General features: G+C 58.1%; 55 protein-coding genes, 15 pseudogenes and 1 other annotated feature (1 of these 71 only partly in view). Of the genes and pseudogenes, 38 read left to right on the forward strand and 32 right to left on the reverse strand.

Annotation, left to right across the window (positions count from 1 at the left end):
* Positions 1-694: 694 nt before the first annotated feature.
* Positions 695-790: pseudogene (locus K6N12_RS34400) on the reverse strand (cupin domain-containing protein); the annotation flags it as partial.
* A gap of 786 nt (positions 791-1,576) precedes the next feature.
* Here K6N12_RS34400 and K6N12_RS35050 point away from each other — a divergent pair.
* The gene (locus K6N12_RS35050) at positions 1,577-1,858 is read left to right on the forward strand and encodes an ATP-binding cassette domain-containing protein (RefSeq protein ID WP_275593041.1); all 282 of its coding nucleotides are present in this window, start codon (positions 1,577-1,579) and stop codon (positions 1,856-1,858) included.
* 221 nt (positions 1,859-2,079) lie between these two features.
* Entirely contained in the window at positions 2,080-4,266 is a 2,187-nt protein-coding gene (locus tag K6N12_RS29805) for an ATP-binding protein (RefSeq protein ID WP_131711476.1), read from the forward strand.
* 359 nt (positions 4,267-4,625) lie between these two features.
* On the opposite strand, the gene K6N12_RS29810 is transcribed toward K6N12_RS29805, so the two are convergent.
* Positions 4,626-4,877 carry a SemiSWEET family sugar transporter gene (locus K6N12_RS29810; protein ID WP_131711477.1) on the reverse strand — a complete coding sequence of 84 codons (252 nt, stop codon included), beginning with the start codon at positions 4,875-4,877 and terminating at the stop codon, positions 4,626-4,628.
* Between the two features lie 111 nt (positions 4,878-4,988).
* Between K6N12_RS29810 and K6N12_RS34870 the strand changes: the two genes are divergently transcribed.
* Complete coding sequence (locus tag K6N12_RS34870; protein WP_343228890.1) at positions 4,989-5,120, forward strand: FAD-dependent oxidoreductase; 132 nt, start codon at positions 4,989-4,991, stop codon at positions 5,118-5,120.
* 314 nt (positions 5,121-5,434) lie between these two features.
* Positions 5,435-5,920 carry an FAD-dependent oxidoreductase gene (locus tag K6N12_RS34875; RefSeq protein WP_343228889.1) on the forward strand — a complete coding sequence of 162 codons (486 nt, stop codon included), beginning with the start codon at positions 5,435-5,437 and terminating at the stop codon, positions 5,918-5,920.
* Between the two features lie 531 nt (positions 5,921-6,451).
* Here the strand turns inward: K6N12_RS34875 and ku (K6N12_RS29820) are convergent.
* Positions 6,452-7,261 (reverse strand): non-homologous end joining protein Ku, encoded by an 810-nt coding sequence (gene ku / locus K6N12_RS29820; RefSeq protein ID WP_222149069.1) that lies wholly within the window; start codon positions 7,259-7,261, stop codon positions 6,452-6,454.
* A gap of 10 nt (positions 7,262-7,271) precedes the next feature.
* The gene (gene ku, locus K6N12_RS29825) at positions 7,272-8,180 is read right to left on the reverse strand and encodes a non-homologous end joining protein Ku (protein WP_131711630.1); all 909 of its coding nucleotides are present in this window, start codon (positions 8,178-8,180) and stop codon (positions 7,272-7,274) included.
* A 225-nt stretch (positions 8,181-8,405) separates the two neighbouring features.
* Between ku (K6N12_RS29825) and K6N12_RS29830 the strand changes: the two genes are divergently transcribed.
* The 4 genes and pseudogenes from K6N12_RS29830 (at position 8,406) to K6N12_RS35055 (ending at position 10,567) form a co-directional block, all read left to right on the forward strand.
* A complete protein-coding gene (locus K6N12_RS29830; protein WP_131711631.1) occupies positions 8,406-8,579 on the forward strand; it encodes a DUF3606 domain-containing protein in 174 nt (57 codons plus the stop codon).
* A gap of 433 nt (positions 8,580-9,012) precedes the next feature.
* Positions 9,013-9,486: an alpha/beta hydrolase gene (locus K6N12_RS34880; protein WP_239620716.1), complete on the forward strand. Its 474-nt coding sequence runs from the start codon at positions 9,013-9,015 to the stop codon at positions 9,484-9,486.
* Positions 9,381-9,704, forward strand: coding sequence for a prolyl oligopeptidase family serine peptidase (locus tag K6N12_RS34410; protein WP_239620718.1), 324 nt, complete (start codon positions 9,381-9,383; stop codon positions 9,702-9,704). The genes K6N12_RS34880 and K6N12_RS34410 overlap by 106 nt, the downstream gene beginning before the upstream one ends.
* Positions 9,701-10,567, forward strand: a pseudogene (locus K6N12_RS35055) (hypothetical protein). Before K6N12_RS34410 ends, K6N12_RS35055 begins: the two are co-directional and overlap by 4 nt.
* Positions 10,568-10,591: 24 nt before the next feature.
* On the opposite strand, the gene K6N12_RS29840 reads toward K6N12_RS35055, so the two are convergent.
* Positions 10,592-10,864, reverse strand: coding sequence for a helix-turn-helix domain-containing protein (locus K6N12_RS29840; RefSeq protein ID WP_131711632.1), 273 nt, complete (start codon positions 10,862-10,864; stop codon positions 10,592-10,594).
* An 80-nt stretch (positions 10,865-10,944) separates the two neighbouring features.
* On the opposite strand from K6N12_RS29840, the gene K6N12_RS29845 reads away from it, so the two are divergent.
* Positions 10,945-11,835: a LysR family transcriptional regulator gene (locus K6N12_RS29845; protein WP_222149070.1), complete on the forward strand. Its 891-nt coding sequence runs from the start codon at positions 10,945-10,947 to the stop codon at positions 11,833-11,835.
* Between the two features lie 97 nt (positions 11,836-11,932).
* On the opposite strand, the pseudogene K6N12_RS29850 reads toward K6N12_RS29845, so the two are convergent.
* The 4 genes and pseudogenes from K6N12_RS29850 to K6N12_RS29865 form a co-directional block, all read right to left on the reverse strand.
* Positions 11,933-12,142 (reverse strand): annotated as a pseudogene (locus K6N12_RS29850) (hypothetical protein); the annotation flags it as partial.
* Entirely contained in the window at positions 12,117-12,416 is a 300-nt protein-coding gene (locus K6N12_RS29855; protein WP_131711633.1) for a hypothetical protein, read from the reverse strand. The pseudogene K6N12_RS29850 and the gene K6N12_RS29855, both read right to left, overlap by 26 nt.
* 56 nt (positions 12,417-12,472) lie before the next feature.
* The gene (gene groL, locus K6N12_RS29860; protein ID WP_131711634.1) at positions 12,473-14,101 is read right to left on the reverse strand and encodes a chaperonin GroEL; all 1,629 of its coding nucleotides are present in this window, start codon (positions 14,099-14,101) and stop codon (positions 12,473-12,475) included.
* 48 nt (positions 14,102-14,149) lie between these two features.
* Positions 14,150-14,464 (reverse strand): co-chaperone GroES, encoded by a 315-nt coding sequence (locus K6N12_RS29865; RefSeq protein WP_131711635.1) that lies wholly within the window; start codon positions 14,462-14,464, stop codon positions 14,150-14,152.
* 274 nt (positions 14,465-14,738) lie between these two features.
* Between K6N12_RS29865 and K6N12_RS29870 the strand changes: the two genes are divergently transcribed.
* The 4 genes and pseudogenes from K6N12_RS29870 to K6N12_RS29885 all read left to right on the forward strand — a co-directional run.
* Positions 14,739-15,011, forward strand: coding sequence for an usg protein (locus K6N12_RS29870; protein ID WP_131711636.1), 273 nt, complete (start codon positions 14,739-14,741; stop codon positions 15,009-15,011).
* Between the two features lie 90 nt (positions 15,012-15,101).
* Positions 15,102-15,392, forward strand: a complete 291-nt coding sequence (locus tag K6N12_RS29875) for a hypothetical protein (RefSeq protein ID WP_131711637.1) — start codon at positions 15,102-15,104, stop codon at positions 15,390-15,392.
* 434 nt (positions 15,393-15,826) lie between these two features.
* On the forward strand, positions 15,827-17,719 hold the full coding sequence (gene htpG / locus K6N12_RS29880) for a molecular chaperone HtpG (RefSeq protein WP_131711638.1): 1,893 nt from the start codon (positions 15,827-15,829) through the stop codon (positions 17,717-17,719).
* 391 nt (positions 17,720-18,110) lie between these two features.
* Positions 18,111-19,161: pseudogene (locus K6N12_RS29885) on the forward strand (hypothetical protein); the annotation flags it as partial.
* Positions 18,218-18,334: a sequence feature (AL1L pseudoknot), on the forward strand. Its footprint overlaps the pseudogene before it by 117 nt.
* Positions 19,162-19,309: 148 nt before the next feature.
* On the opposite strand, the gene K6N12_RS34415 reads toward K6N12_RS29885, so the two are convergent.
* From K6N12_RS34415 to K6N12_RS35060, 3 genes are all read right to left on the reverse strand, one after another.
* The gene (locus tag K6N12_RS34415; RefSeq protein WP_239620681.1) at positions 19,310-19,507 is read right to left on the reverse strand and encodes a hypothetical protein; all 198 of its coding nucleotides are present in this window, start codon (positions 19,505-19,507) and stop codon (positions 19,310-19,312) included.
* Positions 19,508-19,635: 128 nt separating this feature from the next.
* Positions 19,636-21,480, reverse strand: coding sequence for a methyl-accepting chemotaxis protein (locus K6N12_RS29895; protein WP_131711688.1), 1,845 nt, complete (start codon positions 21,478-21,480; stop codon positions 19,636-19,638).
* Between the two features lie 767 nt (positions 21,481-22,247).
* Complete coding sequence (locus tag K6N12_RS35060; protein WP_131711639.1) at positions 22,248-22,640, reverse strand: DUF982 domain-containing protein; 393 nt, start codon at positions 22,638-22,640, stop codon at positions 22,248-22,250.
* Between the two features lie 286 nt (positions 22,641-22,926).
* On the opposite strand from K6N12_RS35060, the gene K6N12_RS29905 reads away from it, so the two are divergent.
* From K6N12_RS29905 to K6N12_RS35065, 4 genes and pseudogenes are all read left to right on the forward strand, one after another.
* Entirely contained in the window at positions 22,927-23,103 is a 177-nt protein-coding gene (locus K6N12_RS29905; protein ID WP_165503961.1) for a hypothetical protein, read from the forward strand.
* A gap of 255 nt (positions 23,104-23,358) precedes the next feature.
* Positions 23,359-23,487: pseudogene (locus tag K6N12_RS34420) on the forward strand (divalent metal cation transporter); the annotation flags it as partial.
* A 294-nt stretch (positions 23,488-23,781) separates the two neighbouring features.
* Positions 23,782-24,735, forward strand: a complete 954-nt coding sequence (locus tag K6N12_RS29910; RefSeq protein ID WP_131711640.1) for a sterol desaturase family protein — start codon at positions 23,782-23,784, stop codon at positions 24,733-24,735.
* Between the two features lie 282 nt (positions 24,736-25,017).
* Positions 25,018-25,122 (forward strand): annotated as a pseudogene (locus tag K6N12_RS35065) (non-homologous end-joining DNA ligase); the annotation flags it as partial.
* A gap of 180 nt (positions 25,123-25,302) precedes the next feature.
* Here the strand turns inward: K6N12_RS35065 and K6N12_RS29915 are convergent.
* Complete coding sequence (locus K6N12_RS29915; RefSeq protein WP_131711641.1) at positions 25,303-25,575, reverse strand: transport-associated protein; 273 nt, start codon at positions 25,573-25,575, stop codon at positions 25,303-25,305.
* A 272-nt stretch (positions 25,576-25,847) separates the two neighbouring features.
* Here K6N12_RS29915 and K6N12_RS29920 point away from each other — a divergent pair.
* Positions 25,848-26,104, forward strand: a pseudogene (locus tag K6N12_RS29920) (DUF982 domain-containing protein).
* A 74-nt stretch (positions 26,105-26,178) separates the two neighbouring features.
* On the opposite strand, the gene K6N12_RS29925 reads toward K6N12_RS29920, so the two are convergent.
* Positions 26,179-26,562, reverse strand: coding sequence for a response regulator (locus K6N12_RS29925; protein WP_131711642.1), 384 nt, complete (start codon positions 26,560-26,562; stop codon positions 26,179-26,181).
* 559 nt (positions 26,563-27,121) lie between these two features.
* Here K6N12_RS29925 and K6N12_RS29930 point away from each other — a divergent pair.
* The 3 genes from K6N12_RS29930 (at position 27,122) to K6N12_RS29940 (ending at position 28,361) form a co-directional block, all read left to right on the forward strand.
* On the forward strand, positions 27,122-27,274 hold the full coding sequence (locus K6N12_RS29930; protein ID WP_165503962.1) for a hypothetical protein: 153 nt from the start codon (positions 27,122-27,124) through the stop codon (positions 27,272-27,274).
* A 33-nt stretch (positions 27,275-27,307) separates the two neighbouring features.
* Positions 27,308-27,490, forward strand: a complete 183-nt coding sequence (locus K6N12_RS29935) for a DUF2934 domain-containing protein (RefSeq protein ID WP_131711643.1) — start codon at positions 27,308-27,310, stop codon at positions 27,488-27,490.
* Between the two features lie 622 nt (positions 27,491-28,112).
* Positions 28,113-28,361: a hypothetical protein gene (locus tag K6N12_RS29940; protein WP_131711644.1), complete on the forward strand. Its 249-nt coding sequence runs from the start codon at positions 28,113-28,115 to the stop codon at positions 28,359-28,361.
* Between the two features lie 462 nt (positions 28,362-28,823).
* Here K6N12_RS29940 and K6N12_RS29945 read toward each other — a convergent pair whose 3' ends face one another.
* Together K6N12_RS29945 and K6N12_RS29950 are read right to left on the reverse strand one after the other, a co-directional pair.
* Complete coding sequence (locus K6N12_RS29945) at positions 28,824-29,444, reverse strand: DUF1003 domain-containing protein (protein WP_239620683.1); 621 nt, start codon at positions 29,442-29,444, stop codon at positions 28,824-28,826.
* Between the two features lie 74 nt (positions 29,445-29,518).
* Positions 29,519-29,692 carry a hypothetical protein gene (locus tag K6N12_RS29950; protein WP_222135185.1) on the reverse strand — a complete coding sequence of 58 codons (174 nt, stop codon included), beginning with the start codon at positions 29,690-29,692 and terminating at the stop codon, positions 29,519-29,521.
* A gap of 593 nt (positions 29,693-30,285) precedes the next feature.
* Here K6N12_RS29950 and K6N12_RS29955 point away from each other — a divergent pair.
* Positions 30,286-30,501 (forward strand): hypothetical protein, encoded by a 216-nt coding sequence (locus K6N12_RS29955; RefSeq protein WP_222135184.1) that lies wholly within the window; start codon positions 30,286-30,288, stop codon positions 30,499-30,501.
* Between the two features lie 34 nt (positions 30,502-30,535).
* Here the strand turns inward: K6N12_RS29955 and K6N12_RS29960 are convergent, their stop codons facing one another.
* From K6N12_RS29960 to K6N12_RS29970, 3 genes and pseudogenes are all read right to left on the reverse strand, one after another.
* Complete coding sequence (locus tag K6N12_RS29960; protein WP_131711645.1) at positions 30,536-30,892, reverse strand: hypothetical protein; 357 nt, start codon at positions 30,890-30,892, stop codon at positions 30,536-30,538.
* 946 nt (positions 30,893-31,838) lie between these two features.
* Entirely contained in the window at positions 31,839-32,114 is a 276-nt protein-coding gene (locus tag K6N12_RS29965; RefSeq protein ID WP_425517735.1) for a HupE/UreJ family protein, read from the reverse strand.
* An 18-nt stretch (positions 32,115-32,132) separates the two neighbouring features.
* Positions 32,133-32,419, reverse strand: a pseudogene (locus K6N12_RS29970) (glycosyltransferase family 2 protein); the annotation flags it as partial.
* A 307-nt stretch (positions 32,420-32,726) separates the two neighbouring features.
* On the opposite strand from K6N12_RS29970, the gene K6N12_RS29975 reads away from it, so the two are divergent.
* Positions 32,727-34,907 (forward strand): putative bifunctional diguanylate cyclase/phosphodiesterase, encoded by a 2,181-nt coding sequence (locus K6N12_RS29975; RefSeq protein WP_245500097.1) that lies wholly within the window; start codon positions 32,727-32,729, stop codon positions 34,905-34,907.
* 18 nt (positions 34,908-34,925) lie between these two features.
* On the opposite strand, the pseudogene K6N12_RS29980 reads toward K6N12_RS29975, so the two are convergent.
* Positions 34,926-35,207 (reverse strand): annotated as a pseudogene (locus K6N12_RS29980) (DUF982 domain-containing protein).
* 253 nt (positions 35,208-35,460) lie between these two features.
* Between K6N12_RS29980 and K6N12_RS29985 the strand changes: the two are divergent.
* The 4 genes and pseudogenes from K6N12_RS29985 (at position 35,461) to K6N12_RS30000 (ending at position 37,361) form a co-directional block, all read left to right on the forward strand.
* Entirely contained in the window at positions 35,461-35,733 is a 273-nt protein-coding gene (locus tag K6N12_RS29985) for a BON domain-containing protein (RefSeq protein ID WP_131711646.1), read from the forward strand.
* 131 nt (positions 35,734-35,864) lie between these two features.
* On the forward strand, positions 35,865-36,260 hold the full coding sequence (locus K6N12_RS29990; RefSeq protein WP_131711647.1) for a DUF1236 domain-containing protein: 396 nt from the start codon (positions 35,865-35,867) through the stop codon (positions 36,258-36,260).
* Positions 36,261-36,351: 91 nt separating this feature from the next.
* A pseudogene (locus K6N12_RS29995) lies at positions 36,352-37,157 on the forward strand (DUF1236 domain-containing protein).
* Positions 37,158-37,208: 51 nt separating this feature from the next.
* Complete coding sequence (locus K6N12_RS30000) at positions 37,209-37,361, forward strand: hypothetical protein (RefSeq protein ID WP_165503963.1); 153 nt, start codon at positions 37,209-37,211, stop codon at positions 37,359-37,361.
* 195 nt (positions 37,362-37,556) lie between these two features.
* On the opposite strand, the gene K6N12_RS30005 is transcribed toward K6N12_RS30000, so the two are convergent.
* Entirely contained in the window at positions 37,557-37,889 is a 333-nt protein-coding gene (locus tag K6N12_RS30005; protein WP_222149071.1) for a DUF2934 domain-containing protein, read from the reverse strand.
* Between the two features lie 605 nt (positions 37,890-38,494).
* Positions 38,495-38,590: pseudogene (locus K6N12_RS35070) on the reverse strand (spike base protein, RCAP_Rcc01079 family); the annotation flags it as partial.
* A 432-nt stretch (positions 38,591-39,022) separates the two neighbouring features.
* Here K6N12_RS35070 and K6N12_RS34435 point away from each other — a divergent pair.
* Positions 39,023-39,355, forward strand: a complete 333-nt coding sequence (locus tag K6N12_RS34435; protein ID WP_245500101.1) for a hypothetical protein — start codon at positions 39,023-39,025, stop codon at positions 39,353-39,355.
* Between the two features lie 1,274 nt (positions 39,356-40,629).
* Complete coding sequence (locus tag K6N12_RS30015; protein ID WP_425517731.1) at positions 40,630-41,016, forward strand: hypothetical protein; 387 nt, start codon at positions 40,630-40,632, stop codon at positions 41,014-41,016.
* Between the two features lie 34 nt (positions 41,017-41,050).
* On the opposite strand, the pseudogene K6N12_RS34440 reads toward K6N12_RS30015, so the two are convergent.
* Positions 41,051-41,164, reverse strand: a pseudogene (locus tag K6N12_RS34440) (non-homologous end-joining DNA ligase); the annotation flags it as partial.
* 191 nt (positions 41,165-41,355) lie between these two features.
* Between K6N12_RS34440 and K6N12_RS30020 the strand changes: the two are divergent.
* A pseudogene (locus K6N12_RS30020) lies at positions 41,356-41,930 on the forward strand (cysteine hydrolase family protein).
* Between the two features lie 38 nt (positions 41,931-41,968).
* The gene (locus tag K6N12_RS30025; RefSeq protein ID WP_131711650.1) at positions 41,969-42,367 is read left to right on the forward strand and encodes a low affinity iron permease family protein; all 399 of its coding nucleotides are present in this window, start codon (positions 41,969-41,971) and stop codon (positions 42,365-42,367) included.
* Positions 42,368-43,260: 893 nt separating this feature from the next.
* Here the strand turns inward: K6N12_RS30025 and K6N12_RS30030 are convergent.
* Entirely contained in the window at positions 43,261-43,704 is a 444-nt protein-coding gene (locus K6N12_RS30030; protein ID WP_131711651.1) for a Clp protease/crotonase-like domain-containing protein, read from the reverse strand.
* Between the two features lie 604 nt (positions 43,705-44,308).
* On the opposite strand from K6N12_RS30030, the gene K6N12_RS30035 reads away from it, so the two are divergent.
* Complete coding sequence (locus K6N12_RS30035) at positions 44,309-44,512, forward strand: hypothetical protein (RefSeq protein WP_222135181.1); 204 nt, start codon at positions 44,309-44,311, stop codon at positions 44,510-44,512.
* Between the two features lie 187 nt (positions 44,513-44,699).
* Here the strand turns inward: K6N12_RS30035 and K6N12_RS30040 are convergent, their stop codons facing one another.
* Both K6N12_RS30040 and K6N12_RS30045 read right to left on the reverse strand, forming a co-directional pair.
* Complete coding sequence (locus K6N12_RS30040) at positions 44,700-44,918, reverse strand: DUF2188 domain-containing protein (protein WP_245500102.1); 219 nt, start codon at positions 44,916-44,918, stop codon at positions 44,700-44,702.
* Between the two features lie 469 nt (positions 44,919-45,387).
* Complete coding sequence (locus K6N12_RS30045) at positions 45,388-45,672, reverse strand: NUDIX hydrolase (RefSeq protein ID WP_239620691.1); 285 nt, start codon at positions 45,670-45,672, stop codon at positions 45,388-45,390.
* A 115-nt stretch (positions 45,673-45,787) separates the two neighbouring features.
* On the opposite strand from K6N12_RS30045, the gene K6N12_RS30050 reads away from it, so the two are divergent.
* Complete coding sequence (locus tag K6N12_RS30050; RefSeq protein ID WP_222135180.1) at positions 45,788-46,321, forward strand: sigma-70 family RNA polymerase sigma factor; 534 nt, start codon at positions 45,788-45,790, stop codon at positions 46,319-46,321.
* A gap of 364 nt (positions 46,322-46,685) precedes the next feature.
* On the opposite strand, the gene K6N12_RS30055 is transcribed toward K6N12_RS30050, so the two are convergent.
* The 3 genes and pseudogenes from K6N12_RS30055 to K6N12_RS30065 all read right to left on the reverse strand — a co-directional run bounded on the left by K6N12_RS30055 (position 46,686) and on the right by K6N12_RS30065 (position 48,304).
* Complete coding sequence (locus K6N12_RS30055; RefSeq protein ID WP_239620692.1) at positions 46,686-47,459, reverse strand: Crp/Fnr family transcriptional regulator; 774 nt, start codon at positions 47,457-47,459, stop codon at positions 46,686-46,688.
* Between the two features lie 216 nt (positions 47,460-47,675).
* Positions 47,676-47,887, reverse strand: a pseudogene (locus K6N12_RS34445) (NADH-quinone oxidoreductase subunit D-related protein); the annotation flags it as partial.
* 45 nt (positions 47,888-47,932) lie between these two features.
* The gene (locus tag K6N12_RS30065) at positions 47,933-48,304 is read right to left on the reverse strand and encodes a hypothetical protein (protein ID WP_131711654.1); all 372 of its coding nucleotides are present in this window, start codon (positions 48,302-48,304) and stop codon (positions 47,933-47,935) included.
* A 1,214-nt stretch (positions 48,305-49,518) separates the two neighbouring features.
* Between K6N12_RS30065 and K6N12_RS30070 the strand changes: the two genes are divergently transcribed.
* Complete coding sequence (locus K6N12_RS30070; RefSeq protein WP_222149072.1) at positions 49,519-50,016, forward strand: sigma-70 family RNA polymerase sigma factor; 498 nt, start codon at positions 49,519-49,521, stop codon at positions 50,014-50,016.
* Position 50,017: 1 nt separating this feature from the next.
* Here the strand turns inward: K6N12_RS30070 and K6N12_RS30075 are convergent, their stop codons facing one another.
* Together K6N12_RS30075 and K6N12_RS30080 are read right to left on the reverse strand one after the other, a co-directional pair.
* Positions 50,018-50,431: a response regulator gene (locus K6N12_RS30075; protein WP_131711657.1), complete on the reverse strand. Its 414-nt coding sequence runs from the start codon at positions 50,429-50,431 to the stop codon at positions 50,018-50,020.
* Between the two features lie 370 nt (positions 50,432-50,801).
* Complete coding sequence (locus K6N12_RS30080; protein WP_131711658.1) at positions 50,802-51,311, reverse strand: DUF4142 domain-containing protein; 510 nt, start codon at positions 51,309-51,311, stop codon at positions 50,802-50,804.
* 159 nt (positions 51,312-51,470) lie between these two features.
* Here K6N12_RS30080 and K6N12_RS30085 point away from each other — a divergent pair.
* Together K6N12_RS30085 and K6N12_RS30090 are read left to right on the forward strand one after the other, a co-directional pair.
* A pseudogene (locus tag K6N12_RS30085) lies at positions 51,471-51,653 on the forward strand (hypothetical protein); the annotation flags it as partial.
* A gap of 114 nt (positions 51,654-51,767) precedes the next feature.
* Positions 51,768-51,974, forward strand: coding sequence for a DUF982 domain-containing protein (locus K6N12_RS30090; protein ID WP_239620693.1), 207 nt, complete (start codon positions 51,768-51,770; stop codon positions 51,972-51,974).
* Positions 51,975-52,418: 444 nt separating this feature from the next.
* Here K6N12_RS30090 and K6N12_RS30100 read toward each other — a convergent pair whose 3' ends face one another.
* Positions 52,419-53,396 carry a PAS domain-containing protein gene (locus K6N12_RS30100; protein WP_222135179.1) on the reverse strand — a complete coding sequence of 326 codons (978 nt, stop codon included), beginning with the start codon at positions 53,394-53,396 and terminating at the stop codon, positions 52,419-52,421.
* 200 nt (positions 53,397-53,596) lie between these two features.
* Between K6N12_RS30100 and K6N12_RS30105 the strand changes: the two genes are divergently transcribed.
* Together K6N12_RS30105 and K6N12_RS30110 are read left to right on the forward strand one after the other, a co-directional pair.
* A complete protein-coding gene (locus K6N12_RS30105; protein WP_222135189.1) occupies positions 53,597-54,115 on the forward strand; it encodes a ferritin-like domain-containing protein in 519 nt (172 codons plus the stop codon).
* Between the two features lie 205 nt (positions 54,116-54,320).
* Positions 54,321-54,423, forward strand: partial view of a YciE/YciF ferroxidase family protein gene (locus K6N12_RS30110; protein ID WP_131711661.1) — the start only. 407 nt of this gene lie beyond the right edge of the window; only the first 103 of its 510 coding nucleotides appear in the window; its start codon is at positions 54,321-54,323; its stop codon lies off the right edge, out of view.

Genomic DNA, 54,423 nt, shown 5'->3' on the forward strand with positions numbered 1-54,423 from the left:
CAATAAGCATCCAAACAAAAAGCCTCCGATGAAACCGGAGGCTGTTGTAACCCCATCGCAGATGGGGGTCCCGTTTGGACGCCGATCACCCCAAATGCGGGGTCCTTATTCCATGCCTAATCACACCGCCGACCTCCTGCTGGGACCCGAGAGCGGGGCGGGGGTTCAGGTCATCCATGCTGAGGGACCTCGCAGGTATAGCGCGAACGACGTTGCGGCGGTCGTGAGTCAACTCTCGAGCCGAGTGGTTCGCGCTCGGGGGGTGCCCCGGTCGCAGTGGCAGGCGACCTTCGAACGCACTATGCCGTCAAGCCTTGCCAGCCTGCTAATCAAAGCCAACGACGCCAAGAATAAGGGGGGTCTGGTCGAGATCGCGCCGAACGCTGGCGTGGTTCGCTATGGCCATACCTCATTGATCGATGCACTCCGGCCATTTTTCCTGCCCGAATGATGTCAAGACGAGACCGCGAGCCGAGTCAAAAAGAGCACTTTACGCGCGTGCCGGCGAGGGGCGCAAGTTGCTCCCTCCACTCGGTGCATCCGTTGCGGCGAAATTGTAGCTCTTCAGGCAAGAGCCTCCCGCCACTCGCACAACAATTCGCGATGACGATTTCGGCGTCGAGATTTTCATCGTCGACCTGACGCATGAATTCCAGGCATACGCCGCAGAGTCGCAGGACATGAAGTTGTTCGCTCTGCGCACAGTCTCGATCGTACGCCAAACACCGACGAAACCTGGCTTCATGACGAAGCTGCAACTGGCGCGCTTCGTCGTGCCGCCCTCCTCCTCAGTTTTCGCGGCCGGCTTTACGTCGGGATCCACATACAGGCGCATGGATACACGATGGAAGTTGCGAAAAAGCATCGTACAACGGCTTGCGAGCGCCACGATACCGCGGTGCACACGATTAACTGAAGATCGTTTCGAATTTCGGGGACAAAGCCCCGACGAGAAATCGCCGGGCTTGTTCGCTTGAATCGAAGCTTGTTGTCGGGGCAGGGATTCGAACCCCGCGTCACAGCTCGAAGGCTGGAAGCAACCTCGGATACCCGAGGGATAAGGAGAGCGCCACGCTCCGATTACGCTTACGCCCGACTGAACCGTTAACTCGTGGCCCCTTGCGATTGTTCCTGATGTGATGGCCTTGGGGTCACAAAGCGCAAGATTTTCGAATGCCTCCCTATATCTATGAACGCCGTCTTGCGGGCGATGTGGTCTAGCATCTCGCTAGGCTGGAGCGGATACTGGAGGAGCCAACCCCACCCCCCACGCTTCTCTTCGCGCATCACCACTTCGTGCCAAGCGGAATTGCCCGCTGGGTGCGGTGATCGCAGAGGGTAGTTGCCCTCATCGCACTACAAGAGCATTGCTTTGGCCAATGCTCGAGCTTTCGAAGCCAGGGCCGAGTTGCGCAAATGCGTGAGCCCTATTGACACGCGTGTTCGGCGATCTCGATACCAAGCCAACTCTGGTCGAGCCCACAAATCCCGTTAGCCTCGACGTGAACGCAATCCGTGGCGAGAGCGCTTTCGAAGATGTCTCTTTCTCCTAATCGAGTGGCAAACGCTCGACCACATCACCTTCTGCATCCAAGCGGGCGAACACACTGCCATCGTCGGCAGCACGGGATTGGGGAAGAGTACGCTGGGCTACCTCTTGGCGCGGCTCGATGATCCTGATAGGGGCCGGGTGACGCTGGACGGCATCGATCTTAAGAGTTTCGGCTTCGACACCGGACCATTCTGCGCAATCCGCGCATTCTTTTGCTCGACGAAGCGACCAGCGCGCTCGACCCGCAAACCGAAAATGCTCCGCACAAGATCCTGCGTAAGCCTTATGCCCTTCGACGAACAATAGCCGGTGGAGCCCGAAATTGGGTCTGCAACCAGCCTGCTAGGCGGGGAATTGTGTATCCAATATCAACCGTGTGCCCTTTCGTCAGTAATCTGTGCGGGAGCGCGTCGATCGCGCGCCATCGTCGCTTGTTGATTGCATGATTTCTCGCCATATCCCTGCAATGCAAACCAACCATGTTGAATCGCGCCGCGCCATCTGCACCTCAACGAGCAGGCTATAGAATGAACACTGCCTCCCGCTTCCCCGCCGAACGTCTCCAGCAAGTCCTCGACAGTGCAGTTGATACCGGGATCATCATGCTCGACGTCGATGGCACGATCACCGGCTGGAGCAAGGGTGCGGAAACCCTACTCGGTTGGTCGCAGGATGAAATGCTCAGTAAGACCCTGGTGGCGATCTTCCCGCCGGAAGGAGGAGCCGCCGCGCTGCTCGAGGCGGAACTGACCGACGCCAGGTCCAAGGGAAAGGGAAGCGGCGAAGGATGGCGGCTGCAGAAGGGCGGGGGCCGCATCTGGGCCGTCGGTGAGACGACGCCGATAATGGATGATGAGAGAAAGCTTGTTGGTTTCGTGAAGGTCCTGCGTGATCGCACCGAGCAGCGCGAGACGGAGATGGCGCTGCGAGAGCGCACCCGCGCGCTCGAGATTCTCAATCGAGCCGGAGCTGACCTCGCGCGCGAGAATGACCTGGAGAAGGTTGTCCAACTGGTAACGGACGCAGGCGTGGAGCTTACCGGAGCTCAGTTCGGCGCATTCTTCTACAACGTCATCAATCCATCGGGCGAGAGCTATATGCTCTACACGCTGTCCGGCGTTCCTCGCGAGGCATTCTCGAAGTTTCCCATGCCACGCAATACGGCTGTCTTTGCACCGACCTTTCTCGGAGAGGGAATTGTGCGTTCCGCCGATATCACCCAAGACAGCCGGTATGGCAAGAATGAGCCGCGACGGGGAATGCCGGAAGGTCATCTTCCCGTACGTAGCTATCTGGCCGTGCCGGTCATTTCACGAACCGGCGAGGTGATCGGTGGACTTTTCTTCGGTCACGCTGACATCGGCGTGTTCGACGCGGCGTCAGAAAGCGGTCTCGCCGGCCTCGCCGGCGAAGCTGCGGTCGCCATCGACAACGCCCGGCTGTTCGATGCCGTGCAACGTGAGCTGCAGGAAAGACGCCGCGCTGAAGAAGCACTCAAGGAACTGAACGCCAACCTCGAGCATCTCGTCAAGCAGAAGACGGAGGAACTGACCCAGAACGCAGAGGCGCTGCGGCAGGCCCAGAAATTGGAGGCGATTGGGCAGTTAACGGGGGGAGTCGCCCACGACTTCAACAATCTGCTGCAGATCATTGTCGGCAATCTCGACACGCTCACGCGGAACCTGCCGCCGGAAGCGGGTCGGTTGCGAAGGGCAGCCTCGCAGGCGATGAACGGCGCGAGGCGGGCAGCGGCTCTGACGCAACGACTGTTGGCTTTTGCCCGCCGCCAGCCACTCGACCCCAAGCCGATTGACACGAACAGCCTGATCCGCGGCATGTCGGAGCTCCTGCACCGGACGCTTGGAGAGATATACAACATTGAAGTTGTGCTCGCCGCCGGTCTCTGGAAAGCGGAAGCCGATCCCAACGAACTGGAAAGCGCGCTGCTCAATCTCGCGATCAACGCCCGGGACGCGATGCCTGATGGCGGAAAACTGACGATCGAGACATTCAATGCCCATCTGGACGAGGCCTATGCGTCATCGCATGCCGAAGTGATCCCCGGCCAGTATACCGCCATTAGTGTTTCCGACACTGGGACGGGGATGGACACGGAAACGCTATCGCATGTGTTCGAGCCGTTCTTCACGACTAAGGATCAGGGGAAGGGCACCGGGCTTGGCCTCAGCCAGGTGTATGGGTTCGTCAAGCAATCCAAGGGCCATGTGAAGATCTACTCGGAAGTTGGGGAGGGAACGACAGTCAAGATCTACCTGCCACGGCTCTTTTCAGACGGGGCCGGTGAAGAGGTGGCAGAGGCACCTGCCATCCCCGAGGCTGCGGCCGGCGAAGTTATTCTTGTCGTCGAGGACGATCCGGACGTTCGCGCCTATTCGGTCGAATCGCTGCGCGAGCTCGGCTACCATGTACTCGAAGCCAAGGACGGTCCGGCGGCTCTGCAAGCGCTGTCGAGCTACGGCAATGTCGATCTGATCTTTTCGGATGTGGTGTTGCCGAGCGGCATGAGCGGCGCCGACGTTGTTGCCAAGGCGCGTGAGACAAATCCGACGCAGAAAGCGTTGTTCACGACAGGGTATTCGCGCAACGCCATCGTTCATCACGGCCGGCTCGACAAGGGCGTGCACTTGCTGCCCAAGCCATTCTCTTTTGAAGATCTGGCCGTACGCGTCCGGGATGTGCTCGACCGTAACTGACCGCTCGATCTGACGACCGTTTCGACCAACTCGTCTTGTGATTGCCGGAGTTGGTTTGTTAGCTGCTCCAGCACCCGCGCTGTCACGTTATCGGAGGACTGTATGTCCTCTTGTCGCGGGTAGTGCCGCGTTTTCACCAGGCTATGCAGCCGAAAGCGCATCTGGCTCGTGACGCCGGGTATTCGCATGACGATCTCTCCGCCAGACGCAGGCCCCCTCTTCATAGTTATCGTCCGGGTGATTTTGACGTATTCATTGCTCTCCCTAGCTCAAAGCAACCGGTTTTGCGTTGCTCGCCGGAGAACACGCATCAGGCGCCGTAATTCCAGTTTGGGTTACCAAAGAATTTGTCGCTCGCGCTAATTTCTGAGCTTCTTTAGAAGGATAAACGCCGACAGTAGAAAGCAGGCAGCGTTCGTGAGGATGATTGGCCACTCGGCCCGCATGACGCCGAAGGCGGTCCAGAGAACAAAGCCTGTTACGGTAAGACAATACATCCTCGCCGAAATCGCTTCGGTGCGTCCGGTGCGAACGACCTTCCAGACCTGCGGAACGAAGCTGCAGACGGAACACACGGAGGCAAGATATCCGACGATCAGCGCTGTATCCAAAATGACGGTCTCCTAACTGCGTGATCCATAGCGATAGGGAACTATCCCTCTTGCCCGTTGTTCCAGTGATCCCGCGAGGCCTCAGGGCGATCGCCGATGACGGACGATGGAATGGATCTAACAATAAAAGATTGCGTCATCGTTGGAGGTGGACCGGCAGGATTGACAGCCGCGATTTATCTCGCGCGCTATCACCTGTCCGTCACGAACCAGCCGGGCGGCCAGCATCCCCATTTCTCATAACCACGCGGGCTTTCCCGGCGGCATCAGCGGCGCCGAGTTGCTCGGCCGGATGCGTGCTCAAGCCATCATGTACGGCGCCGAGATCCTCGATAAACGCGCGACGGCCTTGCGCAGGGCAGAAAAGAACTTCGTCGTCTCCTCTTCCGATGGTGCCGTGCGGGCGCGAACTGTGCTCATGGCCACGGGCGTTCTTAACCGCATGCCTTCGATGCCAATGGACGAGCACGATGAGGCACTGAAACGAGGGCTTATCCGCTACTGCCCCGTTTGCGACGGTTTCGAAGTGACCGACAAGCGCGTGGCGATTATCGGACATGGCTCGAAAGCATATATGGAAGCACTGTTTCTCAGAAGTTATAGCCGAAACATTTACCCTGCTGTCGCCCTCCGCCGAGCATCACCTCGAGAGAGGCGAGGAAGCGCGCCTGCGGGAACTTGGTATCCTGGTGAAGTGTGGCCCGTTTGAAATCGATGTCGAACAAGACGCGATCGTAATCCGCACAGGCTGGGGTACGCTGCAGTTCGACTCCATCTACCCCGCGCTGGGATCGGACGTCAGATCGGAATTCGCCTCAGGGGTGGGAGCTAGGGTGTCGGAGGAAGGTTGCATTTGCGTCGACAGTCACCAACGCACGAGCGTGCCGGGCCTTTATGCCGCAGGAGACGTGGTGATTGGCCTGGATCAGATCAGCCATGTGATGGGGCAGGCCGGGGTCGCGGCAACGACGATCCGGAATGATCTGTGCGATTTGTCAGCTTTGATCCGCAGAGTTCACCGCAAACCCCGCCCCTGTCGCTGAGACTCCGTCGTCTCCCCCGATCCCTGCCCTGACTGTCATGCCGGTGGACGACGATAGCCTTGTACATGAATACGGTTTTGATACTGGAGGATCTCGGGCACACGGTTATCGAGGCAAGCTCGGCTGATGAAGCGCTTCAGCTCCTTGAATACGGGCCGCTACCCGACGTCCTGATCACCGATCACGCAATGCCTCATTGACCGGCGCCGAACTTGCCCGCCGGGTTGTCGAACGGCACCCAAAGCTGCGCGTGATCCTTGCTACCGGCTACGCCGAATTGCCGGGCGGAGAGGGGGCGGGGCTGGCGCGGCTTTCGAAACCGTTTAGTCAGGAGGAGCTCAACAGCGCGCTGGCATTGGTCAGCGCGTCAGACCGATAGCTTCTCGTGTCCGGCAGGGCCCTCCGGGAAATGACGCCGGCAGGTTAGCCATCGTGTATCCTCAAACGCAAAAAAGGCGCCTCACGGCGCCTTTTCCGATTTCGCTGCGAAGGGTGTCGGCTGGCAGAGTTCGAGCTCCATGACCTTGTCCATCATCCGGTCTTCTTGCTCTTGAGTTCGTTGGCGACACTCTTGCGCAGCGCGTCCATGATGTTGATGACGTTCGAAGCGGGAGCGGCGGCTTGTTTGGTCTTGGAGCTCTTCTTCTGCGGCTTCAGAGCTTTTTTCTTCTCCTCAATGAGAGCGAGCAGACTCTCCTGAATGGGGTCGCTCACCATCTCCGGCGACCATCGCTTCGTTTTCTGCTTGATCAGCTTCTGCACCAGCGGCACGAGATCAGGATCGGCCTCGTCTTCGATGTCCTGGAAATAGGCCTCCTCTGGACGCACCTCGTCGCCGAAACGCAGGGACCAGAGGACGATGCCTTCGTCTCGCGGCTCGAGGACGACCGCCTTTTCGCGCCGGCCAACGACGAGCTTCGATATGCCAACGACCTTGTCGGCCTTCATCGCATCCCGGATGACCGCGAAAGCCTCGTTGCCGACGGCGTCGTCCGGCATTAGATAGTGCGGCTTCTCCAGGTAGACCCATTCGATCGATTCCGCCGGAGCGAACTTCTCGATGTCGATCGTTTTGACGGTGTCGAGCGCGACCCGATCCAGGTCGTCGTCGGTCAGGATGACATAGTCGTTCTCGCCGCGGGCGTAGCCCTTCGCCTCGTTCTCGTCCTTGACGGGCTTGCCCGTGACGGAGTCGATATATTGGGAGACGACCCGGTTGCCCGTCTCCTTGTTGAGCGTGTGAAACCGCACCTTCGCCGACTCCGATGTCGCCGGGGTCATGTTGACCGGGCATGTCACAAGCGAAAGCTTCAGGTAGCCTTTCCAGTAGGGACGCGCCATGACCGATCTCCTAGCTCGCCTTACGCTGCGGAGCAGCCTTGGAGGAGGCGGCCTTCGCAGCCGCTCCACGCGCGGCACGCGGCCGACCGACGCCAGAGTTGGCATTGGCGGGGGTGGGTTTCGGTTTGTCCCCGGTGGCCTTCAGCATGCCAGCGCTTTCGCGCAGGGCGGCAAGCAGATCGTTCGGCTTCGAAACCTCGACCTTTTTCGGCTTAGGCAAGGATCTGCCTTCCATCTTCGCCTTCACCAGCTCGGCCAAGGCTGCTTCATATCGATCGTCGAACGTGGCCGGATCGAAGTCGCCCTTCTTGGTGCCGATGATATGCTTGGCAAGATCTAGCATCTCGCCTTCAATCTTCAGCTTGGGCATTTCCTCGAAGGCCTTTTTCGACGAGCGCACCTCGTAGTCATAGTTCAAGGTCGTGGCGATGAGACCTTTGCCATGCGGCCGGATGAGTACGGTCCTCATCCGGCGGAACAGGACGGTGCGCGCGATGGCCGCCACCTTCGACTTCCGCATTCCGTCCCGCAGCGCGACAAAGGCGTCGCCGCCCATCTTGTCGGGCGTCAGGTAGTAGGGTTTGTCGAAGTAGACGTCGTCGACATCAGAACAGGGGATGAAGGCTTCGATCTCCAATGTCTTGTTTGACTCGGGAATGGTGGCTGCGACCTCGTCAGGGTCGATGACGATATACTGACCGTTCTCAATCTCGAAGCCTTTGGTCTGCTGTTCCTTCGGCACAGGCTCTTCGGTCTCACCGTCGACGAAGACGCGGTTGACTCGATTGCCGGTTGCCTTGTTTATCGTGTTGAAGGTGATCCGGTCGGAGGTGCTCGCTGCTGTGTAGAGAGCCGCCCCGCATGAGACTTCACCGAATTTGATAAAGCCCTTCCACTGGGCTCTGTGTCCACTCGCCATACCCGTTACTCCGAATCTCTACTGGCGAATCAAGATCTGGCGAGGTGATTCGTTCCGATTCGAAACGAATCATTTTTCAATGGCTTAGCGCCGTTTGTTGCCGATTTGATTCCGGGTACGCCGGCGGCACCTATGGAGGATGGGATCGCCGACGCCTAAGCCGCGGAACAACGTGAATCATCAAACGTTTACGAGCAGGTCCCGTAGCCAACAGGAGATACCGATATGACGACCACAAGACGCGGCCGTGCGCAGGACAGAGCGAAGGTCGCAGGCGGACAGGATCATGAGGTCCGATACGAAGCGAAGAAGGAAGGCGTCTCGAAAGGTGAAGTGCAATACGCCGTCAAAAAGGTCGGCAACAGCCGAAAGAAGATCGAAGCTGATCTAAAAGGTTGATGGATCAGAGGCTCGATAAAAGCGCCGTGAGCTCAGCGATTGACCGACACACGGCGAACGTCGACGGGCGGAAGTTGAGATCAGCTGCACGAAGAACGGGTTTGCGCGCAAGCGTCGATGGCTCGAGCGGCGGCCTGCTTTCGATCGCCGCTCTCGTCTTCAGCATACTTCTATCGGCGGCTGTTCTCGTCCATGTCGCCACGCGCGACGCCCGGTTAAAAAGCCTCTGGCGGTGACGAGGGCTCACTTGGACCCGATCTTGAAGATCGTCTTTTCAATCATCATCTGGGGCTCCCACCCGAAACCAACGACAGTCCGCGCCGCGAAATGACTTCGCGTGGTCGCGGCCGTCCGGGTGAACGAGGGCGCTCCCCATTGGGTGCGCCCTCGGCTGTCATAAGTCCGAAAGCGAAAGCCCTTGTCCGATAAAACCTTGATAATCTTCCTGCATGGGATCGGTGCCTCCGGCGCGCAGCTCACACCGCTGGCATCTTCCTGGCGTGCCCGCCTTCCTGGGACGCGCTTCGTCGCTCCAGACGCGCCGATGCATCACAGGTACGGACGTCGGTGGTTCAGCACGGAGGGCAATCCCCTCGATCCGGAGCGTATTAAAGCTCCAGAGAAGCATTCGACGAACTTATCAATGGCGTCGTTCGGCGCGAAGGGTGCGCGGACGCCCATGATCGGGTCGCCTTCGTCGGCGTCTCGCAGGGAGCCATCGTCGCGCTCGACGCCGTTGCTTCCGGGAGGTGAAAGGTCGGCGCACTGGTCGCGTTCTCCGGCCTGCTTGCCCCGAAGCCGATTTCGCCCGCGAGCAACAGCACGCCGGTGCTTCTGGTGCATGGAGAGAACGACACCACCATCCCTCCCATGGCTTCCCGGCTCGCGGCCGCGCAGCTCAGAATAGCGGCCTTCAAGGTCGAGCTGGACGTCGAACGAGGCACGGGACACACCGTTTCAAGCGCCGGCTCTCAGAAAGCGCTGTCTTTTCTGAAGAAGACCCTGCCCGCTGTCGAAACTCGACTGCGGGCGGGTCGTTCTTCTTCCACACCGATGACCACCAGGAACAGGACGAGGCAGACCGCCCACCGCAGGAGACGGTTTCCTTTACATTTGACCGGATGACCGTGGCGCGTTCCAGGGAGACCTTCCCAAATGCCAGGTGGAGCGAACGCCTCCAGGCCTGGACGGTGCCGGCAAGACGGCTCGCAAGCGCATCGATGGCTTGCGTTGGAGGCCGACCGCCGGGCACGTTATGATGAGGAGCGCGGCCGCGACACTTTTGAGTTCGAGCCGATCCTCAGCCCGTACCTGCAAGTGCTCGACAGCGGTTTTCGCATAAGGACACCGTACTCCAGGACGGTCGGGGATGAGCTTAGGCAGGTACCATTTGCGCCATGGAACGGTGACGACAAAGTCTGGGAAATCCCGTTTGCGTCATATGACTCCAGCACCAATGGGAGACGATCGAGGAAGCCGCGAAGCGGTCAGAGCCGAAAGAACGCCGGAAGCGTGCCGAGGCCCGCAGGCAGAGAGGAGGAAGCCAAGGCCAAACGTCGCACGACCGAACGAAAGAAGCGCGGATTGCCGGTGTCAAGCGACGATCTCCCGGCACTTGGCCGGCCGGTGGCCACAGCAGCGTATGGGATTGTGTCGTCATCACCGATGTGTCGGGCGAGATCGTGGATCCGGAGCAGATCGCGGAACATCACCCGGCCGCGACTGAAGAGCATGTGTGGGCCAGGTGGAGACGCTCTACCCTTGATGAACTCGTCCATACCTGGCCCGCGAGGTCAGAGCCGGGAGAATACGAGCGGCTCCGATGCTGGTGGAACCCGACGCTAGACGAGCTCAGAGCTCAGGGAAGCAAGACGGGCCGCCAAATCCGCATCTTCACAACCCGAAGGCGCCGACGTTCCTCGCCAGCCGCATCACGTTTCGCGGTGGGCGTTCACTCGAACATGTCGTCGGCAGGGCGCGATATTTGAGGATGATGGCGAAAACGCTCCCGTTCACCTGCCGGTTTCCTTATGTTTTCTGCCTGAGCGAAGAGGTCTGGGCTTGGGAGCGAGTGGATCAATTTCTGCGAATAGAGCTGAAACGTTCACCGAAAGAACCCTCGCAAACGCCTCGAGCGTAGCGACGGTGACATTTTCCATGCCCCTTTCGACCCGTCCGACATACGAGCGATCGATTTCGGCCTCGAGAGCCAGTCTTTCCTGAGAGAGACCTTTGGCCACACGAAGTCGTCTCAGATTCCAGCCGATGGTTTGTCGAACGTCCATCCTACAACAAACGCATATTCACGGCTTGACAATCGACGGACTGATAGTCCCTAATTAAAGCTGCTAAGAGGGACGCTTCAATGGAACTACGCCAGCTCTCCTACTTCGTCGCGGTGGCCGAGGAACTGCATTTCGGCCGGGCGGCCGCCAAGGTGCGCATCGCCCAGCCGGCGCTCAGCAATCATGTGCAGGCGCTGGAGCGCGAACTTGGCTGCGCGCTGTTCATCCGCTCGACCAGGCGGGTGGAACTCACAAGGGCAGGGGAGATCTTCCACGAGCGCTGCGTCGGGATCCTGAGCGAGGTCGATCTGTCCGCCGAGATCACCAGGGCGGTGGCCGGCAAGACGATAAGGCAGATCAGGATCGGCACCGTCTATCCGGCGACCACCGGCGTGCTGCCGGCGTTTCTTTCAAAGATCGCCCGCAAGTACCCGGATATCCGCATCCATATATCAAGCGGCAATACCGGCGACATCATCCGCGGGCTGGAAAGCGGCCAGATCAATCTCGGCTTCATCCGGCCGGTGGAAAACATCGGCTCGTTGCGCTTTTCCTCGATCGCCCATGAACGGTATCTGTTGGCGGTGGCCAGGACCAACCCACTGGCGGAGCAGGGAGAGATCGCCATCGACGATCTGCGCTCGGAAAGGATCATCGCCTTCAATCGCAAGAACCTCTCCTACACCGAGCGGTACTTCAATGAGAAGTTCCAGGAATATGATCTGACCGGCAACATCGCCTATAGCTGCGACGACACCTATTCGCTGGTGTCGCTGGTCTCGGCCGGCCTTGGCATCGGCTTTGCGCCGGAATGGACCGAGGGTCTGCCGAACCGGGCCTTCGAGCTGAAGGCGGTGAGGGGCATCGACTTCAGGATCGGGCTTGGCGTTGCCTGGAACAAGGAGGATCCAACCGCCTCGCGCGACGACATCGTCGATATCGCGAGGTCACTGGCACGGCCGGGCAGGTGAGGCGAGGGACATAAGAGTGGCGCGCCTCAAAGCGGGAAAAGAGCGGAGAGAGTTCCGGTTACCTCGTCGTCGAATTCCTCATTATAGTGGCCTTCTCGGGATAAAGGCGAAGGGCCGGAATTGACTCGATGGCAAAGATGTCGGATGCCCAGGAAGCAAGACTAGCCCGCTTCTCGTCCTTGCCGATATCGGCAGCAAGCACGTCACGCGGGTGATCGAAATGTTTGGCTGGGTGAAGCAGATGGACGGCGTTGATCGCTGCTACAACGTCGTGCTGGGTTTTAGGGTTGTTGATTTCTCTTCTCATCTTCCGGCTCCGTGGATAGATGGATGGCACCTGGATACATTTTCCGCGGTTCGGTAAGATCCGTACTGCGATCGCCCTGAATCGACGGTATCTCTATTCTCATCGCCTCTGCTAGGAGCGTGTCGCGATCGCGAACACCCTTGTTGAACAATCTGGCGACCGTTGTCGTCAGCGCTCCGACAGAGAGCGGGTCGGCCGCTATCCCTCTAGCCTGGGCAATCTCGTTGACGACGCTCGCGCACAGGCGCGCCTCTTCTCTCGACGGTAGGCTCATGTCTTACTCCGAAAGTGGCCCGCCCTGGTGGACAGGGCGGGGGCCTCCTCGATAGCTTAGAAGTCCATGCCGGCACCAGTGGGGATCGCCGGAGCGGCGTCCCTCTTCGGCTTTTCGGCGATCATCGCTTCCGTTGTCACCAGGAGGCCGGCAACCGAGGCGGCATCCTGCAGAGCGGTGCGCACCACCTTGGCCGGGTCGATGACGCCCTGGGCGTAAAGATCACCGTATTGGCCGGTCTGAGCGTTCCAGCCGTAAGAGAAGTCAGCCTTCTCCCGCAGCTTTCCGACGATCACAGACCCTTCCGCGCCGGCGTTTTCGGCGATCTGACGGACAGGGGACTCGATCGCGCGGCGGACGATCTCGATACCAACCTTCTGGTCCTGATTGGCGGCGTCGAGATTGTCGAGTGCCTTGACGGACCGCAGTAGCGCCACCCCACCGCCCGGCAGGATGCCTTCCTCGACAGCCGCGCGCGTCGCATGCAGGGCGTCGTCGACGCGGTCCTTCTTTTCCTTGACTTCGACTTCCGTCGAGCCGCCAACGCGGATGACGGCAACACCGCCGGCAAGCTTGGCAAGACGTTCCTGCAGTTTCTCGCGGTCGTAGTCGGAGGTGGTTTCCTCGATCTGGGCGCGGATCTGTGCAACACGACCGTCGATCTCGGGCTTGGAACCGACGCCATCGATGATAGTGGTATTCTCCTTCTCGATCGCTACCTTCTTGGCACGGCCGAGCATGTTCAGCGTGACGTTCTCCAGCTTGATGCCGAGGTCTTCGGAAATGACTGTACCGCCCGTCAGAATGGCGATGTCTTCGAGCATGGCCTTGCGGCGGTCGCCGAAGCCAGGAGCCTTGACGGCAGCGATCTTGAGGCCGCCGCGCAGCTTGTTGACGACGAGCGTTGCAAGAGCTTCTCCTTCGACGTCTTCCGCAATGATCAGCAGCGGCTTACCCGACTGGACGACGGCTTCGAGCACCGGGAGCATGGACTGCAGGTTTGAGAGCTTCTTTTCGTGGATAAGGATATAAGGATCCTCGAACTCGACCCGCATCCTGTCTTGGTTGGTGACGAAATAGGGCGAGAGATAGCCGCGGTCGAACTGCATGCCTTCGACGACTTCGAGTTCGGTTTCGGCGGTCTTGGCCTCCTCGACGGTGATCACACCTTCGTTGCCGACCTTCTCCATCGCTTCTGCGAGATAACGGCCGATCTCCTCATCGCCATTGGCCGAGATGGTGCCGACCTGGGCGATCTCGGAATTGTTGGAGATCTTGCGGGCGTTGGTCTTCAGCTCCTTGACGACAGCGTCGACGGCAAGATCGATACCACGCTTCAGGTCCATCGGGTTCATGCCGGAGGCCACCGCCTTGGCGCCTTCGCGAACGATCGCCTGAGCGAGAACAGTTGCGGTGGTGGTGCCGTCGCCGGCGAGATCGTTGGTTTTCGATGCCACTTCACGTAGCATCTGGGCGCCCATGTTTTCGAACTTGTCTTCCAGTTCGATTTCCTTCGCGACCGAAACGCCGTCCTTGGTGATGCGCGGCGCGCCGAAGGACTTGTCGATCACCACGTTGCGGCCTTTCGGGCCGAGCGTCACCTTCACGGCATCGGCGAGTACGTCGACCCCACGTAGCATGCGTTCACGGGCATCGGTGTTAAATTTAACTTCTTTCGCAGCCATTTTTTCACTCCTTCATTAGGCAGCTAGTTGACTGATAAATAGGGCGCCTCAGGCGGCCTTCTTCTGCTCGGCCTGGGCTTCGATGATGCCCATGACATCGCTTTCCTTCATGATCAGCAGGTCTTCGCCGTTGATCTTGATCTCGGTGCCGGACCACTTGCCGAACAAGATGCGGTCGCCGGGCTTGACATCGAGCGCCTGGATCTGACCGGCGTCGTTGCGTGCGCCAGGGCCGACGGCGATGATTTCGCCTTCCTGCGGCTTTTCCTTGGCGGTGTCAGGGATGATTATTCCGCCCTTGGTCTTTTCTTCGGATTCGATCCGGCGGACGAGAATCCGATCATGAAGCGGTCGGAACGACATGTTTTCCTCCGTTGAGCAAAAAAGATGACGTTGATCCCCTGGCCGGACCATATGACCAGTCCGGGCGGGAGCGAACCTCGATCGAGCGTTCGCAGGCAAAATTTATTTTTACGATTTTTGGATTTCAAGAGGTTGAAAGGAAAAATTAGCACTCACCCTCGATCGCTGCTAACGTGCTGGGAAGGAACAAGAAACCCTCTCGCGACGTTCAAAAATCCGTTGATGGCCGAGAAATTTTGCGGCACCTTCGCAGTATCATGAAACGGAGTGAAGCATGCGATTTTCATCAGATATCGAACGTCAGCTCAACGGTTATGGTCTCACTACCGCGCACATTCTCTACCGTATTCCCGATTTCGAATCCGTCCTGCAAACCTATGTCTGGCAGGACTACGATCTGGCGCCCGATTTTCCCGAGATGCACAAGTTTCTGGACTTTTGGCAGGAGAGGCTCGATGGCCCGTTGCATTCCGTCCGCTACAGCCATCAGTGCCTAATCGGGCCGAACGAATGGCGTCGTGTCGAAGGCGAGTTCAAGCTGAACTGAATCTTGAATCCGCATTTTCCACTTCCTAGCTCACGTGACGATCGGGGCTTGGCCCGGTCGCTTTCCCACGTCTGCATGGAGTGAGACCACATGGAAGAGACCATCAATATCATCAGAAGCGCCAGCATCCCGGAGAGGGAAGAGATCATCGTCGATTTTGCCCGGTGGCTTCAGACCGCTTCGCAGGAGGCTCTGGTATATGGCGAAGGGCGTTTCGCTTTGATGTCTGCCAATATGGCGGAAGCGATCCGCATTAATGCCGATGAACTCGCACGCGACAATCCCGAAACGACTGAGCGGATATTGCAGCAGGCCTGCGCAATGATCTCTCAGTTCAAGGCGGCATACCCGCATCGCGTTCTCAGTCGGTCATTCCATTGACCTTACGTCCCAACTCGTCACCACTGCGCACGATATTGGACGGCGCACCGAGAGGTTCTTTCTTGACTATACATGGGAAGCGCACCCAGACCTCGCGGCGTGCATGAATATCGGAGGGACAAAGACAAAGGCGCTCCTGTGCTCGGCTCGAGGGCGGTACATTTTTGTCTCAGCAGATCTTTAATCCGAAATCGGCAAAAAATCGAATTCCACCGGCCGCTGAAATCAAGGCTGGCTTCGCCGGAACGCCGCTTTTGCCATTCCCGTACCCATGTTGCTTCTAGGAGGATATGGCTATGGCAACATCTTCGACTACGCACCTCTCTAGCGCTCGAGCGTTGGCTTCGACCGGGTCAACCGCTAAGGTGGAGCGCTTGAAATCCGTCAGCGGAAAAACCATCTGACGCGCGACTTCTGCAAAATGGGGATTATCGATGACGACAATAGAAGAGCGGCAGCCTGAGCAACATGCGTTCGAAGCGGATGTCAGTCGGCTGCTCCACATGATGGTGCACTCGGTTTACTCCGACAAAGATGTCTTCCTCCGGGAATTAATCTCGAATGCAGCGGATGCCTGCGAAAAGCTACGTTACGACTCAATTTCCCAGCCGGGACTCTCGACCGACGGTATACAGCCGGGAATTCTGGTGACCCTCAACGAAGAGGCGCAGACGCTTGTTGTCGAGGACAACGGCATTGGCATGACCCGGAACGAGATGATCGACGCGCTGGGCACGATCGCGCGCTCGGGGACGAAGGCATTCATGGAGCGGCTTGATGCTGCTAAGGCCGGCGAGAAGGCTGAACTGATCGGCCAATTCGGCGTCGGATTCTATTCCTCGTTCATGGTGGCAGACAAGGTCGATGTGATCTCGCGACGTGCGGGTCAGGAGGAAGCCTGGAAGTGGTCGTCGGACGGCAAGGGAAGCTACGACATCGTCGCGATCGATTCCGTCGAGGCGCCGACGAGGGGTACCCGCGTCGTTCTGCATCTCATGAAAGATGCGAAAAGATACACCGACAAATGGACCGTCGAAAAGATCATTCGCGATCAGTCCGGGCACGTACCTGTTCCCATTCGTCTCGTCGACAAGGAAGCGGCCGAGCCGGCGCAGATCTCCGATGGAGCCGCGCTCTGGACCAAACAGAAGAGCGAAATTTCCAAACAGGATTACGACGACTTCTATCGTGGTATTTCGGGTCAATATGATGAGCCGCTGACCAACGTGCATTTTCGCGCCGAAGGCCGGCACGAATATACCACGGTGGCCTTCATACCTGGTTCCCAGCCCTTCGACCTGTTTGATCCGGATCGCAAGGGTCGGATGAAGCTCTACGTGAAGCGCGTCTTCATTACCGATGACGCTGAGTTGCTGCCGCGTTACCTGCGGTTCGTGCGCGGTATCGTCGATACGTCCGATCTGCCGCTTAACATTTCCCGTGAGATGATCCAGGAGAGCCCGGTCCTCACCGCGATCCGCAAGGGCATAACCAGTCGGATCCTAACCGCACTGGAGAAAATGGCCGACAGTGAACCCGAGACGTTCGGGAAATTCTGGGACCTCTTCGGGGCAATCGTCAAGGAAGGGATCTACGAAGACTTCGAGCGCCGCCCACAATTGCTCAAGCTGGCGCGTTTCCACACAACTGCTGTCGAAGGCGCGACACGGAGCCTTGCGGATTACGTGGCCGCCATGAAGGAGGGGCAGTCGTCGATCTATTACATCAGTGGCTCGAACCTGGAGCAGTTGAATGCTTCACCACAGCTCGAGGGCTTCCGGGCCAAGGGTATCGAAGTGATGCTTTTGACCGATTCCGTAGACAGCTTCTGGCCTACCAATGTCCCTGATTTCGAGGGCAAGTCATTCAAATCGGTCACCCAGGGCCTTGCCGATTTGAATGAACTCGCCGGCGAGGCGGGCAGCGACGAGGAAAAACAGGAAGCCTCTTCCGAGGTTGTCGCTTTCATCGATTTCGCACGCGGTGCTCTCGGTCAGGAGGTCGCCGATGTGCGTGTCTCCGGTCGATTGACGGAAAGTGCGGTCTGCCTGGTTGCTTCCGAGCACGGCCCTGATCGACAACTTGAGAAAATCCTCCAGGGGGCAGGGCGGCTGCAGACGGCTTCGAAGCCCATATTAGAAATCAACGCGCAGAGTCAGCTCGTTATGAACATCGCATCGATCGACGATCACACCTTTCGCGAGGATGCCGCGTGGCTCCTCCTCGATGAGGCCCGCATTCTTGATGGCGACAAGCCGGTAAACCCACGGGCATTTGCGGAGCGGCAGGCAAGACTGTTTGTCTTGGCGATGGGACAAGGCAAATAAATGTTCACTATGATCTTGTCCCATTTGGGCCGAGATCCCTTATCCGTCAAAAGACCGCCTGCCCCGTTTCCTGGCCGCTTTGACTAAGCGGTCGAAAATTGAGGGAAGCGCTTTTCAACAAATTAAGGGCAGGCGCACGTTTGGCCGGCCAGGTACATTCGAATTCCTGATGACTTATCCAACGCGAGCGGCGCAACCGCCATTCATCCGCTAATATGCGGCTCAGGGCAGGCGCGCCTGCACCAGCCTGGAGGTCTTTACCGAATGGATTCCGGCCACTTGCTGTTTGGCACCGGCGCGGTGCCGATCGCCGAAATGGAAACGACGAGCGCCGTCATGCCCGAGAAAAGCACAAGTGCATGGGTCATAGCTTTCGATCCTTTTTGGCTGCAGCGGCAAGCGTGCAGGTTTGCCGAGTGACGTGGCTGAGAAGATGAAGGCTCTGGAACGGGAGAACCGGGAACTTCGTCAGGCGAATGAGATTCTACGCAAAGCCTCGGCGTATTTTACCCAGGCGGAGCTCGACCGCCCACTGAAGCGATGATTTCGTTCATCGACGAACACCGCTCGGTGCTCGGGGTCGAGCCGATCTGCAGGCTGCTGCCGATTGCCCCGTCCACCTATTATGAAGTCGTCGCCAAGCGCACGGACGTGGGTCGCCTATCGGCCGCGAACGGAATGATATTGCCATGAAAGTCGAGATACGCCGGGTGTTCAACGAGAACTTTCAGGTCTATGGCGTGCGGAAAGTGTGGCGACAGTTGCAGCCAGAAGGCTTCGACGTCGCACGCTGCACCGTCGCAAGGCTCGTGAGAATGATGGGTCTTCAAGGCATCATTCGTGGCAAGCCGATCAAAACCACTGTATCGGACAAGTCTGCCCCGTGTCCGCTCGACCGCGTCAATCGCCACTTCAAGGCTCCCGCGCCGAACATGCTGTGGTTATCCGATTTCACCTATGTCGCGACCTGGCAGGGCTTCGTTTACGTTGCCTTCGTGATCGACGCCTTCGCCCGTCGCATTGTTGGCTGGCGGGCAAGCCGGACTGCCCATGCAGGCTTTGTGCTCGATGCCCTCGACCAAGCGCTTCATGATCGGCGGCCCGTCAAACGCGGCGGGCTGGTTCATCATTCCGATCGCGGCTCCCAATACGTATCCATTCGCTATTCCGAGCGACTGGCCGAGGCAGGCATCGAGCCATCGGTCGGCAGCGTTGGCGATTCCTTTGACAACGCCCTCGCCGAAACGATCAACGGCCTCTACAAGGCTGAGGTCATCCATCGGCGAGGACCATGGCGCAACTTCGAAGCCGTGGAGTTCGCCACGCTCGAATGGGTCGACTGGTTCAACCACCGCCGCCTTCTGGAGCCCATCGGAAACATGCCGCCCGCCGAGGCTGAAGACCGATACTACGCCATGCTGGACGCACCAGCCATGGCCGCATAACTTAAACCAAACGGTCTCCGGCTAAGCCGGTGCGGCTCAGAGTGATGCGATTTCCGTCAGGGTCCGTGAACTGGGCAATTCTTCCGTAGCCCCCTCTAAGTCATCCGTGAGTTCCACGCCAATGTCTTCGAGGGATTTCTGGGCTTCATCCATTCAGTCTGCCGGAACCCGCATTCTCCTTGTCGTGGAAGATTTGAATGTTCGCACCAGCGACGTTGCGCCACTGGATCAGCCCATCCATTGGACGATCATCGGGCTCCCGAGCGAAAATTTGGGTGTAGAACGTCTCGGCTCTATCCATGCTTGCCGCCGCGAGTGCGGCGTAAATTCCTTGGATTTCCATTCATATTTCCTCCCTTCCAAATTGCCTCCACCTTTAAATGAAAAACGGTCGGTCCCGTTCCAAATCGCGCGCGATGGCGACGGCCGGAACGTAGCCTTGTTGAAGCGTCGAGTACCATCAGGCGTTTGTTACCTGCGAGCCATCGCTCTCGCGACGCTACGGGGTGCTGCGGTTGGGTTGGGGGCAACTTCGTTGAGTCTGAACCGAGCTACCAGCTCGCGAAGCTTCTGGGCCTCCTTGGCCAATGAACAGGATGCTGCGGTCGACTGTTCCACCATGGCTGCATTCTGCTGCGTCGTCTGGTCCATCTGGTTGACGGCGATATTGACCTCGCTCAAGCCGACTGACTGCTCTCTGGCTGACGTCGCGATCGAATCCATATGCTGGTTGATTTGGGTGATGAAGCCGCCGATCGTCTTCAGCGATGCACCGGTTTCGCGCACGAGTTTGACGCCGCTTTCCACTTCTTTCGAGGAATTATGGATGAGACCTTTGATCTCCTTGGCCGCCGTGGCTGAGCGTTGTGCGAGCTCGCGAACCTCCTGAGCGACGACTGCAAATCCCTTGCCGGCGTCGCCCGCTCGGGCTGCTTCGACGCCTGCGTTCAATGCGAGCAGATTGGTCTGAAACGCAATTTCATCGATCACACCGATGATATTGGAGATCTGCTGCGACGAGGCTTCGATGCGCTCCATCGCCTCTTCGGCATGAGAAACGACGTCTGCCGATTTCACGGCACTGCGATTGGCCTCCGTGGCCACTATTCGGGCTTCTTCGGTCCTGGTGCTGGAGTTCGACACATTTGCTGTGATCTCTTCCAAGGCTGCGGCCGTCTCTTCGAGCGACGCTGCCTGCTGCTCTGTGCGCTTCGAGAGATCGCTGGCGCCGGAGGAGATTTCCCGCGTGCCATTGTCCATTGTGGTGATGCTTTCGGAAATCGCCCCGAGTGCTGCGCCAAGTTGAGTGACCGATTGGTTGAAGTCGTGCCGCAATACCTCAAAGTCGGGCGCGAAGGCGTCATTGAGCTGAAAGGCCAGATCGCCTGCGGCCAGCCGTTTCAAACCGGCGGCTAGGCCCGACGTGGCAACGCGTAAGCGCTCGGTCGCATCGGCTTCTGCCTTCCGCTGGGCAGCGACGCGATCGGCCTCTGCCTGTCGCCGGTTTTCCTCGGCTTCGATTTCCATTCGTTTGTTTGCCATCGCGGCTTGGCGGAAAACCTCTACGGCCCCCGCCATCGAACCGATCTCGTCGGCTCGGCCGGCAAATGGAATCTCAGAACCAGTGTCTCCTTCGGCCAGCCGCCGCATCGAACCGGTGATTAGGGTGATGGGTCTTGCAATGCCCGTCAGCGCGAATGCCACAGCGCCGAAGACAAGCAATCCGGCGAGAACGGCAGCCGTTAAAAGGTAGAACATTACCGAATTATAGGTCGCCTTGCTGAGCTCCGCCGCCTTCTTGCTGCCCTCCACGTTCAATTCAACGAGGGCTGTTGTGAGCTCTTTCAGCTCGTCCGAGAAAGAGCGCATCTTTCCACCGAGGTGTTTCCCAGCCTCCTGCGTTTTGTTCGCCCGGGAAAGAGCAAGCAGTTCGGAGCTGCTGCCGATGTAGCCCTCGACGGTTGCCTTGATCCCGTGGACCAGCTCACGTTCGCGTTCCGATGATGCCAGCGAGGAATAGACATCTATCGCATTGCGAAGCGTGTCCTCCGCCTTCGCAATAGCCTCTTCGCGCATTTTCTTTTCAGCGTCGGACTGCGCGATAATGTGATCGCGGTAGGCGACACGCAAATTCGCCATGCTGAGGTTGATAAACCGCGAAGCCTGAACGCTCGGCAGCCAGCGGGTGGCAATTTCCTCGGTCGAGCCGTTTGTTTTGCTGAGGCCATCGATGGCGAGATATGCCACAAGACCGAAGAAAAGTGCTATTCCGCTGAAGATCAACAGCAGGCTCGATTTTATGCTCCGACGGCGCATTGAAGGACCCCTTGAACCCGACACTCTGATGGATCGGCTATCTAGGTCTAGCAAAGACAACTTAATGCTTTGCTGATATATAATAGCTGTTTTCCGAGCCCGGGGCACAGCATCCCACCCACTGCCGAGACCTATTGGACCCGCTGACCGAGGACTTGGCAGATCCGCAGTGTCTTGGCACGCGTAAGGCGGGATCTGGACCTGTGCCTGCCTGATTCATGTCGCGGGATGATTCCGGCACAGTGCTTGGACGGCTTGCCGAGGCGACTCGGACCGTTGGCCGACTGCACGTCGCGGTTGGAGAAGGCGACGGCGAGGATGTGTCAACAAACGGCAGTGCTGCAGCGCCGCGGCACGAGTACGAGGCATTCTGGCGGCACTGATGTCGTTTGATCGAGCTTACAGAAATCAGGTGCTGGCCCTGCACCAGAAGTTCCGGCTTCCAAGATCGCTGCAAACGATGTCGAGGCGCTTAATGTTGTCGCTGCGGCAGGTGGGAGGCATAAATGGAGCGATCACTCGATGGTCGCCGTGACAAATAATGGCCACCAGGATCAATCAGAATCACCAAGGCGCCATTGCTGCGGTATAAACTCGGAAAGAGGGTCAATCGCTCGGGTCCGTCTGTACACGCTCGCGAAAAACACATGGAGCATTCGCCAGAAAGCGGTGTGGCTTTCGGTGCCACTGCGCCTGGGATTTTTCGCCGCCCCGGTCCCAATATCCATTCCGTAGTCGGCACGTCCGACGATCCAGTGATTGTCCTCCTACCGTTCTATATCGGTCGAGTAGATGACGCCGGCTTCCTTCAAAGCCAACAAGAACAACACCCGGGCGCTTTCGTCTGAAACACGTCCGTCATCGACGGCTTCACAGGCTTCAAGAGCCGCGATGTAAGCCTTTCCGTCAGAGACGGGCCAACGAGCCGATAGGAGATCGAACGCCTGTTTTGCCGATCTCACGGTGATCGACTTTCGCGGACGTAGAATAACGACACTCTGCCACAAGACACACGCTCCTTCGCCAGCGGCCAACGCCACGCAGAGCGTCCGCTTCGCCCCCAACTTGCGTCTACGACGAAGGTTCCTCACGCTTGCTTCCAGCCATCCTGAGGTCCAGTGCCTGTCGCAACCGGCCCGCAGACAGGTCTGTGTCTGCACTTAAAAGATCAACGGCGGCAGCGTATGCGGCTTGCGCGCAATCCCCGCCTGCGTCGATGGAGTTCGCGCCACACCAATCGGCTATTACCTTCGCGAGCATCTCTATGTGCCTTTCGGAGAGTTCCGGAAGATTTAAGAGGTTTAGAGACATTGTTGTCGACCCCGCCTAAGGCAAGAGGACGTCTGATCTTCCAATCGGCTTCGCCCTATAAAGATTGCCGACTGAAATATTTACGCTTGATATGACGCGATGGTATGACGGTCGCAAGAAGCCGAGTTCTACGGAGTGGCAGACATTGTCAAGGCAAAGGTGTGCCCTTGTTCGCAGGTCGGCTATAACCGCGAGCAATTGCCAGAGCCATTCGGCATCGTGGTCACCGGATATCGCCATCTTGATATTGAGGACGCAATCTGCGACCTGCCGGTAAAGGTGGTGTACAACGCCGATTTTCGTCCGGCATAGCCCGGTCGCTCGCCCATGGTGTTGTGGCGGCTGAGGCCGATCAGCCTTACGGCATCATGATCATGCTCGCCGACATGCCGGCGATGCCTTCGGCAATAGCGACGATCCACATCGCGCTGAAATACGGTCACCGAATTCGCGCTCATCGCCCGCCCCTCGAAACGTCCTCGACTGCCCCCGAGCAACGCACGATTATTTTACGAGAAAGGTTGAGTGTGGTCGAGTCACCTATTGTGGTTGCGACTTGCGGCCGCAATGTTGCTGACGTATCAGCTCATGACGGCGATCCAGGAAATCAGCGCGCGCGTCGGACGGACCTCAGGTCACGGCATAGCGGGCAATCTGTGCCGTCACTATCCGAACTGGCTTCTGCAATCCATCGTAGGTAGTACCCTCGACTCTTCGGAACATTGCCTCCGTGAGGCATGCCGCGCCGGATGGGAGCCAAATGCCGCGCATTGCCACGGACCACTGGACGTGATCGCCGATCCATACTGCCCCTGCCGGGTGCACTCAGCAGTGTGCACCTTGTTCATAGGGCGATTGATCGGCGGTCGATGGCTCTGCACTTCCACCGCCGGTAATACGTCAAAAGGAGGACTCGATCGTCCTTTGAGCAATCTGGCAAAAGCCTATCGTCAGAAATAAGCTGTACGGGTTCGGGTTTGGAGCAGTCTCATGGAGCTGGTCGAATACTGCCTGCACAAGCTTGGAAGCTTTTTTTACGGCACGTACTATCTGAATGGACGGGCAATGGCCCTCAGTTTCGCCATTTCCATTGGCCTAGTTCTGACGGTTTTCGCGGTGGAACTCACCTATGTGGGGTTCGGCAATTCCGGGTTCCGTCGGGTTTTCTTCGAACGCAGCAAATCCACAATCACCGACATTGTCTATTTCGTCCTTCAGACGACGGGAATGATTACGCTATTCGCGGCGCTCGCATCATTTGGTCTGTCTTACGCCATCACCCGCGCGGCTCAGGATGCCCCCCACCTGGACCTTGGCCGGAGGCTGCCAGGCTGGGCACATGTTCTCTTGTTCCTAGTGCTGTCAGACTTCTTAAGCTACTGGCAGCATCGGCTGATGCACCGGCTGCCCGTACTATGGCGGCTGCACGAATTTCACCACGCAGCCGAAGAGTTCAACGCGCTGACTTCGTCGCGGGAGCATCCGCTGGAGAAGGCCATAAACATGGCCACCATGGTCGTTCCGGCGCTGCTTATCGGCATGCCAACGGCTGAATTCGCCTTCGTAACCATCACCTTTGGCGCCATTGGTCTGGTTAAGCACAGTGCCATTCCCTGGCATGGCTGGTTTGGCAAATACGTGATCCAGTCACCACGCGACCACTTCATCCATCACTCCCGAGTGCGGGAACACCACGACAAGAATTTCGCCAATTATTTCCCGATCTGGGATCATTTGTTCGGCACCTATTACGAGGGCGATGCAGACGGTGCAAAGCTCGGTCTGGACCGCGACTACTTCAACCAAACCGACCCCTTCCGCGAAAGTATCGCCACAGAAATCCGTTTCTTCCAACGCGCGGTGCAAGCTGCCAAGTCGATAAGTCCCATAAGTGGAAAACCTGCATCGCCGCGGGGGCTGTCGGGCTCGGAAGAGCGCCGGTAGCGCGAAGCTGGCATCGGTCTGTTGTGAAAAGCGGCAGCTTTCGGGAATCCACGAACTAGCTCCGAATGACAAAATGGTCGGTTCCAGCCGCGCGGAACTCCGACCGCTGCGCGATCCATCAATCCCCGGTGGGCATGACGCGTGAAATCCCTATGTAGCTAATCTGCTCCGTTGCTACTCAGACCCCTTATCGTCTTAGCCGGAGTCAATAACACGTATTAGGCAATTGCTTTTTAAGACGTTACTGATGCGATGGTGGCATGACAAAGCCGCCGAAACACACCGAAACCAAAACCGCTCCAGCAGGATACAGACAAGCCGGTACGTTCCCGGCCTCGCAAAGCGCGAGATCCTGCGCAGTCGAGTCTGCCCCTCGAGCGCCCCCCGCGATGGGACGGGACGAGGACAGCACATGCATCTTCAGAAACCAATCCAGGACACGATCATGAGAAATCGCGGTTGGTTCCGCTGGACGGCGAAACAGTCAAAAAGAAGAACTGTTCCAGAGCTCGGACCTCGTGCCGAGGACTACATCGGACCTTAGTCTTAGCCGTGAATGCCGCTGGACTACTGCATGGGGAAACGGCTCAGCATCCGGTCCTGGATGTTCTCCTGGCCGACGATCATCACCGCAAGCGAGATGACTTTCTCGCGGTCGGCGGCGTTTGTTATGTAGCCTTCAAGCAGGACCACGGGGCCGAGCATCCTGATCTCGATGGCGCTGCTGTCGCTATCGCGATCAGCGGAAACCGCCGCCTCGATCGTCGCGATGGTCGAGGACGAACTATGGCCTTGGGAGCAGCGCTCCTCATGGCTGGCGTTGTCCAAGCCGAATTTCATGTCGTCCACCCGTTCCGACCCTCCACGGAGCTTCATGTTCCCTCAAGCCTGATATGAGAAGCAGGTCTTGGGGGCGCAAGTCGGACCTAGGCCCGTCTTCCCCTCGGCGCTATCTGGCTTAAATTCTTGCTCATACTTCTAGAAAGGACACCAGGGAGGTTTAGCGATGTTGCTGTATCCAGTCAGAACCTCCCTGGTGAAGCGTCGCTGATCCATGTCCGGCGTCGCTTCTTACGAATGAGGAGCGGCTATTCTTGCGAACGGTCGGTATAATGGATTGGCATAGAAGCGAAGATTTCGCGCCTCTTATGCTTGTAATGAGCGGTCGGGAAAAGCATAGGCTGATCCGATCACTCCGTGAGGTTGCCGAGGCTCTTGTCGCCGCATGGCTGACCGACGATGGCAAGGAATACATCGCAGCGGTAAGAACATGTCTCAATGCCATTCAGGGTAACATCCCGGCACAGGACCGCACTCCTTCGCGCTGCGCAGGGAAGCCGGAATTCCCGTGATTGCAGTCGTTCACTAACGGAACGCCTTGCCGGCTGCCGGCGCCAGTGTTGGCCGCAGGAGCTCTTCAATTCGGCACGGCACCTCAAGCTTTCAGTGGAAGGTGGGCCGGCTCGCGACGCGATACGCTCCTGGACGAGCGTTCTTGGCTGCCATCCACAACGCGTCCACTATTCTTTCGGGGCTCGCCGGTTTGGTGACGACAGCTCGGCCCTCCAGGTTCTCGATGAGACCGGGTTTCACGGCGAAATACACCGCCCCAAGTCCGAACCCGGAAAAGAGGGCGCGGGCAATCGACGGCCCGGTGATACCATCCCCCAGCCTGACGTCGATGATGGCGATGTCTGCTTCGAAGCCGAGCTCCAGAGCCTCCGACATATTCCCCGCGATGCCGGTGACTTCGAATCCCGCGTCGATCGCTACGTCCTTAATCACCAGAGCGATCCCCGGTTCGTCTTCGACGATTAGCAGGCGCATGTTTCGTCTCCAGGGCGGCTACAAAATCGGTGCGGCGCTCTCTGGCGTCGCCAATCGAAAAACACTCCCCGCCACAAGCGGTTCCACGTGCAGGACCTGAGTCTCAAGCATCCCCGACTAAGGTCCGAGATCAATTATGCCTCACCGAGATCGCGCGCCCGCGCTTGCCCGCGATCCGCATGAACGGTGCCCGAGGACCAGATCTTGATGCTGGGCCTTCCAGTTCTTCGCCAAAGTGCCGGACTGACATATCCCCTTCCACGAAAGAAGAGGGTCTACGCCTGACCAAAGTCCGTATGCGCCGCAAAACAAAGAACCCGCACCGCGGGGCAAATTTCAGGATGAACGTGAGAAGGGGGTCGCTGTGTTCAGCGTTCTCCACGTCCGCACCCCAACTTGCTCGCCGTGATAAGGTTCCAAAAATATATAATAAGTATTCCTCTTAATTTGCCGTCTGATGGTTTGACTTCTGTCCACTTAAGGCGCGCTGTGTCTCTCGTATTACGGGCCAAAGATACGTCTTAATACAAGCCTAATGCCCAGGAAAGAGGATGATTAGATGCTGATTACCTCCGCAAGTCGCTTCCAGTCGGAAAAAATTATTCGCGCCGTCTGCGACTACCCCCTCAAGTCCTTTGCGATGAAGACAGCGGCATTGGCAGGAATGGCAGTCTCAATAGCCATAGTCATCCACATGCTTATCGGCGCCTAAGACGCGCTTCGCCATATCCAAGGAGACACGACTATGCAATTCAACGATGAAGAGCAGCTACGCCGTCACGCATACGCAATTTGGGAACGTCAAGGTTGCCCCGAGGGGAAGGACGCCGAGATCTGGGATCTGGCCGTGAAGGAGATGGACGGCCAGCAAGCTCCGCAATCTCGGAATGCGCCTTCTTCCGCCCAACTGGACCATCAGACACATTAGAGGATCGCGGCCATAACGATCCACGGCGATCCGGCGCACCAGTCGTTTCGACGCTTCGGACTCCATCTCATGGCTAGGCCCTCCTGAAACAGCGTCTTACCGACTTCTTCACCATTTGATCGGTAGATGTTGACGAGCGGCCGGTGCGTTTGTCTCTTGTCCACCGCGCCGCTCCCCTGAACCCGCAAGCCTTTCTGCCCAGCCGCTGCTCGGTGGCGTCGAAACGCCGATCTGCAGCTGGCCGCGCCGTCGAGATCCCGCACGATTACAGCATGTCGAAGGCCGCGATAACGATGCTGTCAAAGGTAGTCCCGGCGTCGAACTGGCTCGCGACGATATCGGTCAGACCTCCTCGAGGCCGACGCCACCTAGATTTGGTAGTCCAACAGGCACGTAGAAATAAAGGGGTGGAGCACGGTCCGGGCGACATACCGGAACGCGGTGATCCGGATGGTGCTCGCTGGCTTGTTGGGTAGGTTGTAAAGGCACGACTTGCGTGGTGAATTTCTGCCGCTTGTTAACTTCGCGACTGCCAAACGGTGATGCATGCAGCCGAACTGGAAGTATTTCGTCGCAATTCCCGTTTCAGGCTCTACCTCTACCTTCAGAAGGAGCATTGAACGTGAAAAATCTGAGAGAGTTTGCTTCAAGCACGAATGGTGATCAGTGGTTTCTTGGCGTCGACGCTGCCACCAACAGAGAGGTAGTCGTTCACCGCGGCAATCCCTCGTCAGGTGGCAATGAAACTACGATTCCGGTGAATTCATTTTTGAATCAGCGCCCGTTTGGCCCGGAGCATCGGGCTTTGGACTCGTTGCTTGCAGAGCGAAGAGCATCCGGGAGCGAAGAAACCCCTGCCAAACTGGTCTAAGCCGTTGGCAAGAATGACATCAAAAGCCCCGCCTTCTCTGGTGAAGTCGAGGAAGGCTTCTCGACAGCAAATAGCTGCCTCAGAGCCAAATTTGCACGTCAGAACACAGACACCGCACGGTAGCGCCCATGATCTTCGTTGGCTCGATCCGTTGGACACAGATAGCGTGCCGCGCACGGCGGTCAGATCGTTTGCCGCCCAGAAAGCAGCTCGATCGACAGGCGGAAGAAGATCGGCCCGTCCAGAGGCTCAACCGAGCTCCTCGGTGTGGAAACTGGCCAGGGGGTTTGCCCGAAGCCGATCTATCTTCAGGCCAGGCATGGAAACATAAACAGCCTGCGTTCTTCATATGCGTGGTGAATCGGAACGATATAGGGATATTGTTCGCTGCATGCCACGGCGAAAAGTGTGTTGGCAATGAATTCGAGGCAGTCATCATCGCTCATCTCCCGCAGTTGCTTGCTAGCCTCCGATGCCTGATACGCTCACTCCTTGCTGATCCGGCCGGCCGAGCATCAATTTCGTCAGAAGTGCGATCTGCTCCTGCTGCTGGGCGACGAGCGATTTCAGTTCAGTATTTCTAAGCTCGTCGAGCTTGTCATGCAGCGCCATAATTTCGATCTCAGCCTTCAAATTGACCTCGTAGTCGTGCGCGGCATCCACCCGGTCTTTGGCGGCATGCCTATTTTGGCTCATCATGATGACCGGCGCCTGCACAGCTGCCAGCATAGAAAGGATGAGATTGAGGAATATGAAGGGATAGGGATCAAAGGCGCGCGTTGCGGCCAACAGATTGCCGGCAACCCAAACCGCAAGGACGATCCCGAAAAGGATGATGAAGGTCCAAGAACCGCCGAATTCCGCCACCTTGTCGGCCAGCCGCTGCGACGATGTCAGCTTTGAATCGAATGACTGATTGGAATCGTGGGCAATCGCGTGCCGGGAGATCAGGCGCCGGAAGACTGCCCGTTCCCGCTCGGTTAAGAGCTCGAAGGGTTTGCCGAGATACCTGTTCGCGCCGGATTCAATGGATGCGTCGCCAATCTCAGCACCAGCTACTTCAGTATCATTTCCGGTCGACATGATAGTCTCCCGCCGGATACACCGGCCGCCTTAGCGACCCCACGAAGTCGCCCATCAAATTTAACATCTCGATATCATTGCGCATTCACATCAAAGAAGTCTTCCACCTGCTTCAGCCGGTACATGGCCCGCCTCTTGCGATCATAGAGCCTGCCCAGCAACGCACACTCCACAGCTAACGGTCCGCCGAGGACGCGGAGCCTGCTCAAGGTTATTTCCTGCCTGTTGACCCGCTGCTCTGCCTTCATGGCGCGGTGCCTTGCAAACCTCAGGTCCTTTTTCTTGTATCGCGGTGATTGCATCGTTCTCGCCAATCGTTGTCGTCATCGCGCTTGGCCGATGAACGTGTCTGCGCTCTTGCGGGACATGTGGCCGCAGGTAAAGTCCTAACAACCACCAAGAATAGCACAATTTCCGCTGCCACTCGGAACGAAATAAATTATTCAACGAAGAGCCGCTATCGGTGCACGATTTCATGCAAAGTCAGACTCAATTAAATCCCCTCAGATAGGAGTAGTCCGTCTTGGCAGGTCGTCATCATGATCGCGTAGGCGGGGCAAGTGAGAAGCGGCATGGCGCGTTTCGCCAAGCGCTTTGCGTCAAATTTTCACGGGCCGGTCCCGATTTTCTTTTCCTTACCCGCGGGCACCCCTCGTGCTCCCATATTGTGCTTTATCCAAGGCAAACTGTGCCAGGCACCCTTCTGGGCCACCGGTCACGGGCGAGAGGCGCGAGGTCTGTCTCGGCTCGTTCGGCTACGACAAACCAGGTCGGCGGCCGCGATGATACGGGGGGCCGCGAAATGAATCCCATTGTCGCCGACTGGGTGATATAGTCTCTCATGACCTATTCCCCGAAGGATTTGGAACTCGCCCGCCGGCAAGTGATTGTCGACCGACAGATGATTTGCGCTCAGCAGGGCCAGATCGACGGAATGCTGGCGCGTGGCGAGCCTGCCGGGCTGGCCAGGGAAAGGCTGCTCAAGTTGACCGAGGACTTGCGCAACCACTGCTTCCATCAGGATCTGATCCAGGCTTCGATCCGATCAGAGCGCTGATCCACCGCCGCGCACGCGGTGACGGTCTGCCGGTCTAATCCTTGTTCACTCGCCGGCTTTGCTCCTCGGCTTCGCGGGTGGTGATCTTCCTGCGGTGATCGGTCCGCGCCTGCTCGAGTTCTCCCATTGTAGGAAGATCCCGGACAGCCAGACTCTTATCATCGGCCTCAGTTGTTCGGCGCTTTGTGAACCGATGCAGCGGGTTCTTTGCTTCACGCGGGTCCCGAACCGCACGCGCTTCCTCGGGCGGCATGGCGAGGTCCATGCGTGCCGTGACGGCATGGGCGATCAATTCCTTCGCGGAGGGATTGCCGTCCGGACGCGTGCCGTTAGCGCCGAAGTCGTGGCGGTCACTGGCAGTAAGGGGCTTGGCGTTGTTATGTCTCGACATTTGAATGCCTCTTTTTTCATGAAGTCATGAGCTGCCGTTCGCAGGGGATGCGCTATCGCGGCCGGCCTCCTGCTTGCCGAATAGGCTTGCGAAGGTTGTGTATATTTCTGCAAAATCCGATCTTTTGACCTTGCGGTATCATGTATTTCAGGAAAGTAACGCAATAAAAAGGCCACGACGCCTTTATCATGCGGCTGGATTAATTTAATTTTCGCCGATAATATTTCATATTGACCAATAAATCGGAATGAAGCCTATCATTCTAGGATCTCGTCTCGGTTGTGACGCAATTGGGGCGTCGGAGTCTCCTACCTTCGTTTGCCCTGTAGCACTCGTCTGGCGGGGCCTTTAGGACCATCCTCGCTTCTGATTCCGCCGTCACAAAATCGTCGATGGGAGTCACGGGGGGCGGAGTGATGGCGGTAGCCCTTGCGCGCGGATGACGCAGAGCCAGGTGTCGTTGCTGATGGGAAGCATCAGCCGCTGTGCAACCGCGCCGCCGGCCGCCTACTACATGCTCGAGGCGCCAGGTTCGTCTGGCATAGGGCGACAACAGATCGCAAACCTTTAGCGAATATTTACCTGCCGCAGACCACGGCATCATAAGCGACTTCGTGTCTCCACGAGGAACTTGACGCGTTTCCCAGAGAGAGGAAAATCCGCGACTTGGCGGCGCGACTTTGACCCGTTGTTGACATTCTCCTAGATGCCGGACACGCCGTAGCGCCGGCACGTGAAAGCAAGATGCGAATCTTGTCGTCAGTGTGGGTGTTGCGTTCGGCGATGAAGCCTGCCGGTACCAAATCAGAGAGCCGATACCTAGTGTTCATCGTGCTGATTTCTTTGTGAACCGGGGAGCCTCGTTACAACTGCATCAAACTGAATAGAGCGAAACTGCCGTCAAAAACCAGCCCCGGCCATTGGCGACTTGGCGCGCGCTGCGCAGTCATCCAAACCAAGCCACGCGCTGGACGAACCAGAGCGCTGAAAGCGTTCCGATCAGATATGCGAGCCACAACCGCAGGCGTGAGAAGTCGAAGACCAGCAGCAGCCTCATGCTGGCCATTGCCAGGAGCGCGATGGCGACGAACACAAGCTGCCCTCCCTCAACGCCAAGATTAAAGGCCAACAACGCGATCGGGACCTCCTTCTGCGGCAAACCGATCTCGCGCAGCGCACCGCCAAATCCGAAACCATGCAGCAGGCCAAACAGAAAGCTGATCGCCCACGGATAGCGGCGGGAAAGACTGGTCCCGCCTTGACCCGAACGGATGATCTCACGGTTCGGCGTGGACAGGAGGTTGATGCGAGAGTCCGACATCCCTGTCTGCTCGACGAGTTTTGCCGTGTCGTCCGTGGAACCGTCATTGACGACGATAATCTCCAAGGCGGTGTAGGTCTGGCGCATAGCGGACCGAAGCGTGCGCTCAATATAGTGGAAGCGTTGAAGGCCGGGATGACCACTGAGACCAAAGGCTGGTCAGAAATAAGGGCTCTTCGTCGATCGTCATCTGTAACTGAAATCATTGCAGATCTCTCGCCACGTCAACCAGATGAAGGGACTGCGTTAGTGCTTTCTGCCGTTCTCCTACATTTAGTTCGGAGCGGGCAAAGCCCAGCCGCCGACAATGTCGGAAGATCTCCTTTAAGATGCCTACATTCTAACTTCGTTGTGCGGGCGCAAACGGACTTTGGTCTGAGATAGACCCTCTCCTTTCGTAGGATGGGTAGGTATGTCAGCCGCCGCCGAAAGACAGAAAGGAAGTGCTAACCAATCCCCTTCCGCGTGCTTTAACGATCGCTGTTTTACGGTCTGTGAACATAGAAGGACGTAATGCAGATGAACTGGCAGGCGCGGTCGCAGTGGGTTTTAAAATGGGTTCTCCCGGCAGCCACGTCATTGATCATCGGGTGCGTTCTTTTTGGTACCCTCCAATGGGCCGCAGGGCAGACCGATATGGTTGCGGAGGCTCGCCAGCGGGATCTCGTCAAACTGATCGTCTCGAAGATGCAGGCTAGCGTTGCTCATGATCAGGAAAGCGCGACAGTCTGGGACGACGCTGTTCGAAAAACCGACGCGCGGGATCTGGAATGGCTTCGCTCGAACCTCGGCGAATGGATGCATACCTACTTCGGGCATGACGCGGCCATCGTACTTTCGGCCGACCATGGCCGGATCTACGAGTTCATTGCGCCCTCGGACAACGCTTTGACGCTGGGTGATCTCCGCCTCGCTTATGAGCCGTTGGTGAATGCTTTGCAGAAACGACTTGCTGCTGGCGACGCTGAAGGGGTCACGGACCGGGTTCTCTCGATCGGCGAAAGCGACCTTACATATGTAGGGCGGCGACCGGCGATTGTGAGCGTCAAGCCAATCGTCTCGGACACGGGCGATATCGAGCAACCGCCGGGGCAGCAAAATCTCCATGTCGCTGTAAGGTTCATCGATCGAAGTTTCGTATCCGAGATCGGAGCGGACTACCAGTTTGCCGAAATGCAGTTTTCGGATGACGCTCCTACGGACGCTGAGCACTCATTCGTTCCGTTGAAGTCTCGTGCGGGCGGCGCTATCGGCTACTTCACCTGGCGCTCATTTCGTCCTGGTGCGAACGTGATGGAAGCGACCCTGCCGGCGGTCGGTCTGGCCGCCGTTGCCATCTTCGTCGCGGCAAACATGTTCGGGCGTGCGATATGGAGACGTTCAGCACGTCTTGCCTCGAGTCGTGAGGAACTCCAGCGACTGGCTTCGCGCGATCCGCTGACTGGCCTTTCCAACCGCGCTCATTTCAGCACCGAACTCGCCGCCCGGCTTGGGGCGGCCTCCCAGAACCAGTGTCACTGCGTGCTGTTCATCGACCTCGACCGGTTCAAAGCGGTCAACGATACTTTCGGGCACCCGACGGGGGACAAGCTCATCTCACTCGTGGCCCATCGCATGAATGAGATCATGCCGGCGGCGCTCATCGGCCGCATCGGGGGTGATGAATTCACCGTCCTGCTCGAAGAAGCCGACGGTCAAGTGGTCGACGCGGCTTGCGCACGGATCGTACAGCGTCTGCGAGATCCTTTCGAGATCGATGGCGCCCACATCGTCGTTGGTGCCAGTGTCGGCGCTGCGCTTGCCGCCGGCCCCGCGGATCCGTCGGAACTCACCCGTCAGGCCGACATAGCTCTCTATCACGCAAAGGCTGCGGGTCGGAATACCTTTGCAATATTCGGAGGCCATATGGACGAACTGCTGCGCAGGCGTCGGAAGCTTGAACACGACCTTCGACTGGCGCTCGAGACGAAGTCCCAGATCGAGACCTTTTATCAGCCAGTATATTCGGCAGAGCACAAGAGCCTGTCATCCATGGAAGCGCTTGCCCGGTGGAGGCATCCTGAAGAAGGTTTCATCGCTCCCGACGTCTTCATCCCCATTGCCGAGGAAATCGGCCTTATCCAGGAAGTCGGCGCTATCGTGCTCGAAGATGCTTGCAGTGTCATGGCCGACCTTCCTTCTATCTCGATGGCAATCAACGCGTCGACGCTGGAACTCTGTTCCGACGGTTATCCCCTTCGTGTCTTGTCCAGATTGGCGAAATGGAACATCGATCCAAAGAGGCTGGAGATAGAAATCACCGAGTCCTTGGCTTTTGGTGGAGAAGCACACAGCGATCGAAACATTGCTATGCTCCGAAATGCGGGTGTGCGAATCGCCATCGACGACTTCGGAACGGGTTACTCGTCCTTCTCGAGAGTGCAGAATGTCATGATCGACAGGATCAAGATCGACAAGTCGTTCATCGATGCGGTGCAAGGAGACAGCAAGCCGCTCATCGAGGCGATGATCAATATGGCCCGAGCGAAAGGTCTTAAGACCACGGCTGAAGGAGTGGAAACGAACGAACAGAGCGACGCTCTAGTGGCCCTTGGGTGCGACAGCCTCCAAGGTTTCCTAATCTCCCGGCCTCTTGCCCGCGCAGCCATCATCGATTTGTTCAACGGAACTGGGAAGCGAACATTCACCGCTTGAAGCGGGAAGGGCAATCTGTCAGTGGACGACGGCAATCACGGGAATTCCGGCTTCCTCCGCCGCGCGAATGAGCGCGGCACGCGCTGTCTTTGCGGGGATATTGCCTTGAATGGCATCCAGGCAGGTTTTTACGGCCGCAATTTATTCCTTGCCGTCGTCTGTCGGCCAAGCGGCGACGAGGGCCTCGGCAACCTCGCCAAGTGATCGGATCAGCTTATGCTTTTCTTGACCACTCATCACGAGCATCAGAGGGGCGAAATCTTCGCTTCTATGCCAGCTCACTATACCGACCGTTTGCATTGATGGCGGCCCTTTACTCCCGGGAAGCGACGCCCGACATGATCTACAACGCTTCACCAGGGAGGTTCTGACTGGAGACAGCAACATCGCTGAAACCTCCCTGGTGTCCTTTCAACAAGGAAGAGGGAAACCTATGCCACTTACCGTCGGGGGGAAGAGGGACTTAGGTCGCACTGGCAACGCCGCCCCCTGCTTCTCATATTAGGTCTGAGGTAACATGACGGTCCGTGGAGGGACGGAACAGGAGGACGATATGAAGTTCGGTTCCGACAACACCAACCATGAAGGGCGCTGCTCCCAAGGCCATAGTTCGGCCTCGACCATCGCGACGATCAAAGCGGCGCTTTCCGCCGATCCGAATATCGACAGCAGTGCCATCGAGATCAGGATGCTCGGTCCGGTGGTCCTGCTCGAAGGCTACATAACAAACGCCGCAGACCGCGAGAAAGCCATCTCGCTTGCGGGGATGATCGTCGGCCACGAGAACGTCCAGGATCGGATGCTGAGCCGGTTCCCCATGCAGTAGCGAGAGGCAATTCAAGAGGCTAGGACCTAGGTCCGGCGCAACCCCGGTACGAAGTCCCGGTACTGGAACACTTCCTCCACTCGACGGTTTCGCTCTGCAGCGGAACCAACCGCATCCAAGGAGGAAAACATATGATTATCAAAGTTGTAGGTATTGCCGCGGGCGTCCTGTTGGCGTCGACAACCGCTTTTGCCCAGCAGTCGACCGTGACAGGCGCCGTTGGTGGCGCTGCAACGGGCGCGATCGTCGGCGGCCCGGTCGGTGCGGCTGTCGGCGGCATTGTTGGCGGCGTGGCAGGGAGCGTCATTGATCCGCCGCCCCAGCAGGTTGTGACCTATGTTCAGCAGGCTCCTGCCCCGACCGAACGCGTCGTGGTGAAGGAGAAGGTCGTCGTCGGCCAGCCCCTGCCGGAGACCGTCGTCGTGACGCCAATTCCCGATGATCCGAAATATGCATATGCGATCGTCAACGATCAGCGTGTGATCGTCGAACCTTCCTCGCGGAAGGTCATCCAGGTCATCCAGTGACCGACGGGCGGCTCCAGCCGCCCCTTCCAAGCATGAGGGTACGTCTGCAATGCACAGAATGTGCGGGCGTCGTGGGCCCAACCACGGAGATATGAAAAGCAACCATTTCGCTGTGCTCGTGGCAGCTCTGTCCCTGAGCGTGTCGCCGCTTGCCACACTCCCGGCCGAAGCCCAGCAGGACACCAAGAGCGGTGGCCAGGCCCAGTCCGGCACGGAGGCCGGCTCGCAGGCGGGCTCAGCAAAGACCAGCACCGACTGCGCCCCCGACGTTTCGGGAGCCTGCCCAGGCAAGGGCCAGTCATCGCAGCAGAAATCCGGTCAGGGCTCGGACATGAAAAAGAGTGCCGAGCAGCCTTCACCCGATGGCGCGACGAGCGGAAGTGCGTCCGGCAAGACTTCGACAGAAACCACGCCTGCATCGAAGGACGCCAGCGGTGGCACCAAGACAGAACAGAAGCCCGACGCCAAGTCCGGCACCACGGATAACAGCGGCTCATCCACCACAGTCACGAAGAGCACTACGGAAAGCGGCGATGCATCCAAGCAGTCCACCGATCAAAATACGACGACCACACACAAAAGTTCGTCCGAAACCACCAACAACACCAATACGGACAACCAGACGAACACCAAGACCAACGTCAGCATCTCGGTCGAGCAGCAGACCGAATTCGAACGGTGGTGAAGGAGGTTCACGTTGCTCCTGTGAAGGAAGTCGACTTCACGGTTTCCGTCTGAACGAAAATCCCGAAGAAGGTCCGGCTGGAACGGCTGCCGACGCGCATTGTGAAGATCGTTCCGCAGTATGAAGGCTACCGCTTCTTCATCCTCGCGGATTGCAGGATCGTGATCGTCGATCCCGATGCTCTCACGATCGTCTACATCATCGAGGCCTAACACACGTTTCCAGGCGGCGTCTTATGCGCCGCCGGGCCGCAGGAGCAATCAATGATCTATCACGAAGATAAGCCGTCCGGCCTCGCGTTTCCCATTATCGTCATCCTGATTGCCATGGTCGCTATCGTCGGCAGCCTGGTCCTGTCATCAGGCCATCCAGCATCGGCTCGGGTCTGGGTTCCTGTTCGTTCGGCTGGCCCCTGATCCCGCGGCGCCCAAAGGCGCACTTCCGATCCCGACTGGGAGCACCTACGATAGGAGCATTCCACAGCAGAAAGGCGTCAGATCGCCTTGACCGCGCTCCGAACCGCGATCGAGTTCAGTATTTGAGCTTGGGATACCAATCCGTGCCGCGGCCGCTGGGCGTCATGTCCAGAAGGTTCCAGAGCGCGGCGATATCTACCGCCCTCCTTGGATCCTGGCCGGGATCCGCCGCTTCGGCCGGCATCTCGGGGCTTCGTCCGCGTTGCCTGCCTCAAGAACTTCGAACACGGCGTCCTCGAGCGCGTCCACCACTGCAAATCTTATCAGAGGTTCGTCATCGACAACGAGGACGCTTCGGACGTGATCAACCACGGCGTTCAGGCCGATGTGCGGATCAGCTTGGCCCCTTGAGTCCCAGTCGTTGACCGCCTGCGACCAGTGCTCGCGGTCCCGTCCGTTCGGGCAACCTTCGCTCTGCCAAATCTCGTGGGCCCGGCGACTTATCCAGTTATGCCGTTCCTGATCCATCTTCCGTCTCCGTCGGAAAGCAGAACTCCGGTAAGACCCCACGGTTCCAGCGCCAAAGGCGGTATCCACAAGCATTACGGACGAGCGGGCGCGGCGGAGCTCGCCCTGTACAACCGACGGAGAGGCCTCTCCGAGCATGACCGACTTCGTGGTAGCCACGCGTCGTCTCCTATGCTCCGCGGCTTTCCCTCCTGATCACACATCGGACAGGACTTGAAGGAGGCCTCGAGACATTCAAGACCTTCCATGAGAAGCAGGACGGCTGCGTCAAGGTGGTCATTCGACCGAACGGCTAGACTCGAAGCGGTACGGCGGAGCGACCCTCCGCCGGGCCTTGAAGACGGCAGAAGCATCTCTAAATCTCCTCGAACTCCCAGGAGACAAGACATGCCAACCAGTCAGCGCGACAAGGATTTCCGCATGCTTTCGGAGGCGGTCCAAGCTTGGTATCGCTTCTACTGAGTCGATCCTACAAGCGGGCATCGCAAACGCTCTGTACAGCCGCCCTCGAAAGCCAGCCATGCGAGCACGGTTGGCGGGCATGGTGTCATCTCCGCAGATCGATCGTAGGATTTCGCCATCAGAGATGCGTTCGCTGATAACATCGCCGAGCCGATGTAGAGGGCGCGCGCACCGACAGTGGCGGTGTCGCTCGGCGTAACCGGCGCAGCCCGGGAGGCCGGAGCAATTGAAGGGCCTATTAGGGTTTTCCTTGTGAGAGACGCGCAGTCAACTCCAGGTATCTTGCAACCGACGGGAACTTTTCTAGATCACGGCGGGACAGCTAACCTTGGGGGAATGAGATGAGGCTGGTGCCATTCCACTACGCGGGCCACAACAATCCAATCGTCTTCATCAATCCGGAGCACGTAGTCGCCGTTAGGGCTTTCACCAGCAGCACACACATCTATGTCAGCGTGCTGGGGAAAGACGCCTCGCCGAGCTACTATCCAGTGAGAGAGACGATTGAGGAAGTCGTTAAACTGCTAACGGCTTAGCATGCCGAGCGGCCCGGAACTTCTATACTTCATCGATGTTTTATGGGCATGAAGGATTTGCGCGACCTCGGCTACCGCGGCGGTTACGACACCGTCCGGTGCTATGCCCGAACCTAGGCGAAGGAGCACGGCTCGGTGACGGCGGAAGCCTATGGCGAAAGAGTACCGGAACCACGTCACTCACCGTATCTAATGCCAATCGTAGAGGGCAAAGCCCCTGCCACCCCCTGCATCATCCTCAACAAGGCGGCTGCGGAGGTTCTGTCTTTGCAGGTGCTGGACGAAGACGAATTCACCGTCCTTTTCACAAAACGGATTTGGGAACTGTCGGCTGAGAAAAGCTTGCCGTTTGGCAAGGAACCCTCCGAATATGCACAAGCCGTTGCGCGGGCTTACTGGCTATCGCTCCATGCAGAAGGCTTGAGCCCTGAAGAGTGTGCCGACGAGGACGCCTCGTATTGGCCCTGAAGCACTTTTATCGTCCGTAAGCTGCCGATCTGCGCCCCTAGGATCTCAAGCATCTTTCCGCAGGGGGAAGTAATCATCCGAAAGCGTAAAGGAACCTAACGGACCGTCTATCGTTATGGCATCGGGACCGCGCGCGAGAGTCCTGCGCCCGCAAGCCTCTCTACATCGCCCGCCCCCGCGCGGTCTCGTCCTTTCCCTCGTTCGCACAATTGTCCCGTTTCGGCGGGGGTATTTTTGTTGCGATAAAAACCTGCGGCGCGGGGACATCCGGCGATGAATCAACCAACGTCGGCGGCTTTCCCGAACATCGCGCTTTGGCTATGTGCCGCGCGGCGACGGATGCGTGATCCCGGATCACCTCCGGTTCCGGCGGAAAACGTTAATGTACTGTAGCTGACGAAGGGCTGTTGACCCTAGTCGACCAGAGGCCGACATAAGTGCCGATGAGCAAGGTGGAGACTTCTTCGGCCGTTTTGTAACCCTCCTGATGGAATGATAACGACAAAACCCCTATCTACCACATCCAGAACCATCGTGGCGAGCGCGTGGGGTGCAGCCAGCCACGCTGCCCTTCTTCCATTCATGTCGGACCCGCTGACCGATAGCACTGCTGCTCTTTACGGGGTTACGGACGCAGGAACAGCCGCAATATCACAATGCCGATTTCATGGCCGCCAACGGTGATTGGGATGGGCGTCATGGACGTTCCTGCACTGGCTGGACTGATTTTATGATTTTCGGCGCTGTTTAGGACAGCTGGCCTTACAGATGCTGACGAACCAGGTGCGAAAAGCAGTGCCGGCGGTTGATGCCCGGTGGTGTTGTCAATTGGTGATGGCCCTTGGAACTATCCGTCGCACCAGTTATTCCGATGCCTCGGGCTCCAGGTGCGCGAAGCCCTCCCGAAGCAGCTTCTTTCCGATCTCTTCGCTATTCGTTCGACAGATGTTGACCAACGGCGGGAGCGTTTGTGTCTTGTCCACCGCGCCGGTCATTACAAACGCAATCCTTTTCAGCCAGTAGCTCTCGTAGCGGTCCTTGGCGAGCAGCGCCAGCTCGTTCCTTCAGGCACCTGTAAAAAAAGCCCCGCCTTCGACGGGGCTAGTTACGGGCTGCGGTGGGCCGCACATTAAAGTGTAGGATTGGCTGCCGTAACAAATCTCTGCACGGCCCGACTACTTACGATCGGCAGAGCCAATGGTTCCCCATGGCGAAAGATTTTTTCTCAGCCTTTTGGGCAGGCCATGTAATATCTGCTGGCGGATGAATCGCACGTGGAGGTCGAATTATCTCGATCCGCCGATCTTGGTGGCACGATCGCACAACCCGGAACCTTCCTGTGCTCTGCCAGTTTTGGGGGCATGCCCTATTTGGTCGAAATCCTGCTTCCTGTTGCGCATGGCCGGCGGAGCCGGACGAACCTTGACCTTGTCCGCGACGAACTCACGGCGGAGTTCGGAGGGGTAACCCTGCAGATCAACTCTCCCGCAGAGGGTCTGTGGGAGGACGGTGGGGACGTCGAGCGCGACCGTATTGTCATGGCCGAAGTGATGATTGACGATATCGACTACTCCTGGTGGTCCTCTTACCGCGGGAAACTGGAGGCTCGCTTCCGCCAAGAGAAGATCGTTATCCGCGCAACCTCGATCGAGCGCCTCTGAATTTCGGAACCATTGGGAATCGCGGTCGTTAGCTCCGCCCGGAGCTATAGGGCGCATCCCGCCTTTTTGCGATGATGCCTTCTAACCCGTGCTCATAGGCGCTTGCCAGCAGTTGATCGCCGTCGCCATCGATCTCCTCCGAGAGCCGGCGTTTAGGTCGTTCGGCAAATTGGTCAAGAACTGGAAGCGCAATCGACGCCTCGGATCGTCGATGCGCGACGAGTGCAATTCGCTTTAAACACGCTTATCGCCGGTCGTGATCGTGAAAGGTCCCACTTCGTCTTCGTCCGTGGCTGGAACCCGGAGGGGCCCCGCAGGTTTCTGCCAAAGGAGGCTTTCATGGAAGGCGGCTGGATCCACTTGTGCGTCGACATGCAGCGAATGTTCGCGGAGGATACGCCGTGGCAGGTCGGCTGGATGGAGAGGGTTTCTCCCGCGGTTGTCGAACTCGCCACATGCTACCCGGAGAGGACGATCACGCGGTTCGTACCGCCGCCGCATCGGACGGCGGCACGTGGCATGTGGCGTGCCTACTACGAGAAATGGTGGATGATGACAGGCGAGCATCTTCACGCCGAGCTCGTCGACATCCTGCCAGAACTGCGCCGGCTCGTTCCGCCCGCTCGGGTCTTCGACAAACCCACCTATTCGCCGTGGGTAGACGGAAGACTGGACGCTCATCTGCGGATTGATAGCATCCAAACGCTCATCGTGACCGGGGGCGAAACCGATGTCTGCGTCACAGCCGCGATCTTCGGCGCCATCGATCACGGCTATCGGGTTATCCTCCTCAAGGACGCCGTTTGCAGCGGCGCCGACGAGACACACGACGCATCGCTGAAGCTGCTCGGAGACCCTTTTCGGTTCAGTTGGAGATCATGGAGACCGTCGCGTTTCTAACTAGCGTTCGTTAAGCGGCTTAGTGCCTCTCATGAGCTAACAGGAGTTCACCATGTCTGACGTTTTTTCAAAATTCGCGACGTCCATTGCGGGCCTGTCGGGCAAGCCCGGCGCTTTTGTGCTCGCCGTGACCCTTGTTCTCGTCTGGGCGATCTCCGGGCCGTTCTTCGGCTACTCCGAAACCTGGCAGCTCGTAATCAACACGTCAACGACCATCATCACGTTTCTGATGGTCTTCGTCCTGCAGAACTCGCAGAATCGAGATGGCAAGGCTTTGCAGGCCAAGCTCGACGAGCTCATTCTGACGTCGCAGGCTCAGAACAAGTTCGTTGGGATCGAAAAGCTCGATGAGGAATCCTTGCGCGAGATGAGCAGGACACTCGCCGAAAAAGCGGAGTGCGTCGAGGACGTCGCGGACGAAAAGGCAGAGCGCGGCCAAGCATCGGTCTGACGCTCTCATGCGCCGCGAGCGCTCCCCGGGCGGCCCACCGGGCGCATGGCTTTGAAAGCCGAACGCCCCCCGTGTCCGAGGAAACACCGCCTGCGAACATTAGCTCTTCGGCGTCGATCGCGATCGTGGCATTGGCGCGAGGGGGCCAGAGTTCGGCGGGTAGCGCTGGCGTCCAAGTGTCTTTAGAATTCCAACCTGAATCTACATCAGCCTAAAATTATCATCCGACGTTGTCGGGACAAAAACGCGACTTGTTTGCGCCTTGAGTGCTGACAGCGACGTACAAGATCTAAAAGTCGCTGATCGTGGCTGGCCCGCAAGCTGCTGGTGGCCTTATGGAAGTATGTCAGCGCCGGCGTTGTCATCGAGGGGCGGCCATGAAATCCGACTAACCGATGCCAGCTTACCTGCAAGCTCTTTCAATTCCCAGGGCCGGATCAGCCTGACGGATCGAGGTGAACAGACCGTGGGTAGTCACGGCTTTATCAGCCGGAAACAACATTGGTCCTGTTCTCCTGCAACAAGCGGGTCGTGGTGCAGCCGCCGGAGCGGCGACCGTATGTGAGGTTGTACAGCTCGCAGGTTGGACCGGTAAAGTATCGGGCTCAGACTTGGATCCGAAATAGGAACGCCAACATGCCACCTTGAGCCATTGACGCCAGACTTCTCATGTGGGGAAGACCCGACCGCCTCCATTTCACGGCCGGTACGGCCGGGCAGGTGAGGCGAGGGGCCACCGGTACCACTCAAGCGGAACGGCTTGCCGGGGGCAGTCGGTCCCGCGTTCCGCTCGGTGCGAGCGGCGCTCCGCTAACCCTCCTGCGGCTGCCCTTTTAACCGGTCAAGCCGTGCGCGAACTGGCGCCGGCGCAGACGCGCCTTTGCCTGGTATGCTCATTGTTTGGAGGAGGGGCTTGCCGTGGCGGGCACGGCGACATCGGAAGGATGCGCCCCGGCCAGCCGCAACTCATGTGGATCGCCGCGCCCTACCGTCGCAACAGGAGGAACGCATCCGCCGTCAGGTACCGGTTCGGTGTATCGAACGCCGAGGATCGTGACCCCCGCCGAATAGACGTATGATTTTCCGACGCAGTGTGCAGCTCGTCCGGCACGCCCGGAAAACAGCCGGATCTCCAGCGCGATCCTGCGCGCAGCATCGGCGTCGCCCCCGACGGTATTCAGTTCCAAGACGAGGTCCTGATCACCTGCGCGTACGGCGGCAATCTGATCCAGAAAACTCGTGACTGCCTTCTCGTCAATAGGCCCGTTAATCGAGGCATTGGGCTCGAAGAGAAGTTGGTCGACATCGCCCTCCCGCGCGTCTTCCGCATCGGTCATCACGCAATCCATTCAGATGTGTAAACGCCTCCAACCGGCTACACCCGAAGAGTTCCCGCCGGAGAGAAGGCCCGTTTGCAAGATCCCTAGGCCGCCTCCTGAGCGAAATCGTGGTTAGAGAAATAGTCTTGCTCCTCGCACCACTCCGATGGACCGTGTGCACCATCTCTTATGCGTCTGTCACGGATGATGGTTCCGATGGCATCTTTTGCCACGCGATCGGTAAAACCTCCAACCGGCCCAGTAGACCACGATGCCGGAAATTCGGGTCTCGCTAGGTTCTGCGCACCAGTCGCGCTTGGCAACCCTGAACAAAACCTTGTCGTGGTCTGTCACTCCTTACTGCAGAAACCGGCGTCGCCAGCGACCGGAAAGGCTCTCGTCGGGCGAAGCCAGGGGTTCTCAATTGAATATAAACACGCCCCACCCGACAACAGTGCTACCGCCGAAATCGCAAAACTCATCTTTCCTATCCACCTGATCCCGGCTAACCGCCGCACGTCGGGTTCCGACCGCTGGTGGATTGTCTCCGACCGTACCGTCACCTGCAGCAGGGAACCCCCCAATGGTGACCAGGGTTTGGCACAGAGACATGGAGGTTATCATGGACGGATCGTATTGGGCGATGCTCCTCGGCACGCTGGCGCTCGCATCGTGGATGGCGGCCGGCCTGTTTGCCGTGATTGGAACCCGCCAGGAGATTAGGAGGGGCGGCGCGAGTCGCGGAAGCGAATTGATGTCGCTCGCGCTGGCCTGTGTTGGCGTCATCCTGGCGATCATCATGACCGCCGGAATGGTGCTTTCGTGAAAAATGCTGACCATGGGCGTGTGGATACCCGCATCGATCAAAAATACTTATGATTTGGACGCTTTCGAGCCGGATGCCATGCGGATTGCGATGAGCAGCGTGCGGCTTGTGGTTGGTACCCTTCCTCCTGACGATCGACGACGAGATGCGCCAATCGTTTCACTGCTTCGGGCTCCACGACCAAAGCCTACTGCCTTATTAGGGCTTTCAATTCATCACCGCAGATGATGATATACCGATGGTCTTCGGCCCGGATCAAAATCTCGATCGCCCGAAGTTCGTCCGCGTGCTCCCCTGCGTACTCAATAGCTTTTTGGAGAGAACAAAACGTCTTATTTGGCGTCCGCGCTAACCAGCTATGCACCGTGCTGGGCGCTGTTGCATACATTGAAAGCTTGTCGGTCATAGTTGTGCCGTCTAGTCTTAAATCAACTCCACCGAGATCATACGCCAAATCACTTTCGATACGATCTGAAAAGCCGGAGCTGGTTACTGCTAGGTTGCCGGTCGGATGAGAGATCTAGCGCGGTCCGGTGTAGCGTATATGCGGGTGAAGTCGGATGGCGATCGTATAGCCATGGATCAAGGTGGGCTTGAAGTGCTCGCGCGCGAGGGCGCGGCAGAGCGAGCGCCCGGGTCGCGACGGCGATCCTGGAGGGCGAAGTGTGGTGCCAATGAGCAATGCCGACGGGCCAGCCTTTAGGCGGGGGCACCTCGACCTTGCCAAAGCTAGCGAGGCCGACGTTTGACCGAACCTGACCCCGAGGCGGCGATATACCGGGACCAATCGAGAAAGGTCCCCTTCGCTTGACCATTCGCGTAAACTTCAGCCGTCGCCGACCAAGGTCCAGTTCCTCCACGACGTGCAGCCTCAATTAGTGCCAGCCACAAGGAATCTCGCTGCGCCATCTCGCGAAAGTGCTTCCGACAGTACCGGACTTCCAGGAGGAACGCCAACGACTTCCAGGTGTGCCAGCCTCCTCCCAGGCGTCGCGTCCGCCGGTCTCCTCGGCGACAGACAAAATATTGGCCATCCCTAGGATCATCAACCGTCTCGTCTCTCTCTTCGTGATCAGAAGTTTTGGCGCCTCGGGCGTTTCGCCGAAACATAATGCGCCATACTGCTGAGCGGACTTCTGATCGACGACAATCTCGCTCATTGTGTCTGCTACCGGGCCCGAGAGGCGGCTGGATCGGCTAGACGCTTTCCGTGCGATATCGTACGGCAACGAAAAGGATGTCGGGAGCTTTCTTTTTCAATTCAGGAAAGAAAAGATGACAACCTTGTCTATACAGCGCGCCGCGCCCAAAAATGGAACCTCTGCCGACCAAACAGTCGAATTGGAGATCGTTCAACTCACACCCAAGCTGCGCACCTTCGCCCGAAGGTTCCTGCGCAGTGACGACGACATCGATGATCTGGTGCAGGAAACCTTGCTGAAAGCGTTGGCTTCGCTTCACCGCTATGAGCCTGGCACCTCCTTAAAATCCTGGCTGTTCACCATCCTCCGAAACACGTTCTGCACCAATTATCGCAGGCGGAAACGTGAGCCGGTCGGAATGAACGCGGCTATCGAACAGCTTTCGGTAGCGCCGTCCCAGGAGTGGGCGATCCGGGAACGCGAGCTGCAACAGGCGTTGACGCTTCTATCCGACGACTTGCGCCGAGCCCTGATCTTGGTCGCTGCGGGAACGAGTTACGAAGATGTTGCCCGGATGTGTGGATGCCAGTTAGGCACGGTGAAAAGCCGCGTCAGCCGTGCTCGTCAGTCGCTGGCCCTATTGCTAGGAAACCAGTTCAACGAATGAACATGCTTTTGTCTGACCCCGCCTGCCAATGTGGTCTCATGGGCGACGACCCGGATGTTCGATGAAGCCGCCTTCCCGCGCCGATGGTCGCCAAGGGCTCACCATTCCGACATGGTAGGCGGATGGAGCGGCGGACGCGGATTCGGTGAAAATACCCCCGAGGAAACCTGGGCCATGCATTTCGTCTCCCTATCCCGTTCAGGCCGCACCTGCTGCGCCTCAATGCGCGGACTGCCGCGCGTTGGTTCTAAACGCCGTTCAGAATAACCAAGACGAATTGGTGGTCGCCTTGCCCACGCATGGACCCCCATTGTCCGCCGCTACTGTACCCGATGGAGCGGTCCCGGCAGATCTCCTCTCAACCTCACGAGCCGGGCAACAAGCAGAACGTTGCGGTTGTGGGATCTGCCAAAGTTGTCGATTTCCTCAAGGGTCCGAGCAGCCGCTCATATTCCTCCTCGGCCTTGCCGTACGCATCGGCTGCGAACTCTTCAAGGCCGGCGCGATCCCTGACAATGACCAGGCCCCGGACGGAGCGAATGAAATGGTTGCCCTCAAGCACATGCAAGGCCGTCGTGACACTCGGCCGCCTTACCGCCAGCATCACGGCAATGAACTCGTGTGTCAGGGCGAGCTTGTCGCCGTCAATTCGGTCGTGGCACATCAAAATCCAACGCGCCAGTCTTTCGTCGACCTCATGGACCGCGTTGGAAAGCGCGGTAAATCCTGCTTGCGTTGCAAGTACGTGCGCACTCTTGTTGAGCAGGCTGGCGAAGACCGGCTGCGTTTTCATCAGGTTCAGCAACTTTCCTTGTGACAGCCGATATGCAAAGCCCGGCACCTGAACCGCGACGTCATTGATGCTGAGGCCCGCACCGACCGCCGCCGCGGTGGGGCCAAATCCGTCGCGGCCGAACAATCCGCACTCCACACGATTCGCCTCGGGCGAAATATTGATGACCGAACCCACTCCTGAGCACGGAAAGTAGGCATGTTCGATTGGCGCATCAGCCTGGACGATAATAAAACCACGAGGAGTTTCGCAGGGTTCAAGATGAGAGGCGACAGCGGCATACTCCTCAGGCGGCAAAAGGGCCAGCAGACGGTTTTCCTTAGGTTGCATCCCGATTTCTGGCAATCTGCACCCTCCACCGCTGGCCACCTAGCGCGGCTCGCCATGCGCAACTCGTACCTCCCCCTCTTGGTTCCCGCGTCAGGCCGCTGTGCCATACTTGCCGAACTGCAGCGACCGCCTTTGGGTTACCGTGATATGGCGCTCGCCAGATGGTGCGGCTTGTACTCTCCCTCGCTCAGGTTGGTTGCCCGCAGCACAGCATGTCGCCTCCGACCACCGCCGACACATGAAGTCCATCGCCTGCTGGCGCGTAAAACCCGGTGCGCGAATCTTACAGCGATAGGCGAATTCGTGCCGTCTGCAACGAGATAGACGCCGAATTCGCGTTTCGGGGCTTCCACCGCCGCATAGGTCTCTCCGGCTGGGACGTGAAAGCCTTCGGTATAGAGTTTGAAGTGATGGATCAGCGCTTCCATGGACCGCTTCATCTTGGAAAAACTGCGAGCAGACGAGCCAGCCCCACGAAAGCGGACAAATCAGTGATAAGAGGGGGAGACCGGCCCGAACAACGATGCGACAATGTCGGTCAGGTCGGAAGCAGCTCCGCTAAGGACAAAGCCGCCAGGCAGCGCTTGCGACCGCTGATCGCGGGCAAAGATGAAAGGAATTTCCCGTGTCTCCAGCCAGGCGTTCATCCAAAGCATGGCCTCGTCGGGGATTGCAATGTCGATGACAACGGCATCGAATATCTGCTCCTCCTTCAAGCGCTCCATCGCGTTAGAAACCATGATTGGCCCGACCACTGCTGCGTTAAGCGCAGCAAGCGCTTCTCTCGCGTCGTTGGAGAGGAAGTCAGCCTCGCCGATGATTAGGATCGTCTTGCCGGCGATCTGGCTGAGCAAATTCATGACGGACGTCTAATTTATCCGGTTTGATGGTGCCGATGCTTTAGCGATTCAGGCGGGCGGTCGGCCTACGCAGTGGGTACCATGTTCAAGCACCCTACGCGAGTGCATTTTCCCGTCGACACCGATCAGGTTAGTTCGCCCTTCCACTGATCGCCGTCTTTCTCTCGTCCGTACGCTTTCCGACCAGTGGTTGATACCGGAAAAACGCGGATTAGGATCGGCTAATATAAGGGAGGAATGCACGATCCAGCATACCGAAAACACCGAACCGGCGCTCCTGCCGGATGACCTGGCGACGTTGACCGCTGTCTTGGAGAGATGGTGCGTTGAAAAATCGTGCGAGATCGCCAGCCCGGTGGCAGAGCACGTTGCCAGGGAGCTGGTCTCGTGGTTCGATGCGGCATCCGCGACAAGCAAAGCCTCGCCGGTCTTAGGCGGCATGCACATCTGGATATGGAAAACCTGAAGATCTCGACGGAGGCGCCTTCCGCCAATTCGGGGCGGCTCTCAAGATCAGCCAGTTGGCGCGCGGGGAAGGATAGAAGCGTCAGGATCGGTTCGACGGCGCCGCCCGAACTTCCCAGACATCAACCTGTCGAGAGAGCGATCCGGCATCCGGAAAGCCTGCAAATCACACCGATGGCGCGTCAACGCTCAGCATCAGTGCCCGCTGGATACGCTCTGCCAGGCCTCACTTTCCCGGCAGATCCTTTTCCGTTGTGGCAGCCGCCGGAAGTCTGTTCTGCGATCCCTCCCTATCGGAACCGCGAAGAGGGGCCGTTGGCGCGCTGGCGACATAGAGGCCAAGTCCCAGTGCGCCGAGGGCCACAACGACGGCACCAGCGAGCGCCACGACCGACCGTCGACCATCCTGCTTGATCATTCCAAAAGCGAGCGCAACCCCAAGAAGTGCTGCTCCTCCCCCCACTACAAAAAACCAAAGATAATTCATTGTGGTGCTCCCAGTGTAGCACCGAACTTTGAATGACCGGCAAGGTTCCCAGCGTCCAACCTCCTAAAGCGGTGATTAACATTCTGACGATGTCGCGCGCCGACGGTATCGCATTTTGGGTTACTTCGGACCGGGCTGAACGGTGGATTCATTTCATCGTCAAACCAGAGAGTGTAGCGGCGCGACTGCAGATCCACAGAATAATACTACCGAGTGGAACGTAACAGCCCAGGCGAAGTTCAGTCAGCAGAGGAGAACCCCAATGCTCACCAATGATGGTCCAGGTTTTACGGACGTGGAACTACTTGATAATCTGCCCGCTCTGAGAACTTTCGCCAGACGCTTCCACAATTCGGCGAGCGATATTGATGATCTTGTTCAGGAAACGCTCGCCAAAGCTATCGCCCATTCCGGCGATTTCAGGCGTGGCACCCGGCTGCGCTCGTGGCTGTTCACCATCATGCGTAATACCTTCTGCAGCAAATTTAAAATATCGAAACGAGAACAGGTCGGTGCGATCGAAGATTCCGCCGGTTGGGCTTCGCGGCCGCCGTCGCAAGTCTGGGAGGTGCGCGGGCACGAGCTGGAGGTCGCATTGTCTGCCTTGCCGGACAATTACCGAACCGTCGTCGACTTGGTGTTCATTCAAGGTGTGAGTTACGAAGCCGCTGCGGACCGATGCGGCGTTCCAATCGGAACAATCAAGAGCCGGGTCAACCGAGCCCGTCATCATCTGACGAAGGTCCTCGACGGCGAGTGAGCTAGTGGGACCCGGTGATCCTCTGACTGAACAAAGCTTCCGCTATCTTTTCCAGTTCGGTTGGCTTCTCGCACAATATGAAGCCTGCGAACTTTGCGGGGATGACGGAGCGGTCGAAGGCTGTGGCGAATACAAATGGGATATCCCGGCGCTCAAGCTCCTCGGCGACCGGAAATACGAACTCGCCGTCGAGGTGGACATCGAGAATTGCCACGTCGATTTCCTCATTGTCGACAAGATCCAGGGCTGCGGTCACACCGGCAGCCGGCCCGATAACAGTTGCACCGGCTTTCTCAAGCTTCCGCCGCGCCTCGTCTGCCAGGAAATATTCGTCTTCGACGATCAGTATGCGCTTTCCTGCGAAGAACTCGATGGCTGAATTTTGCAAAACCTCGCTCCCCTTGACGGCCGGCATGTAGAATATGTCCGCAGCAAAGGGAACATCGTGCGGCTCTTGATCCGATTGGAACCAACCAACATGCCGAAGCGGCAAATGTTCCCGGCGCCTTAAAGAGTGCTCGACGTGGAAAGAGCCGACAGGTTGGCTTCGAAAAAACAGCGTAAAGATGATAAATGAACCAGAATGGCGATGGCACTCGGCACGCTGTCACCACGTCTAATTTGGAGTGGGTGTTGCTGCGTTGATCCTCTGCATCAATGACGGATCCCAGACAAAGAGATTGGTTCCCCAAGCCGGGTCTGCTGCCACCGATAGTCTGCATTCAGCTTGGCAATGGTGTTTATGACAACGTCAGAACGGTGATGAAAAACCCGGCTGGTGGATCCTACCCCCGCTGATATTTCGACGTCAGCCCGCGGATCCGCGTCAAATGCATTCGCAAGTCCGGCAGGATCTTTGCAGCCGTCCGCTTGAGTTGCCCGTCCGGTCCCTGCTTTGAATAGCTCTCGAACAGGGTCACGGCTTCTTCATGCGCTGTTACCTGAGTGGAAAGATAGGCCTGATCAAGATTGGCGGCGTCGCTTTGCCGAAGGGCGGTCAGCTTCGCAGTATACTCTGCGTCGAGAGCGGCGGGCAGTTCGATGCCGTCCTGTTGCGCGGCATCGCTGAGAGCAGGTCCGGCCTTGCCGTGATCCTTGATCATGTCTTGCGCGAATTGTTTGGCGTCGTCAGCCTTTCCGCTCGCAATCTCGATCTTCGCGGCCTCCATCTCGAACAAGTTCGACATGGCGGCCTTCGACACGAAGTCGGTGGCTTGCTGCTTAGACGCGTCGTCTGCCGCCGTGGTGGAAAATGCGGTCAAGCAGATGAGAAGGGAGGCGAGAGCGGTTTTCATCGAGGTCTCCATCAGAGGAATTGCCGTCTCCAACCTCAGCGCGCGGCAAATGTTCCGGAGGTTTTTGCCAAGCCGCATCGGAGCTACCCACGGCGAAAAGTTTTTGAACTTCCGCATCGGGCCGCGGTTTGGTGCGGTCCACCCTAAGGAGTTTTTACGATGACAATTTCGAACCACCGGTCGCAGCGCCAGCAGCCTGAGCGGGTGACCGAGAGCGCGACAGACGCGAGACAGGGCCGATATGGCAAACCTGTCCTTGCGGTGCTCCTCAGTGCGCTCGTGCTGGCGATGATGGCCTGGGGCGCGGCCGAGATCTGGGGAGAAAGCATCGACATCGATCGACACCCAAGGCATCGATAGCTGCCGAGGCGAGCGGCGGGATTTGCTGCAAGGAGGAATGACATGGACAAGGCGATCGAGGTGGATTTCAAGGTGACATAGCACACACCGGTTTTTGTGAGGATCGGCAACGGCTTCCGGGAACGGGTGGATGGGCCGGATGCCGCGCTCCAGGCGTTTGCCCATCGCTGGCCCGAGTGCCGAAGCGAAGCCTATGGTGAGGCAAAGCTTCGCTGTCTTGAGGCGCTCGTCCGGCATGGAAGTGCAGAGACTGCACGAACCCGCTTTATCGAGGCCGCCATCGCAGCAGGAGTCTTTGCGTGAGCGGGGTCAGTTGCATTGCGGCGCGATGTTTAAATAATCGGCCGCCGGTTCGTCCCGTAAAAGCGGTCAGGTCTGAAAAGCCTTCAACGCCTCGACAAGCCGTTTCAGGTCCGTCGGCTTTCCAATGTTGGCGACACCGGCAAGCACGGGCTGCAAGCTCGGTCGCATGGGCTGCGCCTGCGAGGACGAACGGCACGCTCAACGCTTTCAACTGGAGAGCGACGGGAGTGACCTTTTCGCCGACGAGATTAAAGTCCAGGACCGCTGCAAGGGGGCGCTCCTCGCTGACCAAGAGCATGATCGACCGATGCAGCCGGCCCCAACACCCCGGAACCCTCCGTCGATCAAGGCCGCCACGAGTTCCATTGCAATCAGCACCTCGTCTTCTACCACCAAAACGCATCTGCCTTCACCATCGATTTCCGAAGGGTCGTCCATTTGTCCTCACAGCGGGATCTTAATCGTGGCCGCCAAACCACCCGGATCGTATTTAAGTTCCACCTTTCCGCCGAGATGAGCAGATGTGCCCTCGATCAACTCGGTGCCATAACCGCGGTGGCGAGGCGGCGCGACAGGTAACCCGTTTCTTTCCTGCCATGCGCAGACAAGATATGTCCGGCCTCTTGGACTAGATTCGAGTGCCCATACAACGTGGATCTGCCCATCGGGAACGGACAAGGCGCCGTATTTCACGGCGTTGGTGCCGAGCTCATGGAATATCATGCCGACCGCAAGAACCCTGGAACTGGCAAGTGTCACCGCCGGGCCGTCGCAAAGAAGGCGGTCAACGCCGGGCTCGCCGACCGATTGGCGCAGCAGTACTTCAAAATCTATGGTCTGATCGGCAAATGCGATTTCCTGCGCCCGAAGCGTGACCTCAAACCGTCCGAGGAAGATGTCGCGATATTCGGCGGCAGTGCGATCCTCGGTTTGCGTATGCATGGCGATCGAGCGCATCACCGCAGACAGATTCTTCAGGCGATGCCGTGTCTCGGCAATAACGAAATCTCTCTCTGCGTCCTGACGCCGGCGCTCGGTGACATCATCGAAGAGGATGAGGATGTTCGTGCTGTTATTATCGGGATGGATGAGACGACGGGCATCGACGAGAAACGTTCGCTGCCCGATTGCGGGAAAGTCATGTGTCACTTCAAAACCGATGACGGCGGCGGCTTTTGGGATCACCGACGCGATTAGTTGCCGAAGTTCGGCTATTTCCCATTGGCCGTTGCCGAGATCGAAGAAGCTTTGTCCCAAGATGTCGTCACGCTCGATCTCGAAGGTCCGGACAAAAGCATTATTGGCGCTCATGATGCAGAAATTATGATCCAGAACGACAATCGGCTGGGTCATGGTATCGACGATAGCCTGAGCCTGCACGTGTCCGCTTTTTAGCAAGCGGTAAAAGTCTTCCAGGATCATCTGCGCCCTGTTCTCTCGGCAGAACGTTGCACGTCTTGTACTCGTTGTTGCGCGTTCGACAAAAGAAACTAGGGTGAAACCCCAGTTCTGCAAAGGGGGTTGAGAGCCTGGACTACTCCATCAGCAAGAAGCGCCGCCGCTCACTCTGCAGATAGTCTGGAACATTCCGGAGCCCGCGAAGCGATCCGCTCAACAAGGAGATTTTCGATGTCCGGGACGAAACCCGCGAAATTTTTGTCACTGGCCTTAAGAATGCCCACGCCATGGAAAACCAGGCGCTCTCGATCATGAAGCCACAGCTCTCGCGGATCGAGAACTATCCGAAGATTGGGGCCAAGCTCGACCAGCATATTCGCGAAACCGAGGGGCAGATCGTCCGCCTCGAAGAGGTGCTCGATGGTCTGAACGAAGGCCACTCTTCGCTTAAAGACATGGCTCTGTCGCTGATGGGGTCGATGGCCGCGATGAGCCATACCATGGCCGGCGACGAAATCCTGAAAAACTCGTTCGCCAACTTCGCCTTTGAGAATTTCGAAATGGCAGCTTACAAGTCGCTGCTGACCGTCGCCGAAGTAGGTGGCTACGGCGCAGCCAGCACTGCCCTGCAAGCAAACCTCGCCGAAGAGACGGCGATGGCACGGTGGCTGGATGAAAACATCGTCTCCGTGACGACCAAGTTTCTTTCTCTGAGCGAAGCTGGCGAGAAAGCCAAGGTCTAAGGGAACAACGATGGTCCCGCGTTGTTACCCCTACCAGCGGATCGGTCCCGGCGCCTGGCATCGGTATTATCGCTGATCACCCTCTCATCTTGGCCGGAACGAGACGGCGCTCCGGCAACGGGGCGCCGGTGCATTTACGGACAGGAACCATCAAAACCTCGCGGCGTTTACCCCCGCGCAAGCCCATGCCACAGGAGGATTAACCATGGCGACCACCACCACCACCAAGACACTTGAAGACCTTTTCCTGGATACGCTCAAGGACATCTATTTCGCGGAAAAGCAGATCCTGAAGGCGCTGCCGAAAA

The sequence above is a fragment of the Rhizobium redzepovicii genome (assembly GCF_019793435.1).
Classification (GTDB): Bacteria; Pseudomonadota; Alphaproteobacteria; order Rhizobiales; family Rhizobiaceae; genus Rhizobium; species Rhizobium redzepovicii.

What these genes read in the sequence shown, in the direction of transcription:
- K6N12_RS29805 (WP_131711476.1), top strand. Translation starts at nt 2,080, where the DNA reads ATGAACACTGCCTCCCGCTTCCCCGCCGAACGTCTCCAGCAAGTCCTC.
- K6N12_RS29910 (WP_131711640.1), top strand. Translation starts at nt 23,782, where the DNA reads ATGGAGCTGGTCGAATACTGCCTGCACAAGCTTGGAAGCTTTTTTTAC.
- K6N12_RS34415 (WP_239620681.1), bottom strand. Translation starts at nt 19,507, where the DNA reads ATGGAAATCCAAGGAATTTACGCCGCACTCGCGGCGGCAAGCATGGAT.
- K6N12_RS30035 (WP_222135181.1), top strand. Translation starts at nt 44,309, where the DNA reads ATGGACGGATCGTATTGGGCGATGCTCCTCGGCACGCTGGCGCTCGCA.
- K6N12_RS29915 (WP_131711641.1), bottom strand. Translation starts at nt 25,575, where the DNA reads ATGAAATTCGGCTTGGACAACGCCAGCCATGAGGAGCGCTGCTCCCAA.
- K6N12_RS29955 (WP_222135184.1), top strand. Translation starts at nt 30,286, where the DNA reads ATGACCTATTCCCCGAAGGATTTGGAACTCGCCCGCCGGCAAGTGATT.
- K6N12_RS30070 (WP_222149072.1), top strand. Translation starts at nt 49,519, where the DNA reads ATGCTCACCAATGATGGTCCAGGTTTTACGGACGTGGAACTACTTGAT.
- K6N12_RS30050 (WP_222135180.1), top strand. Translation starts at nt 45,788, where the DNA reads ATGACAACCTTGTCTATACAGCGCGCCGCGCCCAAAAATGGAACCTCT.
- K6N12_RS30080 (WP_131711658.1), bottom strand. Translation starts at nt 51,311, where the DNA reads ATGAAAACCGCTCTCGCCTCCCTTCTCATCTGCTTGACCGCATTTTCC.
- K6N12_RS30045 (WP_239620691.1), bottom strand. Translation starts at nt 45,672, where the DNA reads ATGAGCGAGATTGTCGTCGATCAGAAGTCCGCTCAGCAGTATGGCGCA.
- K6N12_RS29840 (WP_131711632.1), bottom strand. Translation starts at nt 10,864, where the DNA reads ATGGACGTTCGACAAACCATCGGCTGGAATCTGAGACGACTTCGTGTG.
- groL (WP_131711634.1), bottom strand. Translation starts at nt 14,101, where the DNA reads ATGGCTGCGAAAGAAGTTAAATTTAACACCGATGCCCGTGAACGCATG.
- K6N12_RS29865 (WP_131711635.1), bottom strand. Translation starts at nt 14,464, where the DNA reads ATGTCGTTCCGACCGCTTCATGATCGGATTCTCGTCCGCCGGATCGAA.
- htpG (WP_131711638.1), top strand. Translation starts at nt 15,827, where the DNA reads ATGACGACAATAGAAGAGCGGCAGCCTGAGCAACATGCGTTCGAAGCG.
- K6N12_RS29950 (WP_222135185.1), bottom strand. Translation starts at nt 29,692, where the DNA reads ATGAAGGCAGAGCAGCGGGTCAACAGGCAGGAAATAACCTTGAGCAGG.
- K6N12_RS29845 (WP_222149070.1), top strand. Translation starts at nt 10,945, where the DNA reads ATGGAACTACGCCAGCTCTCCTACTTCGTCGCGGTGGCCGAGGAACTG.
- K6N12_RS30075 (WP_131711657.1), bottom strand. Translation starts at nt 50,431, where the DNA reads ATGCCGGCCGTCAAGGGGAGCGAGGTTTTGCAAAATTCAGCCATCGAG.
- K6N12_RS29830 (WP_131711631.1), top strand. Translation starts at nt 8,406, where the DNA reads ATGACGACCACAAGACGCGGCCGTGCGCAGGACAGAGCGAAGGTCGCA.
- K6N12_RS29925 (WP_131711642.1), bottom strand. Translation starts at nt 26,562, where the DNA reads ATGCGCCTGCTAATCGTCGAAGACGAACCGGGGATCGCTCTGGTGATT.
- K6N12_RS29975 (WP_245500097.1), top strand. Translation starts at nt 32,727, where the DNA reads ATGCAGATGAACTGGCAGGCGCGGTCGCAGTGGGTTTTAAAATGGGTT.
- ku (WP_222149069.1), bottom strand. Translation starts at nt 7,261, where the DNA reads ATGGCGCGTCCCTACTGGAAAGGCTACCTGAAGCTTTCGCTTGTGACA.
- ku (WP_131711630.1), bottom strand. Translation starts at nt 8,180, where the DNA reads ATGGCGAGTGGACACAGAGCCCAGTGGAAGGGCTTTATCAAATTCGGT.
- K6N12_RS30030 (WP_131711651.1), bottom strand. Translation starts at nt 43,704, where the DNA reads ATGACCGATGCGGAAGACGCGCGGGAGGGCGATGTCGACCAACTTCTC.
- K6N12_RS30025 (WP_131711650.1), top strand. Translation starts at nt 41,969, where the DNA reads ATGTCTGACGTTTTTTCAAAATTCGCGACGTCCATTGCGGGCCTGTCG.
- K6N12_RS29875 (WP_131711637.1), top strand. Translation starts at nt 15,102, where the DNA reads ATGGAAGAGACCATCAATATCATCAGAAGCGCCAGCATCCCGGAGAGG.
- K6N12_RS30000 (WP_165503963.1), top strand. Translation starts at nt 37,209, where the DNA reads ATGATCTATCACGAAGATAAGCCGTCCGGCCTCGCGTTTCCCATTATC.
- K6N12_RS34870 (WP_343228890.1), top strand. Translation starts at nt 4,989, where the DNA reads ATGGATCTAACAATAAAAGATTGCGTCATCGTTGGAGGTGGACCGGCA.
- K6N12_RS30065 (WP_131711654.1), bottom strand. Translation starts at nt 48,304, where the DNA reads ATGAATTTGCTCAGCCAGATCGCCGGCAAGACGATCCTAATCATCGGC.
- K6N12_RS29895 (WP_131711688.1), bottom strand. Translation starts at nt 21,480, where the DNA reads ATGCGCCGTCGGAGCATAAAATCGAGCCTGCTGTTGATCTTCAGCGGA.
- K6N12_RS34875 (WP_343228889.1), top strand. Translation starts at nt 5,435, where the DNA reads ATGGCTCGAAAGCATATATGGAAGCACTGTTTCTCAGAAGTTATAGCC.
- K6N12_RS29930 (WP_165503962.1), top strand. Translation starts at nt 27,122, where the DNA reads ATGCTGATTACCTCCGCAAGTCGCTTCCAGTCGGAAAAAATTATTCGC.
- K6N12_RS30100 (WP_222135179.1), bottom strand. Translation starts at nt 53,396, where the DNA reads ATGATCCTGGAAGACTTTTACCGCTTGCTAAAAAGCGGACACGTGCAG.
- K6N12_RS30040 (WP_245500102.1), bottom strand. Translation starts at nt 44,918, where the DNA reads ATGACCGACAAGCTTTCAATGTATGCAACAGCGCCCAGCACGGTGCAT.
- K6N12_RS29960 (WP_131711645.1), bottom strand. Translation starts at nt 30,892, where the DNA reads ATGTCGAGACATAACAACGCCAAGCCCCTTACTGCCAGTGACCGCCAC.
- K6N12_RS29870 (WP_131711636.1), top strand. Translation starts at nt 14,739, where the DNA reads ATGCGATTTTCATCAGATATCGAACGTCAGCTCAACGGTTATGGTCTC.
- K6N12_RS30005 (WP_222149071.1), bottom strand. Translation starts at nt 37,889, where the DNA reads ATGGATCAGGAACGGCATAACTGGATAAGTCGCCGGGCCCACGAGATT.
- K6N12_RS29935 (WP_131711643.1), top strand. Translation starts at nt 27,308, where the DNA reads ATGCAATTCAACGATGAAGAGCAGCTACGCCGTCACGCATACGCAATT.
- K6N12_RS29855 (WP_131711633.1), bottom strand. Translation starts at nt 12,416, where the DNA reads ATGAGCCTACCGTCGAGAGAAGAGGCGCGCCTGTGCGCGAGCGTCGTC.
- K6N12_RS29945 (WP_239620683.1), bottom strand. Translation starts at nt 29,444, where the DNA reads ATGTCGACCGGAAATGATACTGAAGTAGCTGGTGCTGAGATTGGCGAC.
- K6N12_RS29985 (WP_131711646.1), top strand. Translation starts at nt 35,461, where the DNA reads ATGAAGTTCGGTTCCGACAACACCAACCATGAAGGGCGCTGCTCCCAA.
- K6N12_RS29990 (WP_131711647.1), top strand. Translation starts at nt 35,865, where the DNA reads ATGATTATCAAAGTTGTAGGTATTGCCGCGGGCGTCCTGTTGGCGTCG.